This window comes from Streptomyces sp. NPDC049915 (assembly GCF_040656475.1).
GTDB lineage: Bacteria > Actinomycetota > Actinomycetes > Streptomycetales > Streptomycetaceae > Streptomyces.
The window spans coordinates 54,512-110,981 of the sequence record NZ_JBFAMH010000022.1 but is presented as its reverse complement, the minus strand read 5'-3'; the positions used below and the strand labels follow the sequence as shown (position 1 = coordinate 110,981).

The window sequence follows — 56,470 nt, the reverse complement described above, 5'->3', positions numbered from 1 at the left end:
CAGTTCCAGGTCGCCGCTGTTCACGGCGTCATGCATCCGGCTGAAGGCCGTCGTGTCGGTCATGTCCGTGTCCTTGGCTCGTCGGTCGGTGCCCGCACCCTTATGACGTCTCAGCGCCCCGGTCTGTGACATGTCGGCGGGATGTCGGCGCCGCCGGATGGCTGTCGGCCGGGTGTCGGTGGTTTGTCGGTGGAGGCTGACAACGTCATGGTCATGACGCGAATCGACAACAACCCCGGCGGCGCGGGCAGCGCCGTCACCGTGCGGGGGCTGGTCAAGCACTACGGCGAGACCAAGGCACTGGACGGCGTCGACCTGGACGTGCGCGAGGGCACCGTGATGGGTGTGCTCGGGCCGAACGGCGCCGGGAAGACCACGCTCGTGCGCATTCTGTCCACCCTGCTGGCCCCGGACGCCGGGCAGGCCCTCGTGGCCGGCTACGACGTCGTACGGCAGCCTCGCCAGCTGCGGCGGGTGATCGGGCTCACCGGGCAGTACGCCTCGGTGGACGAGAAGCTGCCGGGCTGGGAGAACCTGTACATGATCGGGCGGCTGCTCGACCTGTCCCGCAAGGACGCGCGAGCGCGGGCCGACGAGCTGCTGGAGCGGTTCTCGCTCACCGAGGCGGCCAAGCGGCCCGCGGGGACGTACTCCGGCGGCATGCGGCGGCGGCTCGACCTCGCCGCCTCCATGATCGGGCACCCGGCGGTGCTGTACCTGGACGAGCCCACCACCGGGCTCGACCCGCGCACCCGCAACGAGGTGTGGGACGAGGTCAAGCGGATGGTCGGCGACGGCGTCACCGTGCTGCTGACCACGCAGTACATGGAGGAGGCCGAGCAGCTCGCCTCCGAGCTGACCGTCGTGGACCGCGGCAAGGTCATCGCCGGCGGCGGCATCGAGGAGCTGAAGGCGAAGGTCGGCGGGCGCACGCTGCGGGTCCGCCCGCTGGATCCGCAGGAGCTGCAGCCGCTGGCCCGGATGCTCGACGAGCTGGGCATCACCGGGCTCGCCACCACCACCGTGGACACCCAGGCCGGTGCCCTGCTCGTGCCGATCCTCAGCGACGAGCAGCTGACCGCCGTGGTCGGCGCGGTCACCGCGCGCGGCATCACCCTGTCCTCCATCACCACCGAACTACCCAGCCTGGACGAGGTGTTCCTGTCCCTCACCGGCCACCGCGCCAGTGCCCCGCAGGACGCCACGCCCGCCGACGAACGCCAGGAGGTCGCCGCATGAGCGCCCACCCGTCTCCCACCGCCACCCCGAACGAGGCGCTGCGCGCCACCCCCGCAACCACCGCGACCGCCGCCACCACCACGCCCACCGCGACCGACGCCCGTATCCCGCTGCGCGGGCATCTGCGGCACACCGGCGCCCTCATCCGCCGCAACCTGCTGTGGATCCGGCAGGACCCCGAGTCGATGTTCGACGCGCTGCTGATGCCCGTCGTCTTCACGCTGCTCTTCGTGTACGTCTTCGGCGGCTCCATCGGGCAGGCGCTCGGCGGCGGCCAGGACCAGTACGTCCAGTACGTCATCCCGGGCATGATCGCGATGATGAGCATGACCCTGTCGCAGGGCGTCGGCACCGGCTTCAGCCAGGACTTCAACAGCGGTGTCATGGACCGGTTCCGCACGCTGCCCATCGGGCGCGGTTCCGTGCTGTTCGCGAAGATCACCGTGGAGCTGGGGCGGATGTTCTTCGCCACCACCGTGTTGATGATCGTCGCCGTGCTGGTCGGGTTCGACATCACCAACTGGCCGGGGCTGTTCGCCGCGGTCGGGCTGTCCGCGCTGTTCGCCTCCTCCATCATGTGGGTCTTCCTCACGCTCGGCGTGATGCTGAAGAACGCGCAGTCCGTGCAGGCGATGGGCTTCCTGGTGCTGTTCCCGCTCCAGTTCGGCTCGTCGATCTTCGCGCCGACGCAGTCGATGCCGGGCTGGCTGCAGGCCTTCACCGACTACAACCCGCTGTCCACGCTCGCCGACTCCGCGCGCGGCCTGATGGTCGGCGGCCCGGTCGCCCACGACCTGTGGGTGACGGTGGCCTGGTCGGTGGCGATCACCGCGGTGATGGCCCCGGTCGCCATCCACAAGTTCCGCACCAAGAACTGACGCCGGATGCACGGGCGTCGGTGCGCGTCAGACGAGGGCGGCGGCCTCCTCGGGGGAGAGGCCGGCGCCCTCGGCGTATGCGGCGGCGTACTGCTCGTCGTCGCCGAGCGCGGCACGCACGGCCTCCTCGGCCCGGTCGCGGGCGGCGCGTTCGGCGTAGCCGGAGACATGGCCGGGCGGCAGCAGGGCCTCGGCCGCGCCCAGGCAGCGGGCGCCGTCCCGGGCGCGGGCGCCGCCGTCGGCGCCGGTCAGGGCGGCCGCGGCGAGGACCAGGCACAGGGCGCGCATGTGCGGCACGATCGTGCGCGACAGCGGCTCGTTCGCCTGGGCCAGCGCCCGCCGGGTCTTGGCCAGCCCCTCGTCGTGGTGGCCGTCGACCACGTCGAGCCAGGCCTCCTGGGTGAGGATGAAACCGTCGAAGACGAAGAAGGAGGCCGGGCCGAAGTCCTCCCGCAGCCGTCTGATCAGCTCGCGGGCCTCGGCGGTACGGCCGGTGATACTGAGCCAGCCGGCGAGGAAGAGGCGGGCGGCCGGCATGGCCTCGGTGACCGCGCCCTCCGGCCGGTCGGCCACCTCGCGCAGCAGCGCCTCGCCGCGCTCGGGATCGCCCGCCTCCAGCAGCGCCGTGCCCAGCCGGGCGGTGAGCACGGTCTGCTGGGCGCGGGCGCCGAGCCGTTCGGCGACGGCGGCGGCGGCCTCGTAGTCCGCGGCGGCGGCCGCGTACTCGCCCGTGCGCTCGTGGGCCTCGCCGCGCGCCGACAGCGACTCCGCGACGCCCCAGTCGTCGCCGAGGCGGCGGAAGATCTCCAGTGCCTCGTCGGCGTCGGCGGCGGCGTCGCCGGCCCAGTCGGTGCGGTTGGCCAGGAGGTTGGCGCGCATCTGGAGGCAGAGGGCGAGCTCCCACTCGTAGTCGGGCCGGGTGCGGCAGGTGTCCACGGCCGCGTCGCCGATCACCCGGATCCGCTCGATGTCGCCGCTCAGCACCACGGCGAAGAACCAGACGTAGCCCGGCGGACGGCAGGCCTGCGGCAGGCCCGGGGCGTAGGTGCGGCTGACGATGCGCAGCTTCTCCTGGGCCTGCGGGGTCTGCCAGGCGTCCATCTCGGTGTCCATGCAGGCGAGCTGGATCAGGTGGACGCCGCGGCGGGCCTCGTCGAGCATCTCGCCGGACATCGGGGGCGGCGCGTCGGTGCAGCGTTCCCACAGCGGGGCGGCGGGGCGCACCGGCTCGGTGAACGGGTCGGGGCCGAGGGCCATGACCTCGGCGGCCCAGTTGCGGGTCTCGATGCGCAGGTCGCGCATCTGCCAGTACCAGCACAGCGACAGCACCAGGCAGAGCGCCTCCTGCTCGTCGCGGGCGGCGACGGCGTGCCGCAGGGCGGTGCGCAGGTTCTCGTACTCCCGCTCGATGCGCTCGATCGCGGCGCGCTGCCCGTGGCCGCGCAGCTGCGGGTCGGTGGTGCGGGCGAGTTCGCGGTAGTACGTCAGATGGGCGCGCTCGGCGTCGGCGCGGGCGCCGCAGTCGTCGAGGCGTTCGGCGGCGTACTCGGCGACCGTCTCCAGCAGCCGGTAGCGCATGGAGCCGTCCTCGCCGGTCGGGGTGGCGACGACGAGGGACTTGTCGACCAGGGAGGCGAGGGCGTCGAAGGCGGCGGGGCCGCACACGGCCTCCGCGGCCGGCAGGTCGCAGCCGCCGGCGAAGACGGACAGCCGCCGCAGGACGTCCCGTTCGTCCTCGTCGAGCAGGTCCCAGGACCAGTCGACGACCGCGCGCAGGGTCTGCTGGCGGGGCAGGACCGTGCGGCTGCCGGAGGTCAGCAGGCGGAAGCGGTCGTCGAGGCGGTCGGCGATCTGGCGCGCGGTCAGCATGCGCAGCCGGGCCGCGGCCAGTTCGATGGCGAGCGGCAGGCCGTCGAGGCGGCGGCAGATCTCCGCGCAGGCCGCCGCGGTCTCCTCGTCGGCGTCGACCCGGAAGCCGGGGCGGGCGGCCGCGCCGCGGTCGGCGAGCAGGCGGAGCGCGACCGGCTCGGGCAGCGGCTCCACGGGGCGCAGTACCTCACCGGGCACGCCGAGGGGTTCGCGGCTGGTGGCCAGCACCGTCAGCTCCGGGCAGCGGGCCAGCAGCTCCTCGGTGAGTCGGGCGGCGGCGTCCACGACGTGTTCGCAGTTGTCGAGGATGAGCAGCATGCGGCGCCGGGCGCAGTGCTCGGCGAGGCGGACGACGGGGTCGTCGTGGCGTTCGGCCACGGCCCGCATCTCCTCGGCGCCGGCGCCGCGCAGCACGGTCTCACGGGCGCCGACGGCGGTCAGGACGGCCTCGGGGACGGCGCCGGGGTCGTCCACGGGCGCGAGTTCGGCGAGCCACGCGCCGTCGCGGGCGACGTCCCGGACGCTCTCGGCGGCCTCCTGCGACAGACGGGTCTTGCCGGCCCCGCCGGGCCCGAGGAGGGTGACCAGCCGGGCGGTGCCGAGGTCCTGGCGGATCGCCTCGATGTCCGTCTCCCGGCCGACGAAGGAGGTGAGCCGGGCGCGGAGGTTGCCGGGCGGCTGCGGAGCGGAGGCGGCGGGGCCGGCGCTGGGCGGGGAGGGGGCCGACGGGAGTGTGACCTGGGCGGCGGGGGCCGGTGGGACCTCGGACGGGCCGGGCACGGCGTCCTGCGTGTCGTCGGGGTTCAGCAGCCGGGCGTGCAGGGCGCGCAGTTCGGGGCCGGGGTCGGAGCCGAGGCGGTCGGCGAGCAGGTGGCGTATCTCGTCGTAGGCGGCGAGGGCCTGCGCGGTGCGGCCGGTGTCGCGCAGGGCGCACAGCCGCAGCGCCTGCAGCGGTTCGTCCAGGGGGTGGGCGTCGCACAGCGCGGTCAGCTCGGGCAGCGCCTGGTCCGCCTCGCCGAGCGCGAGCGCGGCGGTCAGCCGGGCGCGCCGCGCGTCCAGGCGGCGGGTCTCCCAGCGGGCCGCCTCGGCGGTGCGGTCGGGCAGGTCGGCGAGGGCCGGGCCCTGCCACAGGGCGAGGGCGTCGTCCAGCAGGGCGGCCGCCTTGGCGGGGTCGCCGTCGGTCAGGGCGCGCAGTCCGTCGGCGGCCAGCCTCTCGAAGCGGTGCAGGTCGACGTCGTCGGGGCCGGCGGCGAGCCGGTAGCCGCCGTCGGCGGAGGCCACGGCGGCCGCGCCGAGCGCCCGGCGCAGCCGCCCGACCAGCGCCTGCAGCGCCCCGGGCGCGTCGGCGGGAGGATCGTCGCAGGCCCACACCTCCTCCACGAGCAGCGTCGCGGGCACGGTACGGCCGGCCCGCAGGGCGAGCACGGTCAGCAGGGCGCGCAGCCGCGCCCCGCCGAGTGCGACGGCCGAGCCGTCGGGGCGGAGTACCTGGGTGGTGCCGAGGATGCGGTAGCGCACAAGGTCCATTGTGTCGGGGGACGCCGGGACACCGCTCCCGGGTTTCCGATGCGCGCCGGCCGGCAGGAACCCGGGGCTCCCCGCCGGACGTTCTCTCCGCGTCACCGGTACGGTCGACCCGCGTGCCGCCGCCGACCTCAGTCAGGAGCCCCATGACGACCGCCGCCACCCGTCACAGTGACCGCCGGATCAGTCCCGTCTTCCTCGGGATCGTGGCCGTGGCGGCGGTGGCGGGGTGGGCCGCCTGGAGCGGGTTCGCCGAGCAGCCGAGGGTGGCGGTGTTCCTGTTCGTGACGGCGGCCTGGGTCGTCTCCCTGTGCCTGCACGAGTACGCGCACGCGCGCACCGCGCTGCACAGCGGGGACGTCACGGTCGGCGCGAAGGGCTACCTCACGCTCAACCCGATGAGATACACCCACGCCCTGCTGAGCATCGTGCTGCCCGTGGCATTCCTGATCATGGGCGGGATCGGGCTGCCGGGCGGCGCGGTCTTCATCGAGCGGGGCCGCATCCGGGGCCGCTGGCGGCACAGCCTGGTCTCGGCGGCCGGCCCGCTGACGAACGTCGTGTTCGCCGTGGTGTGCACGGCCCCGTTCTGGCTGGGCTCGCCGGACGGCATGCCCGGCGACTTCCGCTACGCGCTGGCGTTCCTGGCGCTGCTGCAGGTGACGGCGGCGATCCTGAACTTCCTGCCGGTGCCCGGGCTGGACGGCTACGGCGTGCTCGAGCCGTGGCTGTCACCGAAGGTGAAGCGGCAGGTGGACCCGTACGCGCCGTTCGGGCTGCTGTTCGTGTTCGCGCTGCTGTGGGTGCCGTCGGTGAACGCCGTGTTCTTCGACGCGGTCCACGCGATCCTGCGCGGCCTGGGCGTGAGCGACTTCGACGCCTTCTGGGGCCGGGAGCTCTACCGGTTCTGGTGAGCCGGCCGGGCCGCCGCGCGGCCGCGCCGCAGGTAGTACCAGGCCATGTTGGACGAGACACCCGCCAGCAGCACCCAGACGACACCCAGCCAGCTGCCCTGGACGAAGGAGACGACGGCCGCGACCACGGTGAGGACGCAGACGGCGAGGGCGTAGAGGGCGAGGCGGGGCATGGGGGTCGGCTCCTGTCGGGACGGTCGGCGGTCGGGCGGTCGGGGGCTGTGCGGCGCCGGGGCTGCTCGCAGGGTGCCGGTAGGCGGCGGGGGGCACTGCGGGCATCTTCCGACGCCCCCAGTGTCCCCCATCGCTCACACGTCGGTGATACGCAGCCCCGCGTGCGCCTTGTACCGGCGGTTGACGGAGATCAGGTTCGCGACCAGCGACTCCACCTGGTGGGCGTTGCGCAGCCGGCCGGCGAAGACGCCGCGCATGCCGGGGATGCGGCCGGCGAGGGCCTGGACGATCTCCACGTCGGCACGGACCTCGCCGAGCACCATCACGTCGGTGTCGATCCGCTCGATCTGCGGGTCCTGCAGCAGGACCGCCGACAGATGGTGGAAGGCGGCGGTGACCCGCGAGTCGGGCAGCAGGGCGGCGGCCTGCTCGGCGGCGCTGCCCTCCTGCGGCTTCAGCGCGTAGGCGCCCTTCTTGTCGAAGCCGAGCGGATTGACGCAGTCCACCACGAGCTTGCCGGACAGTTCCTCGCGCAGGGACTCGAGCGTCTTGGCGTGGCCCTCCCACGGCACGGCGACGATCACGATGTCGCTGCGCCGGGCGGTCTCGGCGTTGTCGGCGCCCTCGATGCCGTGCCCGAGTTCCCCGGCAGCGGCCTGCGCCCGCTCGGCGGCCCGCGAGCCGATGATCACCTTCTGCCCGGCCCGGGCGAGGCGGTAGGCCAGCCCCTTGCCCTGCGGCCCGGTCCCGCCGAGCACGCCCACGACGAGCCCGGAGACGTCCGGGAGGTCCCAGGGGTCCTTGGCGGGGGCCTTCTGTGCGCTGTCGCTAGTGGTCATGGGGCGACAATACGTGGCTCCGCGCACGGTGCTGCGGGCGGCGGCAGGGAGCCGCGTCCGTCCCCGGGTCGGGCGAATCCGGGCCGAAGTCCGGGGCGCGCGGCGCCCGGTTGCGCAAGGATGCGGGCCCATGGACGCCGTACGGGTCGCGCTGCTGCGGGAAGTGCTCGCCGGGACCGAGTGGCTCGGGGCCACGCGGAGATTCGCGGGGGCACTGCGGGGGTCGGTCGTGTCGCACGGGGGCGGGCTGCTGCTCGTCGGCACACCGGAGTACGAGCCGTGGCATCTCGCGGCTCATCTGCTGGACGAGGCCGCGTGGTCGGGGACGCCGGAGCTGGCGCCCACGCTGGTCCGGCACGGCGCGCGGCCGTCGGATCCGGCGCATCTGGCGGTCGGGCCGGGCCGGATCGAGGCGGCGCGGCGGGGCGAGACGCTGCTCGTGGTGGCGCCCGGGGAGCCGGAAGCGCTGCTCCAGCGGGTGCACGACGCCCGGCGGGCCGGGGTGACCGTGCTGGCGCTCGGCGGCGCGCAGGGCGAGCTGGCGGGGATGGCGCACGAGGCGCTGGCGGTGCCCGAGGGGGCGGAGCTGGACCTGGACACGGTGCAGCACCTGGTGAGCGCCGCGGCCGGGGAGAGCGCGGTGCCGGGCGCCCCGAGGGGCCGGCGCAGGTTCCGCGACCGTCTGTCCCGGCTGGCGGAGTCCCTGACGGCCCCGCCCCCGGCACCCTGGTGACACTCCGGCCGCCCGTCCCGGCTCCCGTCCGGTGGGGAAAAGCGATTGCCCCGGGGCGGCCGGCCCTCCAGCATGTCCCCTCGTGAACGCCCCCTCCCGCCTTCGTGCGCTGCTGCCCGACCTCGCGCCCTGGAAGGCGTCCGCCGACTTCCGGCGGCTGTGGATGTCGGGGCTGATCTCGGGCTTCGGGAGCTTCCTGACGTTCGTCGCGCTGCCGGTGCAGCTGAAGGAGCTGACCGGGTCCGCGGCGGCGGTGGGCGCCCTGGGGGCCGTGGAGCTGGTGCCGCTGGTGGTGTGCGGGCTGTACGGCGGCGCGCTGGCCGACGCGTTCGACAAGCGGAAGCTGATCCTGTGGACGGAGGCCGGGCAGGGCCTGCTGTCGGCGCTGCTGCTGGTCGATGCGCTGTTGCCCCGTCCCGCCGTGTGGCCGCTGTATCTCGTCGCCGCGCTGTCCTCCGCGCTGGTCTCGGTGCAGCGGCCGGCGCTGGACTCGCTGTGGCCGCGGATCGTCGCGCACGACGACCTGCCCGCGGCGGCCTCGCTGAACTCCCTGCGCTGGACGGTGGGCGGGGTGGCGGGCCCCGCCGTCGCAGGTCTGGTCGTCGCCTACGCCGGTCTCGGCTGGGCGTACGCCGCGGACCTGGCGACGTTCGTCGTGTCCGTGGTGTACGTCGTCGGTATCGCCGCCTCCCCCGCCGCCCACGAGGCCGCCAAGCCGTCGTTGCGTTCCATCGCGGAGGGCGCCCGGTACGCGTGGGGCCGCAAGGAGCTGCTCGGCACCTACGCGATCGACCTGGCGGCGATGTTCCTGGCGATGCCGCTCGCGGTGCTGCCGTTCCTCGCGGACGACCTGGGCGCGCAGTGGTCGCTGGGGCTGATGTACGCGGCGGTGCCGTTGGGTTCGCTGCTGGTGAGCCTGACCGGCGGCTGGGCCTCGCGGGTGCGCCGGCACGGGCGGATGGTCGTGCTGGCGGCCGCCGGGTGGGGTCTGGCGGTCGCGGCCGCCGGTATGGCGGGGAACGTATGGCTGGTGCTGCTGTTCCTGACCGTGGCGGGCGGTTGCGACATGGTCAGCGGGATCTTCCGCTCCGCGATGTGGAACCAGACGATCCCGGACGAGCTGCGCGGCCGGCTCGCCGGGATCGAGCTGCTGTCGTACTCGGTCGGGCCGACGGTCGGCCAGGTCAGATCGGGCGGCTTCGCCGCCTGGTGGGGCGTGCGGGCGTCCGTCTGGTCCGGTGGGCTGCTGTGCGCGGGCGCGGTGGCGCTGCTGGCGCTGTGCCTGCCGCGGCTGATGGCGTACGACGCGCGGACGAACGAGCACGCGGTGCGGCTGCGCGAACACCGCGCAGCCGCGGCCGAGGCGGTGTCGGGCTGATCAGTCGTCCTCGGCGGCCCCGGCGGCGGGGGCGTCGTGCCACTGGGGGTCGTTCTCCCACTGGAGGTTGCGCTCGCGGGCCGTCTCCATCGCCTGTTCCGCCTCCCGACGGGACGCGTAGGGTCCGAAACGGTCCTTGCCCGGGCAGTCCGGGCCCTCCTCGACCTTCTTGTGCTCCAGGCAGTAGTACCACTCGCCCGGCTTGCCCGCCGTGCGCTTCTTGAACAGGGCCATGGCCTCGCTCCTCTCGCCACCGACATGTTCCCCCATGGCTGCTGGTTAGACTCGCTGGCATGTCTGGCCAGTCGCTGCTCGTCCCAGGGGAGCTGTCTCCCATCCGTTCCGTGCCCGGTAACATCCGCCGGCCCGAGTACGTCGGCAAGCCCGCGCCGACGCCGTACACCGGGCCGGAGGTGCAGACGCCGGAGACGATCGAGGCGATGCGGATCGCGGGCCGGATCGCGGCGCGGGCCATGGAGGAGGCCGCGAAGCTGATCGCGCCCGGCGTCACCACGGACGAACTGGACCGGGTGGCGCACGAGTACATGTGCGACCACGGGGCCTATCCCTCCACGCTGGGCTACCGCGGGTTCCCGAAGTCCCTGTGCACCTCGGTCAACGAGGTGATCTGCCACGGCATCCCGGACTCCACGGTGCTGCACGACGGCGACATCGTGAACCTGGACGTGACGGCGTACATCGGCGGGGTGCACGGCGACAACAACGCCACCTATCTGGTCGGGGACGTCGACGAGGAGTCCCGGCTGCTCGTGGAGCGGACGCGGGAGGCGCTGAACCGGGCGATCAAGGCCGTCCGGCCGGGCCGGCAGATCAATGTCATCGGCCGGGTCATCGAGTCGTACGCCAAGCGCTTCGGGTACGGCGTGGTGCGGGACTTCACCGGGCACGGCATCAACTCGTCGTTCCACTCGGGTCTGATCGTCCCGCACTACGACAGCCCGCACGCGACGACCGTGATGCAGCCGGGGATGACGTTCACGATCGAGCCGATGCTGACCCTCGGTACGCACGAGTACGACATGTGGGACGACGGCTGGACGGTCGTGACGAAGGACCGTAAGCGGACCGCCCAGTTCGAGCACACGCTGGTGGTGACGGACACCGGCGCGGAGATCCTCACGCTGCCGTGACGTCGTCCCTCGGCCCCGCGGCGTTGGCCGCGCTGAACACGGCGGTGCTGCGGGCACTGGGCGAGGAGTTCCCGCTGTCGGCGTGCGCGGCGGCGCGCCCCGGAAACGCCCGAGGGACGGGCGCCCCGGGAGGCGCCCGTCCCTCACGAGTCGCCGCGGACTCAGAAGTCGCCGCGGCGCCCGGCGCCCTGTTCAGCGCTCCAGGACGACCCTGCCGCCGATCTCCACCCAGCCGTCGGGCTGGGGGGCCGTGAGGATCTGGGAACCGGCGCCCTGGGTGATGTTGAGGGCGCGGCCGAGGTGGTCCGTGAGCAGCAGAGCCGCCGCTCCGGTCGCCTCGTCCTCGGTGATGCCGTCGTCGCGGCCGGGGAAGGCGCGGGCGCGCACCCGGCCTGCGGGCTCGTCCTCCCACGCCCAGGCGTAGATCCATTCCCCCGGCGGCGGCACGGGCAGGGCGTCGACCTCGGCGGCCGTCGCGTACCGGCGCAGGGTGCGCGGCGGCGCCCACTCGGCGCGGGCCTCGATCCAGCAGAACTCCCCGTCCTGCCGGGCGCCGACCACCCCGGCGGGCGTGACGAGTTCGGGCACGTCGAGCAGCCAGGCGCTGCCCACGCAGGGGTGGCCGGCGAACGGCAGCCGCAGGGTGGGCGTGTAGATGTCGATCAGGCCGCGCTCGGGGTCGTCGACGAACACGGTCTCGCTGAGGCCGAGCCGGCCCGCGAAGGCCTGCCGTTCGGCCGGATCGGGCATCCGGGAGCCGTCGCGGACGACGCCCAGCTCGTTGCCGTAGCCGCCGTTCGGCGCACAGAAGACGCGCAGCACGTCGTAGTCGGTCACCGGGGCATTGAAGCATCGGGGGCCGTGTGCGCCGTCGGCGCATCGGTGCGCCCGGTGTGCCACGACCGGCGGGGCGCCCTCGGCCGTGGGTGCGCTGGGGCCACTGTCACAGGTCCTGACCGACGGACGGGAAACCCTTGAACGTCCCTTTACTATTCTTTGGCGTTCCATTTGAGTCACCGTGATCAAGTCGCACCCTTACAGCGTCCATGAGAGCTGAATCACGGCATGCGGGTACGCCGTGCAGGTAAGCCTCGGTTAAGTTAGGCGAGCCTCACCAACCTCGTGAGGCCCGACACGACGTTTTTCAGCCACCGCCGGGAGCCCCGCATGCGAGCCGCCAGACTGACCGTCACCGCCGCCGTCGCCACCGCGGCGGCTCTGGCCGCCGTCACCGGCTGCACCCAGAAGAGCAAGGCCGAGGGCGGCGACGGTGCGATCCAGGTGACCGCGACGGACGACAAGTGCGAGGTCTCCAAGAAGGAGGTCCCCGCCGGACACGTCGAGCTCTCCATCGAGAACAAGGGCACCAAGGTCACCGAGGTCTACGTCCTCTTCCCGGACGACCGCGTCGTCAGCGAGCGCGAGAACATCGGCCCCGGCACCAAGCAGAAGGTCACCGCCGAGGTGAAGGCCGGCGAGTACCGGATCGCCTGCAAGCCCGGCATGAAGGGCAAGGGCATCCGCCAGACCCTCAAGGTGACCGGCGGCGCCACCGCCGCCCGGCGCGACCCGCGCCTGGACCAGGCCGTCGCCGCCTACCGCACCTATGTGCAGGAGCAGGCCGACGAGACGCTGCCCAAGGCCGAGGCGTTCGTGAAGGCCGTCCAGGCCGGGGACGTGCAGGCGGCGAAGAAGGCGTACGCGCCCTCCCGCCTGGGCTGGGAGCGCACCGAGCCGGTCGCCGAGTCCTTCGGCGACATCGACCCCAAGGTCGACGTCCGCGAGGACGGCCTCGAGGCGGGCCAGAAGTGGACCGGCTGGCACCGCCTGGAGAAGGCGCTGTGGCAGGACGGGAAGATCGGCGCCGAGGAGAAGACCCTCGCCGGCCTGCTGGTCACCGACCTGAAGGACTGGCAGAAGCGGGTCGGCACCGCCGAGATCACCCCGACCTCCATGGCCAACGGCGCCAAGGAGCTCCTCGACGAGGTCGCCACCGGCAAGGTCACCGGCGAGGAGGAGCGCTACTCGCACACCGACCTGGTCGACTTCAAGGGCAACGTCGAGGGCGCGCAGAAGTCCTACGAACTGCTCAAGCCGGTCGCGCAGGCGAACGACAAGGCGCTCACCGCCGAACTGGACAAGCAGTTCGCCGCGCTGAACACGCTGCTGGACAAGTACCGCGCCGACAAGCAGTCGTACGACTTCACCTCCTACGACAAGGTCGGCGCCGGCGACCGCAAGCAGCTCTCGGACGCGGTCAACGCGCTGGCCGAGCCGCTGTCCAAGCTCGCCGCCGCCGTCGCGAAGTGACCGAAGGACGAATCGATGACGGACACACAGGCCTCTGAGACGACCGGCGCCAAGGCGCCCAGCAGGCGCGCGCTGATCGGCTGGGGCGGGGCCGGGCTGGCGCTCGGCGCCGCGGTCGCCGGCGGCGCGGTCGCGGTCACCCGCACCGGCGACGACATGGACCCGGCCGCCGCCGACGCGGGCGGCGCCGTCGAATTCCACGGCGCCCACCAGGCCGGCATCGCCACACCCGTGCAGGACCGGCTGCACTTCGCAGCGTTCGACGTCACCACGTCCGACCGCGCCGCGTTCGTGCAGATGCTGAAGGACTGGACCGAGGCGGCGCGGCGGATGACGGCCGGCAAGGCGGTCGGCGAGGGCGCCTACGGCGGGCTCGCCGAGGCTCCGCCGGACGACACCGGCGAGGCGCTCGGCCTCAAGCCGTCCCGGCTCACCCTCACCATCGGCTTCGGCCCGTCGCTGTTCGACAAGTTCGGCCTGAAGGACAAGCGGCCCGAGGCCCTGGTCGACCTGCCCAAGTTCCCCGGCGACAACCTGGACAGGACCCGCAGCGGCGGCGACCTGTGCATCCAGGCCTGCGCCGACGACCCGCAGGTCGCCGTGCACGCCATCCGCAACCTCGCCCGCATCGGCTTCGGCAAGGTGGCCATCCGCTGGTCCCAGCTCGGCTTCGGCAAGACGTCGTCGACGACACCGGGCGCGCAGACCCCGCGCAACCTCTTCGGCTTCAAGGACGGCACCCGCAACATCGCGGCGACGGAGAGCGATCGCCTGAAGAAGTTCGTGTGGGTCGGCGAGGGCGACGGCACCGACTGGATGACCGGCGGGTCGTACCTGGTCGCCCGGCGCATCCGGATGAACATCGAGACCTGGGACCGCACCTCGCTGCAGGAGCAGGAGGACGTCTTCGGCCGCGACAAGCGAGAGGGCGCCGCCGTGGGCAAAGCCAAGGAGCACGACGAGCCGTTCCTGAAGGCGATGAAGCCGACCGCGCACGTGCGGCTCGCGCACCCCGACTCCAACAACGGGGCGACGATCCTGCGCCGCGGCTACTCCTTCACCGACGGCACCGACGGCCTCGGCCGGCTGGAGGCCGGTCTGTTCTTCCTGGCCTACCAGCGCGACGTGCGCAAGGGATTCATCCCGCTCCAGCGCAACCTCTCGCGCATGGACGCGCTCAACGAGTACACCCAGCACGTGGGTTCGGCGATCTTCGCGATCCCGCCGGGAGTCAAGGACGCCGGCGACTGGTGGGGCCGCACGCTGTTCTCCAAGGAGGCGTAGTTCGATGTTCAGCAACTACCTGATCGGGCTGCGCGAGGGCCTCGAGGCCAGCCTCGTGGTCTGCATCCTCATCGCCTACCTGGTCAAGACCGGGCGGCGGGACGCGATCCGGCCCATCTGGATCGGCATCGGCATCGCGGTGGCCATCGCCCTCGGCTTCGGCTGCGTCCTCGAATTCGGCTCGCAGGAGCTGACGTTCCAGGCGCAGGAAGCACTCGGCGGCTCGCTGTCCGTCGTCGCGGTGGTCCTGGTGACGTGGATGGTGTTCTGGATGCGGCGCACCGCGCGGCATCTGAAGTCCGAACTGCACGGCAAGCTGGACGCGGCCCTGAAGATGGGCACCGGCGCGCTGGTCGCGACCGCGTTCCTCGCCGTCGGCCGCGAGGGCCTGGAGACCGCGCTGTTCGTGTGGGCGTCCGTGCACGCCGCCTCCGACGGCACCCCGCGCCCGCTGATCGGCGTCGCGCTGGGCCTGGCCACGGCCGTGTTCCTGGGCTGGCTGTTCTACCGGGGCGCGCTGAAGATCAACCTGGCGAAGTTCTTCACCTGGACCGGCGCCATGCTGGTCGTCGTCGCGGCCGGTGTGCTGGCGTACGGCTTCCACGATCTGCAGGAGGCCGACTGGCTGCCGGGGCTGAACAACCTGGCCTTCGACATCAGCTCCACCATCCCGCCGGACAGCTGGTACGGCACGCTGCTCAAGGGCGTGTTCAACTTCCAGCCCGACCCGACGGTCCTCCAGGTCACGGTGTGGCTGCTGTACCTGATCCCGACGCTCGCCGTCTTCTTCGCCCCGGTAGGGTTCGCCTCCGGGAAGGGGAAGGTGAAGCAGCCCAATGACACGGGAGACAAGGGTTCCCAGCCGTCGACGGCTTCGCAGGCGTGAGCGCGCCGCGCTGGCGACGGCCTCACTGACCGCGCTGGCGCTGACCGCGAGCGGGTGCGTGGTGGTGCACGGGGAGCGCGAGGTGCTCCCCGCCACCACACGGGCCGAGGCCGCGCAGGCGCTGACGCAGTTCACGACCGCGTACAACAAGGCAGACAAGGCCTACGACGCCTCCCTGGACGCCGACTTCACCACGGGGGCCTTCGGCGACATCGACGCCGCGCGGCTCAAGGCGCGGCACGCCAACAGTCCGCAGGGCAACTCCGCGCACACGCCGCTGGTGCTGTCGGACGTGACGTACACGATCCCGAAGAAGGCGGGCTGGCCCCGGTGGTTCGTGGCTCAGGCGCGGGGGAACCGGGCGGAGAAGCTGCGGTGGCTGCTGGTGTTTTTGCGGCACGATCCGGACGAGCCGTGGCAGGTGGCGTTCCTGACGCTGGCCAAGCCGGGCAGTGTGCCGCGGTTCAAAACGGACGCGGACGGGTTCGCGGAGGCGGTGGACGCCGACGCCGCGGATCTGGCGGCCACGCCGGCGTCGTTGAGCCGGCGCTACACGACGTACCTCAAGAGCGGTGGCGACGGCTTCGCGGACGGGCCGCACACGAGTGTGTGGCGGGCGGCGCGGAAGAAGCAGGCGCGGCGGCCGGGGCTGGCGAACCAGTACATCGACACGCCGCTGACCCGCGGGGACTACGCACCGCTCGCGCTGCGCACGGCGGACGGGGGTGCGCTGGTGTTCTTCACCACGCGGCACTACCAGAAGCAGACGGCTGCGCCGGGGGCGACGGTGCCGAACCCTGGCGCGGATGTGCTGGCGTTGACGTCCGGGGAGATCAAGCAGTCACTGATGATGGAGTTCGTGTCGAACGAGGTCGCGCTCGATCCGGCGAAGTCCTCCGGACGGTCCGAGGTGAGTGTGCTGGGGCGGACTCAGGGGATGACGTCGGCACAGGGTAGTTAGAGCGGGTCGCCTGCGGGCGGCTCGGGCGGGGTTCTGCGCGGGTCTCGTTGTGGTTGCTCGCGCCGTGCCCCGCGCCCCTGAACGCCTGCGGCGTTCCCCCTCGCCCCCCGGATGCCGGAGGCCTCAGTGGCGCAGGGGCCAGGGGGCCGGGTCCTGGCCCGTGTAACGGGCGCAGGCGTCCGTGAGGGTTTCCAGGAGTGTCAGGGGGTCGGGGAGCGGGTGTTCGGGGCCGCGGAGCCAGTGGACCGACTCGCCGTCGTCTCCGGGGAGGCGGGCGGGGGGTACGAGGACGTAGGAGCCCCGGCAGTGCCAGCGCAGGCCGGGGTGTTCGTCCATGGTCTCGGGGTGGCAGTCCAGCTCGCACGGCCACCACTCGTCCTCGTCCTCGGGCGTGCCCCGGGTGAGGGTGAAGAACAGCATGCGGCCGTCGTCGCTCTGCGCGACCGGGCCGACGTCCACGCCCTGCGACTGGAGGCGCTCCAGGGCCTCGCGGCCGGCCTGGAGGGGGACGTCGAGGACGTCGTGGACCATGCCGGTAGCCGTGATGAAGTTGGCCTGCGGCTCGTGGCGGGCCCAGCGTTCGATCTGGGAGCGGTCGGTGGTGGACTGCGTCTGCCAGGCGAACGAGATCGGGTGCCGGGCCGGGGTGGGGCAGCCCACGCGGTCGCAGGAGCAGCGGTAGCCGGGCGCCGGGTGCGCGGCGGGCGCGAGCGGTAGTCCGGCTCCGGCCGCGGCGAGCAGCAGGGCCTCACGGCCGTCGGCGTCGGCGGCCTGTTCCGGTCCGCGTCCCCGCAGCCATTGGGTGAGTTTGCCCCTCAGGCTCATCGGACCGCCGAACTCCGCGCTCATCTATCCCCTCGCCTCGCTGTGGTGCCGCCAGCATGCCCTATGGTCGCACCATCCGGTGCATCGGGGGGCCGGTGCGGACATCCCGGGTACCGGGGACGAGACGTACCGCACACGCTCAGCGCGGGGCGAGGCCGTACAAGGCGTAGTCGACCAGGGCGTCGGTGTAGGCGTGCGAGATCGGGCCGGTGCGCTGCAGCCAGCGCTGGGCGAGGGGTGAGACGAAGAGTTCCAGGGCGATGCGCGGGTCGATGTCGGGGCGGACGTGGCCGGTGGACTGTGCGGTGCGCAGGCGGTCGACGTAGAGCTGGAGCTGGGGTTCGAGGAGCTCCGTGATGAACTGCCTGCCGACCTGTTCGTTGACCACGCCCTCGGCGGTCAGGGCGCGGGCGGGTGCCTCGAAGCCGGGGTCGAGCAGTTCGTCGACGGTGGCGCGCAGCACGGCCTTGAGGTCGGCTGCGAGGTCGCCGGTGTCGGGGATGGCGTAGGGCTCCTGGCCGGCGGTTTCGGCCGTCCGGTGGGTGAGGTCCAAGAACGCCTCCAGCAGGACGTCGGCCTTCGACGACCACCAGCGGTAGATGGTCTGCTTGCCGACGCCGGCGCGGGCGGCGATCCCCTCGATGGTGGTCTTGGGGTAGCCGGCCTCGGCGACGAGCGCGAGTGCGGCGTCGTAGATCGCGCGCCGGGACTTCTCGCTGCGGCGGCTGGTGTCGGGGGTGGGCTTCCTGGTGGCCATGGGCGCAACTTATCAGGTTGACAAGACGGCGCGTCTCGCTGAAGCTGGAAGCGTCCATTGCGAGACGGTACGTATCGTCTCTTGTGTTGGCCGGGAGGAGATCGTCATGGCGCGAGGTGGAGCAGGGAGCATGCTGGGCGTCGGCGGCACGCGGAAGAACCTCGGGCGCGCGGCGCTGCGCGGCGGTGGCCGTGGGGGCCGGACCGCGGGCGCCGCGGACCCGCAGGCTCAGAAACGGGAGCTGCTGCGCAGGCTCCAGGAGAAACGCGGGTAGTGCCGCTGCGCGGCTACTCCACCGGCGGTGGCCAGGGGTCGCCCCAGTCGGCGTCCCTGGCCGCCTTGTAGAGGTCGCCGTGCCGCTTGGTGACCGTCGTGCGGCGCAGCTGCTCGTCGCTCTCGCACAGGTCCAGCAGGACCTGGCCCTTGCGGATCTGCGGTCGGCGTACGACCCGGGAGGGCGCCGGGGTGACGGGGATGCGGGTGGCGGCGACGTACGCGAACTTCTCGTCCTCGTACGGCAGGGAGCCGCCCTTGACCTGGCGGTGCAGGGAGGAGCGGCTGACCCGCGCCGAGAAGTGGCACCAGTCGGTGCCGGGCACGATGGGGCAGGCGGCGCTGTGCGGGCAGGGCGCGGCGATGTGGAAGCCGGCGGCGACGAGGCGGTCGCGGGCCTCGATGACGCGGGCGTAGCCGTCGGGGGTGCCGGGCTCGACGATGACGACGGCCTGGGCGGCCGAGGCCGCCGCGTCGACGAGGGCGGCCCGGTCGGCTGCCGTCAGCTCGTTGAGGACGTAGGAGACGGTGACCAGGTCGGTGGGGTCCAGGGTGAGGGCGGCGCCGATGCGGGCGCGCTGCCAGCGGGCCTCGCGCAGCGCGGGGTGCCCGGCGGCCAGCTCCCTGCCGAGGGCGAGTGCGGGCTCGGCCCAGTCCAGCACGGTGACGCGGCGCTCGCCGGACCAGGTCGCGGCGGCGGCCCAGGTCGCGGCCCCGGTCCCGCCGCCGACATCGGTGTGGCTGCCCGGCGTCCAGTCCGCGGCGGCCTCGGCGAACGCCTCCAGCGCCGCGTGCACCGCCTCGAACGTGGCGGGCATCCGGTACGCGGCGTACGCCGCCACGTCCGCGCGGTCGCGCAGGATCGGCGCGTCGGTCGGGGTGGCCCCGCGGTAGTGGGCGATCAGCCGCTCCACGGCCTGCGCGGCCTGCTTGGGCGGCAGCCCGTCGAGCAGGTGCGCCAGGCTGCTGCGCAGGGCTTCGGCCGGGGAGGAGGAGGCGGGGGCGTTCACCCCGGAATTCTCTCAGGTCCCGGCGGGTCCCTTTCCCGCCCGCACCGACCGTGCCAGGCGCGTGGCCGCCGCCGCTCTCGGGCGGCTGTCCGGGGGGCGGCGGCGGGGGTGGACCGTGGTGGCCAGCAGGATCAGGAAGGTGTCCGTGGCCGGGTCCAGGACCAGGGACGTTCCGGTGAAGCCGGTGTGGCCCGCCGCGCCGCGGCCGGCCAGGGCGCCCATGAACCACGGCTGGTCGACGGCGAAGCCGAGCCCGGGCGGGGTCAGCAGCAGCTCCACGAAGTCGGGGCCGAGGATGCGGGCGGGGCCGTAGGAGCCGCCGGCGAGCAGGGTGCGGCAGAAGACGGCCAGGTCGTGGCCGGTGGAGAAGAGACCGGCGTGGCCGGCCACCCCGCCCAGCGCCCAGGCGTTCTCGTCGTGCACGACCCCGCGCAGCAGGCCCCGGTCCGCCTTGGCCCACGGGCGGCGCTGGTCCTCGGTGGCCGCGGCGCCGGGGCACGGGCCGAAGGCGGTCGCCGTCATGCCCAGCGGGCGGGTGATGCCGTCCCGGACGAGGACGTCGAGGGTGCGGCCGGTCAGCCGTTCCAGCAGGTGCTGCAGGAGCAGCATGTTCAGGTCCGAGTACACGTGGCAGCCGGGCTGTGTCGTCGGTGCCTCGGCACGCAGCAGACCCAGGCGTTCCGCGTCGTCCGCGCAGTCGTACAGCGGCAGCTCCGGGCGCAGGCCGGAGGTGTGCGTGAGCAGCTGCCGTACCGTGATGCCGTGGTCGGCGGCCGCCCGGAAGTCGGGCAGGTAGGCGCCGACCTTCGCGTCGATGCCGAGGGTGCCGCGCTCGATCTGCTGCACGGCCGCGACCGCGGTGAAGAGTTTGGTGAGGGAGGCCAGGTCGAAGGGGGTGTCCACGGTCATCGGCACCCGGTCCGGCTCGGGCAGCTCGACGCCGTTGTCCGTCCCGGGGTCGTAGGCGGCGTACCGCAGGGCCCAGCCCGCCGCCTCCTCCACGGCGACGACCGGCCCGCGCCCGGCGACCACGACCGCGCCCGCCGCCCAGGGCCGCCGGCCGGCCGTGAGGGCGCGCACGTCGGTGACCAGGCGGCGCAGCTCCTCGGGGTCGAGGCAGGCCTTCTCCGGGGTGTCCCTGCGCAGTCTCGGCGCGCTCAGTTCCCTGCTCCCTCTGCATCCGCACGTGTGTTCCAGGGACGGCACATTCCCACGAAGCAGGCCATCGCCACCACCGCGCCCGCCAGTTGGACGACGGCCATGGGGACGGCCGTGTGCTCACCGGCGATCCCGACGAGCGGGGAGGCGACGGCGCCGACGAGGAAGGAGGACGTGCCGAGCAGCGCGGAGGCCGAGCCGGCGGAGTGCCGGGTGCGCAGCAGGGCCAGGGACTGCGTGTTGGGCATCGTCACGCCCATCGCGGACATCAGCACGAACAGGGCGGCCGCGACCGGCGCGAGCCCCACCTCGCCGAACGCGCCCGTCGCCATCAGCAGCAGCGCGGCAGCGGCGAGGACGACGACCGTGAGCCCGGCGGCCAGGACCTTCTCCAGGGCGACCCGGCCCACCAGCACCTTGCCGTTGAGCTGACCGACGGCGACCAGGCCGACGGAGTTCAGCCCGAACAGCAGGCTGAAGGTCTGCGGGGAGGCGCCGTAGATCTCCTGGATGACGAACGGCGAGGCCGAGATGTACGCGAACAGCGCGGCGAAGGCGAAGCCGCCGGCCAGCATGTAGCCGGTGAAGGGCAGGTCGGCCAGCAGGGCGCGCATCGAGCGCAGCGCCTCGGTGACGCCGCCGCCGTGGCGGTCCCCCGGCTCGAGGGTTTCCGGCAGCCGCGTGCAGACCAGGGCGCCGAGCAGGACGCCGACCACGGTGAGGACGACGAACACACCCCGCCAGTCCGTCACGCGCAGGATCTGCCCGCCGATGAGCGGCGCGACGATCGGGGCGACGCCGGAGATCAGCATGAGGGTGGAGAAGAAGCGGGCCATGGCGACACCGTCGTACAGATCGCGCACGACCGCCCGGGCGATGACGATGCCGGCCGCGCCCGCGAGGCCCTGCGCCAGCCGGAAGGCGACCAGCGTCTCCACGTTCGGCGCGAGCGCGCACAGGGCGGTGGCGACGACGTAGACGGCGAGGCCGATGAGCAGGGGCCGGCGGCGGCCCCACTTGTCGCTCATCGGGCCGACGACGAGCTGGCCCAGCGCCATGCCGGCCAGGCAGGCGGTGAGGGTGAGCTGCACGGTGGCGGCGGGCGCGTGCAGGGACCGGGTCACCGCCGGCAGCGACGGCAGGTACATGTCCATCGCGAGCGGTGGGGTGGCGGTCAGGCCGCCCAGGACGAGGGTGACGAGCCATCCGGTACGGCGGTGCGCCGCGCGGGCGGCGGCCTCGGCGGCGGTGCCGGTGCCGGCCGCACCGCCGACCGCACGGCCGGCCGTGGCGGCGGTCTCGGTGGCGGCCGGAGGCGCGGCCTCGGGTATGTGGGCCCCTCCCTCGGGCATGCGGCCCTCCCTTTCGAACTCCCTCGGCGACGGAACGGCACCTATGCTCTCAGCTCGGAACGACTGCTTGAAGACGCAACAGAGGGTGGGGCGGGTATGACGGCGGACGGCGTCCGGTGGGGCATCCTCGCGACCGGCGGGATCGCGGCCGCGTTCACGGCGGACCTGGTGGATCTGCCGGACGCGCGGGTGGTGGCGGTGGCCTCGCGGTCCGAGGAGTCGGCGACGGCGTTCGCGGAACGCTTCGGGATCGAGCGGGCCTACGGCGACTGGCGCGCGCTCGCCGAGGACGCCGAGGTGGATGTGGTGTACGTGGCCACCCCGCACGCCGCGCACCGGGCGGCGGCCGGGCTGCTCCTGCGGGCCGGGCGGAACGTGCTGTGCGAGAAGCCGTTCACACTGAACCTGCGCGAGGCCGGGGAGTTGGTCGCGCTGGCCCGCGAGCACGGGCGCTTCCTGATGGAAGCCATGTGGATGTACTGCAACCCGCTGGTGCGGCGGCTGAAGGCCCTCGTCGACGACGGGGCCGTCGGGGACGTGCGCACGGTGCAGGCCGACTTCGGGCTCGCCGGGCCCTTCCCGCCCGCCCACCGGCTGCGCGACCCCCGGCAGGGCGGCGGCGCGCTGCTCGACCTCGGCGTCTACCCGGTCTCCTTCGCCCAGCTGCTGCTCGGCGAGCCGTCCGACGTCACGGCCCGCGCGGTCCTCTCCCCCGAGGGCGTCGATCTGCAGACGGGAGCCCTGCTGTCCTTCGACTCCGGCGCGCTGGCGTCGGTGCACTGCTCCATCGTGGGCGGTACGGCCGTCACCGCGTCGGTGACCGGATCGGCCGGCCGGATCGACATCCCGAACGGCTTCTTCCACCCCGACCGCTTCGTGCTGCACCGAGACGGCAAGGAGCCCGAGGAGTTCGCCGCCGACCCGGCGGACGGTCCGCGCACCAGCTTCCGGCACGAGGCGAAGGAGGTCATGCGGGCGCTTCGGGCCGGTGAGACCGAGTCGCCGCTGGTGCCGCTGGACGGCACGCTCGCGGTGATGCGGACGCTCGACGCGATCCGGGAGCGTGTCGGTGTGCGTTATCCGAGCGAGACGGGCGAGCCGGGGGGCCTCACGGGCGAGGCCGCACTCACCTCGGTGTGAGCGCCGGTGCGCCTGCCCGGGTGACGGCTCTCCCGCACACGGTGTTCGTATGGCGGAAGGCTGGTTCCGGAGTGTGGACCGTTGTCTACGCTTCGGGACCATGAACGCTGAACGAAACACCGAACAGCGCGGCGTCGCGGTGGTGACCGGCGCCGGGTCCGGGATCGGGCGCGCGGTCGCCGTCGAGCTGATGCGCGGGGGGTGGGCGGTGGCCCTGGCCGGGCGCCGGGAGTCTCCTTTGCAGGAGACCGGGGCACTGGTGCCCGGCGGTGACCGGCTCGCCGTGCGGACGGACGTGACGGAGCCGGAGTCCGTGGCCGCCCTGTTCGCCGCGACCGTGGAGCGGTTCGGGCGGGTGGACCTGCTGTTCAACAACGCCGGCACGTTCGGCCCCGGTGGGGTGCCGGTGGAGGAACTGCCGTACGACGCCTGGCGGCACGTGGTGGACACCAACCTCAACGGGGCGTTCCTGTGTGCGCAGGCGGCGTACCGGCAGATGAAGGAGCAGACGCCGCAGGGCGGCCGGATCATCAACAACGGGTCGATCTCCGCGCACGCGCCGCGGCCGCACTCGGCGCCGTACACCGCGACGAAGCACGCGCTGACGGGGCTGACGAAGGCGCTGTCACTGGACGGGCGGCCGTACCGGATCGCGGTGGGGCAGATCGACATCGGCAACGCGGCGACCGACATGACGGCCCGTATGCAGACGGGTGTGCTGCAGGCGAACGGGGCGGTGGTCGCGGAGCCGGTGATGGACGTGGCCGATGTGGCGCGCACGGTGCGGCACATGGCGGAGTTGCCGCTGGAGGCGAATGTGCAGTTCGCGACGGTGTTGGCCACGACGATGCCGTATGTGGGGCGGGGTTGAGAGGCGCCGGGGCGTCAGGTGTGTGACGGGCACAAGTGGAATTCGAAGGTCCGTGGCATTGCGGCCGACGGGGGCCCTGTGTTCAACTTTCCTCCATCGGACCTTCACAGTTGGAGCACAACAACTCCACCGTAGGGCCGCAAGCCATGGTGAGGGGGGGAGACGGCAGCCGTCCCACGGCACCGGGGGGGTGCGTCCTGCGGGGCGCGCGACGGTGCGGGTGGGGCGGCTGCCGTTTTTGTCTGCGGGGGCCTGTTGCCTGCGGCGGCCCGTTGCTCTTCTCAGCGTGGGAGTGTCCAGGCCGGTACCCAGGTTCCGGGGGCCGAGTGGGCGGCGGCTGTCGTGGTCAGGTGGGTATGAAGGGTGGGCATCGCCGGGTGGGGGTTGTCGCGGTGCCAGAGGAGTGAGTGCGGGTAGACCGGGGTCGGTTCCGTGACCGGGATGCGTCGCAGGCCGTGGCCGGCGGGCCAGATGAGGCGGGTGTGCTCGCCCATGAAGGTGGCCAGCGCCGGGGTGTCGGCGATGGTGTCCAGGAGCGCGTCGGAGCCGAAGTTGGGGCCGGTCGCCTCGATGGTGAGGCCGAACTCGGCGACGAGATCGTCGTAGTAGGCGGCCCACTCCGTGCCGGGGACGATGCCGGGCATCCAGATCCGGTGCCCGGCGAGCTGGGCGAGGGTCACCGAGCGGGCGCCCGCCAGCGCGTGGTGGGGGCCGGTGAGCAGCTGGAGCGGTTCGTCGATCACCCGCACGGACTCGATGTCCTCCGGGAGGGGCCGGCCGGGCGCGGCGACGGCGCGGAAGGACGCGTCGACCGTGCCGGAGCGGATGGCGGCGACGGCCGTCTCGATGTCGAGCAGCATCACCACGTCGAGGTCGATGTCGGGGTGCGCGCGGTGGAACCCGCGCATCAGGCCCGAGGCCGCGCCGCGCGAGTTGATCACATCGACGCGCAGGGGCCTGCGGCCGGTACGCACGGAGGTGACCGCGCGCTCGGCGACGCGCAGCAGCTCACGCGCGTGGGGCAGGAACGCCTGCCCGTCGATGGTCGGCGCCGCGCCGCGCGGGGTGCGGGTGAACAGCCGTACGCCGAGGTCGCGCTCCAGCGCCGCGATGCGTTTGGAGACGGCCTGCTGGGTGATCGACAGGTCGGCGGCGGCCTTCTGGAACTGGCCCGCTTCCGCGACGGCGACGAAGGTACGGACGGCTTCGAGATCCACGCCGGGTCACCTTAGTGAACAACGGACGGTTGTGGCTGGACGGCAGGGCGGTTGTTTGACCTCGTGCGGTGCCGCTCGTTTAGCTCTCAGCGGGCAACGTTCGCTTGTCGGGGCGGGAGCATGGTGGGCAGAAGACGGTTGGGCCGGCAGTTCGGTTGGCTGTGGGCGGCCTACGCGGTGAGCGCCTACGGGTCCGGGCTGGGGTTCGGGGCGTTCCCGCTGATCGCCGTCATGGTGCTGCACGCCGGTCCGGCCGAGGTGTCCGCGCTGTCCGCGGTGGGGCCCGCCGTGGGCGCGCTGATCGCGGTGCCGCTCGCGCCGTGGGTGGACTTCCGGCGCAAGCGGCCGGTCATGATCGCGATGGACCTGATCCGGTTCGCGGTCATGGCGACGATCCCGGTCGCCTACGCCTTCGGTGTGCTCGGTTTCGTGCAGCTGCTCGTGATCTCGGCCGTGGTCGCCGCGGCCAGGATCGCCTTCAACGCGGCGAGCGGCGCCTGCCTCAAGGCCCTGATCCCGCCGGACGACCTGCTCGTGGCCAACGCGCGGCTGGAGTCCACCAACTGGAGCTCCATCGCGGTCGGGCCGCCGCTCGGCGGGGCGGCGATCGGGCTGTTCGGGCCGGCCACCACCGTGGTGGCCGATGCGCTCAGCTACCTGCTCTCCGCGCTCGGCATCACCGCAGTGCGCGGCCGGGAGGAAGCGCCGGGAACAGCCGGCGGGAGTCCGCTCCGGGCAGGCGCGCTGCTCGACGGCTGGCGGCACATCATGGGGCATCCCGGGTTGCGGGCGCTGTACCTGAACAACATGCTCGTCGCCGGACTGATCATGGCCACCGAGCCGCTGCTGGCCGTGCTCCTGCTGCGCCGGCTCGGCTTCCCGCCCTGGCAGTACGGCCTCGCCTTCGCCGCCCCCTGTCTCGGCGGGCTGATCGGCTCCCGGCTGGCCCGCCGGGTCGTGGCCCGCCACGGCCGGCAGTGGGTCTTCCGGACCGTCGGCACCCTGCGCGCCGTGTGGCTGATCGGCCTGGCCTTCGTCCGCCCCGGCGTCGTCGGCCTCCTCACCGTGATCGCCGTCGAGCTGGCGATCATCGTCAACATGAGCCTGTACACCCCGGTGCTCGCCACCTACCGGCTCGAGCAGACGCCCCGGCATCTCGTCGCCCGCACCCTGTCGGCCTGGTCGATCGGCCAGCAGGCGGCCATCGCCGTGTGCACCGCGCTCGGCGGGCTGCTCGCCGACGTCACGAGCCCACGCACCGCTCTCACGGTCGCGGGAGCGCTCATCCTGACCACCCCGCTCCTGCTCCCCCGGCACGACCTGACGTCGCACCAGGGGGAACCGCTGCCCGAGCCCACCCCCCGCTGACCCGCGTACCCGAACGGACGCGGGCGCAGGTGGGGCGGGGCGCTGCGTGGCACCGTGGGAGGGGGGCCGTTTCTCGTGGGCTCAGGGAGTGACCGTGACGACGTTCGATCGACGTGATCTGGGGCTGTTGCTGCTTCGTCTGGGGACCGGCGGGGTGCTGGCCGCGCACGGGGCGCAGAAGCTGTTCGGCTGGTTCGGCGGGCACGGGCTGGAGGGCACCGGGCAGTTCATGGAGTCCGTCGGCTACCGGCCCGGCAAGGCCAGCGCGATGGCGGCCGGGCTGGCCGAGAGCGGCGGCGGGGTGCTGCTGGCGCTGGGGCTCGCCACGCCGGCCGCCGGGGCGGCCGCGGCCGGGGCGATGGCCGGGGCGGCCGCGGTGCACGCGCCCAACGGCTTCTTCAACCAGGGCGGGGGGTACGAGTACGCCGCCTCGCTGGGCCTGACCGCCGCCGGGCTCGCCGTCACCGGACCCGGCCGGCTCTCCGTCGACGCGGTGCTCGGGCACAGCGTGAACCGGGGCTGGATGGTGCCGGCCGCCTTCGCGACCGCCGCCGCGGGCACCGCCGCCGTCATCGGCGCCCGCGTGAAGCAGCTGCGCCGGCAGCGGGAGGGCGAGCAGGAGGCGCTGTTCGAGGGCGAGTAGGCCGACTGGCGTCGGAGTGGCGTATACCACCTCGGCGCCGGTGTGACGCAAGTGTTCGATGGGCAGTCACTGGCCGTGCGAAAACGATCTGTGGTGACGGTGTGGGGGGACGCGTGAGCGTGTGTGTGATCGGTGCGGGTCTGTCCGGACTGGCGGCCGCGCACGCGCTCAACGCCCGGGGCGCCGACTTCGTGTGCGTGGAGAAGGCGGCGGACGTCGGGGGGATCTGGCGGCAGCCGGGGGCGGGTGAGCGGGGCCCTGGGTATCGCACGCTGCACCTGAACACGGCCAAGTCGCTGACCGGGTACGCCGATTTCCCGATGCCCGGCGACTACCCGCTCTACCCCCGGCACAGCCAGGTCGCCGACTATCTGCGTGCCTTCGCCGACTGGGCGGACCTGAGGAAGCGGATCGAGTTGGGCACCGAGGTGCTGTCCGTGCGCCCGGAGCCCGGCGGCGGCTGGCGGGTGACCACACGGGCTGCCGGGGAGAGCCCGCGCAGCCGGGTCTTCGCCCATGTGGTCGTCGCTTCCGGGCACAACACCGATCCCGCGCTGCCCGAGCCGCCGCCCCAGGGTGCCCGGTCCTTCACGGGAACGATTCTGCACTCCGTGGACTACCACGACGGCCGTTCCTTCGCCGGACAGCGGGTCGTCGTCGTGGGGCTCGGCGCCTCGGCCGTGGACATCGCCGCCGATCTGTCCCGGCACGCCGAGCGCACCGTGCTGTCGGTGCGGCGAGGACTGCACATCGTCCCCAAGCAGTTGTTCGGGATCTCCGTCGACCTGATCGCCGAGGCGCCCTGGTTCACCGCGATGCCCTTCGCGGAGGCGCGCCGGTTCGTGGAGAACGCGCTGCTGGTGGCGCGGGGGAAACTCGGCGACTACGGGCTGCCCGAGCCCGATCACCCGATCTTCTCGTCCGCCGTGACCGTCTCCGACGAGATCCTCAGCCGGATCCGGCACGGCGCCGTCGTACCGAAGCCCGGAATCGACTCGCTGGACGGGGACCGGGTGGTCTTCGCCGACGGCACCGCCGAGCGGGCCGACGCGATCGTGTACTGCACCGGGTTCCGGATGTCGTTCCCCGCCCTGCCCGACGGCTGCCCGGTGAACGCCCGGGGGGCCGTGGAGTTGTACAAGCGGGTGGTCGCGCCCGGGCATCCCGGGCTGTACTTCGTGGGGCTGGTCCGGCCGCAGGGGGCCATCACGCGGCTGGTGGAAGCCCAGGCCCGCTGGGTGGCGAAGATCGCCGCCGGGGACGTCGCGCTGCCGTCCGAGGACGTCATGCGCAAGGAGATCGGCACCTACCTGGCCGCCATCGCCGACCGGTACGGCGACACCGAGGGCTCCTCGATCCAGGTCGACTTCGGGCCGTATCTCGCGGAGCTGAGCGAGCCTCAACCCGCGTGAGCCGTGCGGCGAGGCCCCCGGCGGCACCGGGAGCCTCGCCGGTCCGGCTCAGCGCACGGGCTGTGCGTCGACCCGCTCGGGTGCGAACGCGGGAGGCCGGACCGCGTAGGCCTCCGAGGAGACGTACGCCGTCACTCGGGGCGGTTTGCCCTGCTGGTGGGCGAGGGCCAGGTAGGCGATCAGGCCCACGCCGTCCTCCGGGCGGCGGCCGGTGACGGCGGGCAGCGCGCGCACCAGCGGCCCCGCGTCGATGCCCTGGGCGGCGAGGACGGTGAGCGCGCGGTCGAGTGCCTCGGCGTCGTCGCGGACGTAGTCCCGGACGGGGATGTGCAAGGTGAACCCGCTGGGCAGCCCGCTGTCCGTCTCCGTGAAGGAGTGGCAGGTCAGCCCGGGGCGCCGGTCGAGCCGTGACGCCGCGCCGGTCCCGGCGGCCGTGCGGAGGAAAGCGGCGATCTGCGGGGCGGGCGGGCCCGGGTCCGTCCGGGACAGGCCCGCCGCCTCGGCGGCGGACAGGTCCAGGTGCTTGAGGTACACCTTGACCCGGGGCGCGTCCCAGTCGCCCAGGTCCAGGGCGAGGAAGGGGTAGCCGTCGGCCGGGGGCAGCGTCTCGAAGGCCCGCCCGTGGCCGAGGCGGTCCAGGGCCTCCCGCACCGTACGCGCGGCACGTTGCGGCCCGGACGCGGCCGGGTTCAGATAGACCTTGACCTGGGGCACGCCCCCGGGCCGCAGTTCCAGCGCGATCCACAGGGCCAGCGGGCCGTGCGGGGACGGGGGCAGGAACAGGTCCTCGAGGTCGTCGAGGCGCTCGGTGGAGAAGTTCCAGCGCCGGGCCATCTCCCGGACGGCGGCCAGGGCCGCGCGGCCGCCGCGTGCCAGGCTGCCTGCGCCACAGCCCGGTTCCAGCAGGACGCGCAGTGTGGGGTTCGCACCGGCGGTGAACGACAGGGAGTACTCCACCGGCGTGTGGTCGTCGGACAGGAACGTCCGCGACGGCGGCGGCAGGTCCAGCGGCCGTTCGGCGGCCGGGCCCAAGGCGGTGAGGAGCACGCCCGCGTAGGCCTCCGCGTCGGCCGGGTCCAGTCCCGCCACCGCGCACAGCCGCCGCAACTGGCCGGCCGTGTGCCCGCCGAGCGTCCCGGCCCGCGCGGCGCTCACCGCTGCCCCCGCCGCGAGCCGGGCCGGGCATGAAGATACCCGCCTGCGGAGGCGGGTATCGGGGGGTGCCACGCGGTGAGGGTGGATCTGGGTCCGGCGCCGGTGGATATGTGATCCACGGAACCTCCTTCGCCTCGTCAGTAACTCGGAATACCGCGTTCCTCACTACCCGTGAGGCCGAGTCGTCATGCGACGCCGCGAAGGTGCTGCGTGTTGCGTGAATCACCTGAGCCAGTTGAGGAACTGGCTCCACAGACCGGTGCGTTCGGGCTTGCGGGCGGCCGGCGCCGAGGGGACCGGAGCCGTGGGGGCGGCGGTTACCGGCGGCACGGCGCCGGACGCGGTGCGCACCGGCGTGAAGCGGGCCGGCAGGGCGCCCAGGGCCCGGTGGAAGGGGCCGGAGCGCCAGGTGAGGCTGTCCTCGGGGATGGCGAGCTCGATGTCGGGCAGCCGGTTGAGCAGGTTTTCCACGGCCGTGACGGTGATCTGCCGGGCCGGCTCCTTGGACGGGCACGCGTGCGGGCCGGCGCTCCAGGCGAGGTGGGCCCGGTTGCTGCCGGACTGCCGGGTGGCGGAGAGTGCCGGGCCGGAGTTGGCGGCGGCGAAGCTGACCAGAACCAGCTCGCCCGCCTCCAGCCGGTGACCGGCGAAGTCCACGTCGTGGGCCGGGTAGTGCGGTGCGTAGTTGGCCATGGGCGGGTTGTCCCACAGCGTGTCGTCGAGGGCCTCGTCGATCAGACCGCCCTCCTTGGCGTACCGGTCGTCGGTGAGCAGCCGGTGCAGGGTGTTGCCGATCAGGTTGCGCAGCGGCTCGGCGCCGGCGCCGAGCAGGAGGGCGAGGTGATGCACCATCTCCTCGTCGGTCAGAGCGGCCTGATGCTGCATCAGCCAGGAGGTGACGTCGTCGCCCGGCTTGCTCCGCTTCAGTGCGACCAGTTCGCCGACGGCCCCGAACATCACCTCGACGGCCTTCTCGGCGTTGACGCCGTCGAACATGCCGGAGATGCCGAACAGCACCCGGTCGCCGATGTCGGCGGGGCAGCCGAAGAGCTCGTTGAAGACGAACAGCGGCAGCTGCTTGGCGTAGTCGCCGAGCAGGTCGACCGAGCCGCGGGCGGCGAACTGGTCGATCAGGTACGTCGAGATCTGCTCGGTGCTCCGGCTCAGCCGCCGCACGTCGACGCGGGCCAGGGAGTCGGTGACCGCCTGCCGCAGCCGCAGGTGTTCGGCGCCGTCGGCGAACATGCAGTTGGGCCGGTACGCCAGCAGGGGCACCACCGGGCTGTCCGCGGGGACCTTGCCCTCGTGGAAGGCCCGCCAGCGGCGCGCGTCCTTGCGGAACGTGCCGGAGTCCTGCAGCAGTTGCAGGGCAGCGGTGTAGTCGGTGACGAGGGTGGCCTCGACGCCCGGGGCGAGCTCGACGGGCGCGGCCGGCCCGTAGTGGCGCAGATAGGAGTAGTACGCCTGCGGGTCGGCCGCGAACTCCGGTCCGTACAGCGGTACCCGGGCGCCGGAGCCGTGGGCCGGGCACCCGGGCGGGGGCACCGGGGCGGGGGTGTGAGCGTCCATGTCAGTTCCTAGGGGTGTGCCGGGCGCGCGTCGGGGGCCGGGGGGTGTCTCGCGCGTGCGCGGGGCCGGGGGATGTCTCGCTAGTGCGCGTGCGCCAGCAGATGGCGGACGAGGGTGGTCAAGGCGGCGGCCGACGACTTCTCGTCGCGCGCGTCGCAGGTGACGACGGGGGTGTCCGCCAGCAGGTCCAGCGCCTCGCGCAGGGCCGCCTCGTCGCGCAGGGGTGAGCCGTCGAAGTGGTTGACGGCGATGGCATAGTCGAGGCCGTACGTCTCGATCAGGTCGATCACCGGGAAGGAGTCCGCGAGTCGTTCGGGGTCGACGAGCACCAGCGCGCCGAGGGCACCGCGGGCCATGTCCTCCCACATCTGCACGAAGCGCTGCTGGCCGGGGGTGCCGAACAGGTACAGCACGACGCGGTCGCTGATGGTCAGGCGGCCGAAGTCCATGGCGACCGTGGTGGTCGTCTTGCCCGTCACGCCCTTGAGGTCGTCGATCCCCTCCCCCGCCCGGGTCATGGTCTCCTCGGTGGACAGCGGCTCGATCTCGGAGATGGAGCCGATGAAGGTGGTCTTGCCCACCGCGAAGTGACCGACGACGAGGATCTTCACGGCGGTCTGGTCGGCGCCGCCGCGCACGTACGCCTGCGCACCGAGCCGGGTGGGCTCAGCCGAACTTGGCGCGGAGACCATTCAGTACCTCCTCGAGGATCTCCCGGTCGGCGAGGGGGGCGCGGGCCACGGGCGGGCGGGTGACGAGGTAGCCGCCCTCCGCCAGGGAGGCGAGGAGGATCCGCACCACGCCGAGCGGCAGCCGGGTGTGCCCCGCGATCTCGGCGACCGAGAGGTAACCGGCGGAACAGATGTCCAGCAGCCGCTGTTCCTCGGGCGACAGCCGGGTGGGCCGCTGTCCCTCCTCGGGGGCCGCTGTGACGAGGGTGATCAGGGACAGCTGCTCGTCGTCGGGCAGTCCGCGTCCCTTGGTGATGACGTAGGGACGCACTAACGGCGCGGTCTCGGGCTCCCAGTCCTCGTACCCGCTCATGAGCGCAGGCCGAGGTCTTCGCGCGGCGGCGCGGCGAGCACCTTGCCGAGCTGGCCGACGAGTTGCTGCATGCGGAAGGTGATGTCCTGCATGTCGACGTCCGGGGAGGCGGAGACGCCCAGGTAGGCGCCGTCGCCGGCGGAGATCAGGAAGACCCAGCCGCCGTCGAACTCCACCAGGGTCTGCCGCCAGGCGTGCCGGGGGTCCTCACAGAAGAAACCGAGCGAGCGGCTGAGGGACTGCACTCCGCTCATCGCGGCGGCGACCCGGTCGGCGTCGTCCTTGTCGAAGTCCTTCGTCCGGGCCATCAACAGACCGTCGGCCGAGATCAGGACCGCGTGCAGAGCCCCGGGAATCTCCAGGGCGCTGTCGAGCATCCATGACAGATCGTCGTTCACGAGACCTCATGTCCTTCGCTGCTTGCACCACGTGTGCTGCTCGTAGGGCCCGCCTCGTCACGCGCGGCCCGGCCGGACTGCGTGCCCCGCTGGAACGCACCCATGATCGCCGCCGTCTCGGCGCCGGAGCGGCCGGAGGGGCGGGCGTCGGATGCGCTGCCGGGCACGATCGCCATCGGCCGCTTGCGGCGCCTGCGGGGCAGGCCGTCGGTGGTGGCGGACGCGGTCAGCGCGGGCTCGGGCCCGGTGGAGTGGGGCATCGCGTGCGTGGGCATGGAGTGGGCCGGCGCCTTCTGCTCGGGCATGGCGGTGAGCAGTTCGTGGGGCAGCAGGACGACCGCGCGCACCCCTCCGTAGGGGGAGGAGGAGTCGACGGACACCTCGAAGCCGAAGCGTTCGCACAGCACGCCGATCACGGCGAAGCCGAACTGCGGCGGGTTGCCGAGCCCGGACACGCCCTTGACGCGGCGGCTGGACAGCAGTCCCTCGGCGCGGGTCCGCTCCTCGTCGTTCATGCCGACACCCGCGTCGTCGACGACGATGCAGATGCCCTTGGGCACGGTGCGGATGTTGATCTCGACGACGGTGTCCGGGCTGGAGTAGCTGGTGGCGTTGTCGAGCAGTTCGGCCAGGGCCAGCGCCACCGGCTCGACGGCCCGGCTGGTGATGCCGAAGTCGACCTGGGAGAGGATCTCCACGCGCCGGAAGTGGCGGATACGGCCCTGGGCGCTGCGCACCACGTCGTAGACGGAGGCCACGTCGCGGTGGCGGCCGAGCCAGCCGTCGCAGAGCACGGCGATGGACTGGGCGCGGCGGCCGAACTGGGAGTTGGTGTGGTCGATCTCCAGCAGGTCCTGGAGGATGGCCGAGTCGCCGTACTTCTCCTGGAGCCTGGAGACGACGAGTTGCTGCTCGGCGGCGAGGCCCTGCAGGGTCCGCATCGCGGACTTCAGCACGGTCTTGGTCGCCTCCTCGGCCTCCTCCTGGGCGGCCTGAACCGACTGGGTGTAGTGGTTCTCCAGCTCGGAGTAGTGGCTGGTGAGCCCGTCGATCTCCTGCCGGAGCGCTCGGGCCGCCCTGCGCTGGCGGACGACGAGGCCGACGGCGGCGACGAGAAGGACGAGGAGCGCCCAGAGCACCGGGTTCGCTGTGTATTCCGTCATAAGACTCTCTTCAGGCGACTGACGGCCGGCTGATGATCCCGTCCAGGAGAGTGGACGCGCCCGCTCCGCAAGTGCGGTGATCGTATCACCGCACGAACAGGTGACCGACCGTCAACAGGCGTCGCCCGTCGAAAGGTTGGGCCGACACGGCGTCTACGCGAGAAGAACTCCCGGTGGCTCAGACGCCGAGCCGCCTGGTCAGGGCGCGGCGTCCGAGCAGCAGGGCGGTCCCCGTCACCAGGGCCGCGGCGGCCAGGGCCAGGAAGTAGCCGGGGCCGGGGACGCGGTCGCCGGAGAGCTTCAGGGCGTTGCCGCCGATGCCGCCGCCGAGGGCGCCGGAGAGCCAGAACAGAGCCACCATCTGGCTGACGAAGGTCGCCGGGGCGATGGCCGTGGAGGCGCTCATGCCGACCGGCCCGAAGGACACCTCGCCCGCGGCCAGCAGCGCGAAGGCCAGCAGCAGCCACAGCGGCGACACCCGGGTGCCGCCGGCGGCCAGCGCGGCGGCGGACGCCATCACCAGGCAGGCGCCGGCCACGGCGGCCATGCCGGCGGCGTACTTGACCGCGGTCGGCACGCGGTCGCCCGCCTTCGTCCACAGCCAGGCGAACAGCGGGGCGAGGGTCAGGACGAACAGCGGGATCGCCGCCTGGAACCAGCTGGCCGGAACGGTACGGCCGAACACCTCGCGGTCGGTGGCGTACTTGGCGAACAGCGAGAAGGCGGAGCCGCCCTGCAGGAACAGCGCCCAGAAGACGGCCGAGGCGAGGAACAGCCAGACGTAGGTGCGCACCCGGACGCGTTCGGCGGCGGTCAGCAGCGGGGTGCGCAGCAGCCGCCAGAAGCAGATCACCGGGGAGGCCACGCACAACAGGCCGATCAGCACCATGAGATGGGGCATGCGGAAGGTGCCGAGGGCGGCGTCGGTGCCGTAGCCGAGGACGACCAGGGCGGTGGCGGCGAGCGTGATGCGCAGCACCCGGGTGCGCTCGGCGGGGGTGGCGGAACGCTCCGGGGCGCGGCCGGTGTCGCCGAAGTGGCGGGCGCCGCGGACGTACTGGAGCAGTCCGGCGCCCATGCCGAGGGCGGCGGCGCCGAAACCGAGGTGCCAGTTCACGCCCTCGCCGAGCGCGCCCACGACGATCGGTGCGAGCAGGGCGCTGACCTGGACGCTCATATAGAAGACGGCGAAGCCGGCGTCCCGGCCGGCGCGGTCCTCGCGGTCATAGAAGGCGCTGAGCAGGCCGGCCATGTTGGGTTTGAGCAGGCCGGTGCCGCAGGCGATGAGCAGCAGGCCGGGGTAGAGGGAGCCGGTGACGGGCGCCGCCATCGCCGTGTGCCCGAGGGCGATCAGGACGCCGCCGTGCAGGACGGCGCGGCGGGTGCCGAGGATGCGGTCGCCGATCCAGCCGCCGGGCACGGAGGCCAGGAAGACGGCGGCCATGTAGGCGCCGTACAGGACAGCGGCGTCACCGGTGGACAGTCCGAGACCGCCCGAGCCGCTGTCCTCCGTCGCGTACAGCACGAGGATCGCCGTCATGCCGTAGAAGCTGAACCGCTCCCATACGTCGGTGAGGAAGAGGGTGGTGAACCAGCGGGGGTGGTGCAGCGGGCCGGTGCGCCGCACGGGGCCCGGGGGCGGGACGCTGCCGGGCTGCCGCGAACGCCGGGCGGCGGCCAGCGGTTTGATCGGGGCGACCATGTTTCCTCCCAGCGAACGACGAACGGCGCGGGCCGAGCATGGGGACGGCCCGTCGACACCCGGTCGAGAAACACTCGGACGCGATCGGATCGGGGGGGCGGGGGTCGACGGCGACCTGGGGGTCAGGACACGTGGTCGAACTGGGCCGCCGGGGCGCGTCTGTGGGGTGGGGGCACTTCTTCGGGCCCCACCCACGGGACCTCACCCCGCGCCGCCGGAGCCAGGCGGCCTGCCCGGGGCGGCGGAACGTGGGCGTCGGGTCAGGGTCGTCCGAGGTGAGCTTCGGGTTCGGGTCCGCTGGATGGGACCCCCGCCCCGGAGGGGTGTCGCGGCGCCCGGTCGGGGGATGTGCCGGGCGCCGCGGGTGAGGGGGGTGTCACGGGGCGCTCCCCTCGTGCCGGAAGGAAACCCGGGCGTGCTCGGAGATCGCTCGCGTCCGGCTCGCCCGCCCGGCGCTCGAGCGGGGCTCAAGCCGCGCTCAACCACAACTCCCTTGTCTTGTAGGCGGGTTCACTACCCTGCCCATATGTGGCTTATCGGAATACTCGGCGCTTTCGCCGTGATCGTCCTTCCGGCCCTGCTCGGGCGACGGCTGCTCGGCATCGACGCCGGCCTGCTGCGCCTGGTGATCGCCGCGCTGGTCGGCGTCTCCGTGTCCGGAACGCTGGTCGGCCCCCAGCTCCAGACGCCGGGGCGCGGCTGGATACTGCTGCCGCTGATGCTCGGCGTGGGGCTGCTGGCCTCCATGCTCTGCCTACTCGTCCTCGATCTGGCCGTCCCCGCCCGCCGCGTCCGGCTGCTGGGCCGGCTGCGCGCGGTGCGCTCCCGCCTGTCCCGGGCCCGGCGCTACTCCGAGATCGTGGCCATCCTCGGCCGGCACGGCCTCGGCCCCTACCTCACCGGCCGCGCCCGCGGGGGCGGCACGGCCCGGCACGCCAAGCTCGCCCTCGAGCTGCGCGAGGCCCTGCAGGCGGGCGGCACGACGTTCGTGAAGCTGGGCCAGCTGATGTCCACCCGGCGCGATCTGCTGCCCGAGCCGTACGTCACCGAACTGAGCCTGCTGCAGGACCGGGTGCCGCCCGCGCGCTGGCCGGAGGTCGAGGCCACGCTGCTGGCTGGCTTCGGCGCCCCGGTGACCGAGGTGTTCGCCGACTTCGACCGCGAGCCGCTCGCCGCGGCCTCGGTGGCGCAGGTGCACGCCGCGGTGCTGCGCGACGGCACACGGGTCGTCGTCAAGGTGCAGCGCCCCGGCATCCGCGACGCCGTCGAACGGGACCTGGACATCGTGGAGCGGCTGGCCCGCACCCTGGAGAACCGCACCGAGTGGGGCCGCACCCTCGGGCTGGGCGAGCTGGCCGTCGGCTTCGCGGCGGCGTTGCGCGAGGAGCTGGACTTCCGGGTCGAGGCCCGCAACCTGGCCTCGGTGCGCCGGGCCGTCGAGGCGCGACGCGACGACAGCGTCACGCTGCCCGTCACGTACGAGCAGCTGACCTCCGAGCGGGTCCTCGTGATGGGCCGCATCGACGGCCAACCGCTCGGCCAGGCCCGCCCCGACAGCCCCGAGCACGGCGCGAAACTGGCCCGGACCCTGCTGACCGCGCTCCTCGACCAGATCATGTACGACGGTGTCTTCCACGCCGATCCGCACCCCGGGAACATCCTGCTGCTGCCCGACGGCAGCCCGGCGCTGCTGGACTTCGGTTCTGTGGGGCGCCTGGACGGCGGGCTGCGCGCGGCGATGATCGGGCTGTTCCTCGCCGTGGACCGCGGGGAGCCCGCCGCGCTGCGGGACGCGCTGCTGGAGGTGACGGACCGGCCGGAGGACGTGGACGAGCAGCGGCTGCTGCGGGCGCTCGGCCGGTTCAGCGGACGTCATCTCGGGCGCGGTTCGACGCCCGACGTGCAGATGTTCACGGATCTGTTCCGGCTGGTGGCCGACTTCCGGCTGGCCGTGCCGCCGGAGATCGCTGCGGTCTTCCGTGCGCTGGCCACGCTGGAGGGGACGCTCGGCCGGGTCTCGGCGGGCTTCGACATCCTGGCCGCGTCCCGGACGTACGCCGAGTCCCGGTTCACGCAGCAGTTGCAGCCGGAGACGGTGCGGGACGCGGCGCGGGAGGAACTGGTCGCCCTGCTGCCGGTGCTGCGCCGGCTGCCGCGGCGGCTCGACCGGATCAGCGGGGCGCTGGAGGAGGGCCGGCTCGGCATCAACGTCCGGCTGCTCGCCGACCCGCGCGACCGCCGGGTGATCGGTGAGCTGGTGGGCCGGGTGCTGCTGGCGGTCCTCGGCATCTTCTTCGGCGTCCTCGGCGTGCAGTTGCTGGGCATGCGGGGCGGTCCGGAACTGGCGGCCGGGATGAGCCTGTACAGCGTGATCGGCTACCACCTGCTGGTGCTGTCGGCGGCGGTGGTGCTTCGCACGGTGTACGTCCTCGCCAAGCCGTTGCCGTGACCGGGCCCCGGCACACCGGCACGTGAACAGCCGGGCCCGTCCCTTTGGGGGGCGGGCCCGGTTTTCTTCTCCGCCGGTCGTATCAGGCGGGGACGGTCGCGTCGCGGGAGCCGGTGAGGAGCTCCCCGGGCGTGCCCCGGCGGACGATCCGGCCCGCGTCCATCACCAGGATCTCGTCCATGTCCGCGAGGCCCTCCGTGCGATGGGTGACCAGGATCAGGGACATGCCCCGCGTGGAGGCGAGCACGTCGCGCACGACCGACTCCGCGGTCGCCGGGTCCAGGCCCTCCGTCGGTTCGTCGAGCAGGAGCAGCGGCGGTGCCGCCAGCAGCGCGCGGGCGAGGAGCAGCCGGCGGTGCTGGCCGCCCGAGAGCCGTCCGCCGCCGTCGCCGACGAGGGTGTCGAGTCCGTCGGGCAGCGAGCGCACCCAGTCCAGCAGGCCGGCCCGGCGCAGCGCGTCGCACACGTCGGCGTCCGTGGCGTCGGGGCGGGCGGGCAGCAGGTTGTTGCGCACCGAGGTGTGGAAGACGTGCGCGTCCTGCAGGGCGCCGCTGACCGTGCGCCGCAGGGCGGCCTCGTCGATGTCGGCCAGGTCCGCGCCGCCCAGCACGATCCGGCCCTCGCACGGGCGCGCGAACCGTGCGATCGCCGCGAGCAGGGTCGACTTGCCCGCACCGCTCGCGCCGACGACGGCGACCCGGCGCCCCGGCGGCAGGTCCAGGTTCACGCCGTGCACGGCGCAGGGCCCGTCGGGGCGGTGCCGTACGTGCAGATCGTGCAGGGTGAGGTGCGCGGAGGCTGGCGTCGCGGTGTCGCTGTCCCGTGCGTGCGTGGCCGGCGTGCGCAGCAGGGCGCCGACCCGGCGGGCGCCGACCGGCAGCGAGGTGAGGAGCTGGGCGGCCGCGGGCAGCGGGGCGAGCACTTCGAAGACGGCGAGCGTCATGAGCGGCAGGGCCACCGCCCACACGCCCGTGTCCCGGTGCGCGCAGACCACGGCGACCGCCACGGTGGTGGTGCCCTGCACCACGGTCAGCGCGGCCGCGGCGAGGGCGGACAGCAGGGCCGCGCCCCGGTCGTACGAGCGCAGCCGGCGTGCGGTGTCGACGGCCCGTGCCGTCTCCCGGTCCGCCGCGCCGAAGACGCGCAGATCGGCGGCGCCGTCGAGCAGGTCGACCGCCCGTACGGCGAGTTCCGCGCGCAGGGCGGCGCCGCGCCGTGCCGCCCTGGCCGACGCGGCCGCCGTCAGCGCGGGCAGCAGCAGGCCGCCGGCCGCCAGGCCGAGCGCCAGGGCGGGCACGGCCGCCGGGACGGAAAGGGCGGCGCAGCTGATCGCCGCGGCGGACACCGCGAGCGCGGACAGCACCGGGAGGGCGACCCGCAGCAGGGCGTCCTGGACCAGGTCGACGTCGGCCACCAGGCGGGAGGCCGCGTCCGCGTCGCGGATCGCGATGTCCTCGTGGGCGGGCCTGCGGGCGAGGGCGCCGAAGACCGTGCCGCGCAGCCGTGCCACCGCGCGCAGCGCCGCGTCGTGGCCGGCGAGCCGCTCCCCGTACCGGAACAGCCCGCGGGTGACCGCCAGGGCCCGTACCGCGACGATGGCCACGGACAGCGCGCCCATCTCCGGCTGCTGCGCGGCCCGCGCGATGAGCCAGGCGGCGAGGGTCATCAGGGCCACCCCGGCCAGATCGGCGGCGAGCGCCAGGCACGCGGCGGGCAGCAGCCGCCGTACCGGGCCGGACGTCCGCAGCACGGACAGCAGCGCCCTCACCGTGCCACCCCGCTCGACACGGTGCCCCAGACGTCCGGCTGCCGTCCGGTGTCGTGGACCTGCTCGATCTCGCGTACCCGGCCCTGCCGTACCTCCAGGCGGCGGTCGGCGGCGTGCAGGAGGCGGGTGCGGTGGGCGACGAGCAGGACGGTGCGCCCGGCCATCAGGCGTTCGCTCGCCGCCAGGACGGCCTCCTCGCTGTCGCCGTCCAGGCCCGCCGTCGGCTCGTCCAGCAGGATCAGCGGCGCGTCGCGCAGGAAGGCGCGGGCGAGGGCGAGGCGTTGGCGCTGGCCGGCCGACAGGCCCGTGCCGCGCACGCCGAGCCGGGTGGCGTAGCCGTGGGGCAGCGCGCCGATGAATCCGGCCGCCGCGGCCGCCGCGGCGGCGTGTTCGACCTGCTGGTCGGTGGCGTGCGGGGCGCCGAGCCGGATGTTGTCGGCGACGCTGCGGTCGAAGAGGTACGGCCGCTGCGGCACCCAGCCGATGTGCCGGCGCCAGGCGTCCTGGTCGAGCGTGGCGAGGTCGCGGTCGCCGACGAGGACGCGTCCCTCGTCGGGCCGGACCAGGCCGAGCAGCAGGGCGAGCAGGGTGGACTTCCCGGCGCCGCTGGGGCCGGTCAGCGCGATCCGCTCCCCCGGTTCGACGGTGAACGTGACGCCGCTGAGGACCGGTTCGGGGCGGCCGGGCAGGCGGACGGTGACGTTCTCGAGACGGATGCGCCGCGGGCGGCCGAGGCCGTTGTCCGCGCCGGGGCCGGACACGGGGGCACCGGTGGGCGCGTCCAGCAGCGTCAGCGCCTCGCGGGCCGTCGCCACTCCCTCCGTACCGGCGTGGAAGCGGCTGCCCAGCGCGCGCAGCGGCAGATAGGCCTCCGGGGCGAGCAGCAGCACGGTCAGGGCGGTGGGCAGGCCGAGGGAGCCGCCCAGCAGGCGCAGGCCGACGGGTACGGCGACCAGCGCGAGCGAGAGCGTGGCCACGGTGTCCAGCACGAGTGTGGACAGGAAGGTGATGCGCAGGGTGCGCAGGGTGGCCCGGCGGTGCACGTCCGCGACGTCGGCGACGAGCCGTTCCTGCGCGCCGGCCCGGCCGAAGGTGCGCAGGGTGGGCAGGCCGCGCAGGGCGTCGAGGAAGTGCCCGCCGAGGGCGGCGAGAGCCTCCCAGCGGCGGGCGGTGGCGTCCCGGGTGTGCAGTCCGACCAGGGCGCCGAAGAGCGGCACGAGCGGCACGGTGACCAGCAGGACGAGAGCGCTGAGCGGGTCGTGGGCGAGCATCGTGGCGAGGACGGCGGGCGGTACGACCGCGGCCACCAGCAGTTGCGGCAGATAGCCGACGAGGTAGGGGTCGAGGGCGTCCAGGCCGCGGGTGAGCAGGGTGGCGATCTCGCCGGCCCTGCGGTCCTGTGCGTCGTAGGCGGTGCGCCGGGTCGCCGCCTCCAACAGGCCGGCGCGCAGGGCGAGTTTGGTGGCGGCGGCGGCGTGCTGCGCGGCCATGGCCTGCACCCAGCCGGCGATGCCGCGTGCCGCGACGGCCGCCGCTGCCCAGGCCACCGTGGCGCCCGTGGGCGTGCGGCCGGTGAACGCCTCGCCGAGCAGCCGGGCGAGCGCCAGGGCCTGTCCGACGGTGCCGGCCGCGCCGAGCAGGACAGCGGCGGCCACCAGCAGGCCGGCGCCGCGGGCGCGCGGGGTCAGGCCCAGCAGCCGCCGCCGTGTCAGCCGGTCGGCGGCCCGCTCCGACGCACCGCCCGGCCGCGCGGGTCCGTCCGCGTTTCTGCCGCGCCGCACGGCCCGGCGCTCCCCGGTGCGGCCCGTCATGTCGCGTCCGCGAGGCATCAGAAGTACACCGGCGAACGGTCGTCGGACTTGGTGCGGAAGCTCCACCACTGCATCGCCTGGAAGGCGAGCAGCACCGGCAGGACCAGCAGGACGACCGGGCCGACGACACTGAGCGTGCCGGGGTCGGCGGCGGCCTGGGCCACCGAGAGGTTCTCGTGCGCGCCCGCGGTGCTGACCACGGCCTGCGGGAAGTGGGCGGCGCCGATGAGCAGGACGGGCGCGAGCGCGGCGAACGCGCTCACCACCGGGGCCGCCCGGCGGGCGCCGGCCGCGAGCCGCGGGGCCAGCAGCAGGGCGGCGACGGCGGCGGCCAGCAGCAGCGCGGTGGGCACCGGGTTGAGCAGGCCGTCGCGGGCCCGGCCGTCGGCGACGGCGGCGGCCGCGGTGAGGACGGCGAGGCCGGCCGCGGCGGGCGCGAGGCGGCGCGCGGTCGCCGCGGCCCGCACGGCGACGCCGCCTTCGGTGCGCACCGCGAGGAACACGGTGGCGTGCAGGGCGAACACCGCGAGCGCGGTCAGCGCCGACAGCACCGGTACGGGACGCAGCAGGACACCCGGATCGACGTCGAGCCGGCCGCCCTTGACGGGTACCGCGCCCAGCAGCGCGCCGCCGAGCGTGCCCCACATCAGGGCGAGGACCACGCAGACGATCTGGACGACCGTGTCCCAGCGGCGGCGCCAGCGGGCGCCGGGCACCCGGCGGCGGAACTGCACCGCCGCCTCCCGGGTCAGCAGCGCCCCCACGGCGAACACGATGACCGGGTACATCCCGCTGATGACGCTGGACTCCAGGCCGGGGAAGCCGCCGAGGGTGATGCCGGCGGCCGCGACCAGCCAGACCTCGTTGCCGAGGAAGAACGGCCCGGTGGCGGCGGCGACGGTGTGCCGTTCGGCGTCGTCACGGGCGAGCCACCGGCCGATGATGCCGGTGCCGAGGGTGATGCCGTCCAGGGCGAGGTAGCCGGCCAGGAACAGCCCCAGCAGCGCGTACCAGATGTTGTGCCACACGATGAACTCCCAGTGTGTTCGGCGCTGTCGTCGGGGCCGTCAGAAGGTGGGGGCGGAGGAGGGGGCGGGGGTGGTCTGGCGGGGCAGGCCCGCGACCGTGGTGGGACCCTCGCCGTCCTCGCCGGGCGCCCGGCCGAGCTGGGCGGCGTCGGGGCCGCGCCGGGCGAAGCGGAACAGCAGCGCCCAGTCCACCAGGAGCAGGGCGGCGACGAGGGTGCCGAAGACGAGCAGGGAGGTCAGCACGGTGCCGTGGGTGAGGCCCGGGGTGATGGCGTCCTTGGTCTTGAGCACGCCGTAGACGGCCCAGGGCTGGCGGCCCACTTCGCGGAAGACCCAGCCGGAGACGTTGGAGAGGTAGGGCAGGAACAGCGCGGCGGTGAGCAGCCACAGCAGCACCTTGCGGCGGATCAGGTTCCGCTTGATCATGAACAGCACGCACAGGACGGTGATCAGCATCATGAACAGCGCCGGGATGATCATCACGAACTCGGCGGTCTGGCTGATCCCGGGCGGGAAGTAGTTGTCCGGGCCGAACTTGTGCGTGAACGTCTCCACCATGGCCTGCGCCCGGTCCGAGCGGTGGCCGTACTTGGTGGGGGTCTGCTTGACCGAGTAGCCGATCTGCCAGCCGCCCAGCGACGCCGTCAGCAGGACGAACACCGGGGTGAGCGGCAGGGCCAGCTTCAGCGACGACCAGAAGAACTCCTCGTGGCCGGTGCGCCGGCGCAGGTGCCAGGCGCTGACCGCGATGACGAAGAAGGACCCGGTGACCAGCGAACCGGCCAGGATGTGCGAGGCCGCCGCCAGGGCGTTGGTGTTGGTGAGCAGTTCGGAGAAGCTGGTGAGGTGGGCCTTGCCGTCCTTGATCCCGTAGCCCACCGGGTGATTGAGGAAGCCGTTGGCGGTCAGCACGAAGAACACCGACGAGTAGGCGGTCAGCGCGACCAGCCACAGCACGACGGTGTGCAGCACGCGGCCCATCCGGTTCCAGCCGAAGATCCACAGGCCGAGCAGGGTGGACTCGGCGAAGAAGGCGACGAGGGTCTCGATGGCCAGCGGCGCGCCGAAGACGTTGCCGGTGTAGTGCGTCAGCCCGCTCCACACCAGGCCGAACTGGAACTCCATCACGATGCCCGTGCCGATGCCGAGGGCGTAGTTGATGACGTAGAGCTGGCCCCAGAACCGGGTCTGCCGGCGGTGGGCCTCCTTGCCGGTGACGGCCCAGCGCGTCTGCATCACCACCAGGTAGGTGACGAGCCCCAGAGTCAGGGCGACGAACAGGTAGTGCGCGATGGCGGTGATCGCGAACTGGAGCCGTGCGAGTACGAGCACGTCGTCCACGTTGGTTCCCCTCGGTCGGCCGGCAGCCGGTGTCATGTGATGGTGGTGCGTCGTTCACGGGTGGATGGACGGCCTTCCCACTCCAGCCGAGCGCGGTGGAGTGCCGCTCGAGCGGTGGTGGAGGCACGGTGGAGTTCCCCGGCGCCTGCGGCCGGCGGCGGGCGGGTGCCGCCCGGGCCGCGGCCGTCCCTCCCGCCGGAACGGCCGCGGCCCTGCCGGGTGGTGCGTCAGGGGCTGCTCGAGTAGGCGAGTTCGCCGTGCTCGATGGCCATCTCGTCGGTGTAGACGAGGTCGAGATAGCGCTCGCCCCGGTCGGCCAGCAGGGTCAGGATGCGGCTGGGGCGCGGGAGTTCGGGCAGCAGCTCCTCGACGGCGGCCACCACCGAGCCGGAGGAGCCCCCGGCGAAGATGGCCTCCTGGCGCAGCAGCCGGTGGCAGCCGCGGATGGCGGCGGCGTCGTCGACGTGCACGACCCGGTCGATCTCGGACGGGGTGAGCAGTTCGGGCACCCGGCTGGAGCCGACGCCGGGCAGCATGCGCGGGCCGGGCGGTGTGCCGAAGATGACCGACCCGACGGCGTCGACCGCGACCACCTTCAGCGCGGGCCACTCGCGGCGCAGGCCGCGGGCGAGTCCGTGCAGGGTGCCGGTGGTGGAGACGGCGGCGACCAGGACGTCCACGGGGCGTTCCGGGCAGTCCGCGATGACCTCGCGGGCGGTGGTGACGGCGTGGGTCTCCCAGTTGAGCTCGTTGGCGTACTGGTTGATCCAGACCGCGTCCGGGTCCTCGGCGAGCAGGTCCTGCACGCGGGCGAGCCGGGTGTGCAGGTAGCCGCCCGCGGAGTCGGGGTCGCGGACCATCTCGATGCCGGCGCCGAACTGGCGCAGGATGCGCAGGTTGGTGCGGGAGGCGTTGGGGTCGACGACGGCGGTGAAGCGCAGCCCGTAGCGGACGGCGACCATGGCGAGCGCCACCCCGAAGTTGCCGGAGGTGGACTCGACGATATGGGTGCCGGGACGGATCATGCCGTCCTTCATGCCGCGCTCGACGATGTAGCGGGCGGAGCGGTCCTTGACGCTGCCGCCGGGGTTGAGCATCTCGAGTTTGCCGAGCACCTCGATGCCGGGCTGGGGGAAGAGGCGGCCGAGCCGCACCAGCGGGGTGCCGCCGACGCAGTCGGTGATGGAGTCGTAGATCACGCCGGCTCCTGTCGCGCGGAAGGGGTGTCGTGGGGACGGGCGCCGAACAGGGCCCGGCAGCCGTCGAGTCCGTGCACGGTGACCGGCACCTCGGCGGCGGGGCTCAGCTCCCACTGGGCGCGGGTCATGCGCCAGCGGGTCAGCACGGCCGGTTCGCCCTTGCGCAGCTGGGTCTCGATGCCGTCGCCGTGGTAGCCGAGCTTCTTGTTGACGGCCAGCGCGGCGGCGCCGTCCTCGAACACGGCGGAGGTGGCATGCCGGGCGCCCAGTCCCGCGAAGGCGAGGTGGAGGGCCGCGGCCCGCATCTCGGTGCCGATGCCCCGCCCTTGGTGGCCGCGGGCCAGCCAGCTCTCGGTGGCGACCTCGGCGAGCCGGGGGAAGGACCGGGCCTGCAGCCCCTGGACGCCGACGGGGCGGCCGTCGACGAAGACGGCGAGTCCGAGGTTCCAGTAGTCGGGGCGGCTCAGGGCGAGCCCCTTCCACAGGTACTGCAGGACGCGGCCCGCCACCACCTGCGGCTGGGCGTCGCTCCAGCCGCCCGGGAAGGGGGCGGCACCGGGGGCGTGGATGCCCTGGTCGGCGACGAGTTCGGCGAGGGCGCGCAGGTCGCTCTCGTCGGGCACGCGCAGCTCCAGCCGGGGGGTGGTCAGCCTGAGCCGGAACTGCGGCAGCCAGATCCCGAGCAGGGCGCGGTTGCCGCCGGGCGCCGCACGCGTGCCGTCCGGTGTGGATTCAGCGATGGTTTCAGCCATGGTGGAATGCTCCGCAGACGGTCTCAACGGGCGGTGGAAGACGTCTCGACGTGCGGACGGGCCAGGACACCGGCGGCGGGCGCCGGGGCGCTTCGGCCGCGGCGGGAGGCCGCCCGTACGGCACCGGTCACCAGACCGGTCAGGATGATCACCGGCCACAGCACGTCGGGCACCGCGCCGACCACGCCGCCGAGACCGAGCAGCGCGAACGCCGCCGCCCGCAGCCGGCGCAGCCGTGCGGGTCCGGGCGCCGGGACGGCGAGCAGCACACCGGCGAGCAGCAGCGCGCCGCTGGCCACCGGGTCGAGGACGTTCAGTGTGCCGACGGCGTCCCCGAAGCCGCCGCGGATCGCGGCCAGCCCCGGCTCGACCCAGAACCAGGCGAGGCCTGCGACGGCCAGCGCCCCGCCCCAGCGTTCGGGGGTGGCGTGCCACCGCCGCCGCATGCCGCGTTCGGCGAGGTCGACGGCGTTGAACGGGCTGTACAGCACGGGCCGCCGACCGAGCAGCAGCACGGGCAGCGCGACCAGTTCCAGTCCGCCGTAGCCGCTGAGGCCGGCGAGGAGCACGGAGGTCTCGGTGTAGAGGGCGACGCCGATGGCCGGTCCGTCGGGCAGCACACCGATCGGGTAGAGCAGCATCGGCAGCAGGAGCAGGGCGGCGCCGGGCCAGCCGGACAGTCCGCCGCGGGCGCCGCGGGTGAGCAGGGGCCGCATCAGGGCCAGTGCGGCGGTGTAGGCGACGGCGAGGCCGAGCGCGGTGGCGGCCGCGGCGAGGAGTTCGCCGCCGCTGTGTCCGTGGGCCTTGGTGGTGACGATCTGGGTCAGTGCGGCGGCGCCGGCCGCGACGCGTACCGCGCGGCCGAGGGGACCCGCGTCCCGGCCGAGGACGCCGGCCCGGCCCGTGCCGGGCGCGCCGGGGGCGGTCACAGCTCCACCTTCACGCCGTAGCGGCGCAGCCAGTCGTTCAGGCCGAGCAGCATCTCGACGTTGGCGCGGGCGACCCAGGCGCGCATGCCGGAGTCCAGCACGGACGGGTCGTCGATGAGGGCGCGCACGCCGGCGGTGTCCGCGAGGGGCGCGGCCGGGGCGGTGGGGTCGGCGAGCAGGGCCTCCATGCGGGCGCACAGGGCGCGGCCGTACGCCGGGTCCTGGGTGACCGGGTAGGGGCTCTTGGCACGGTTGACGACGTCGTCCGGGAGCAGGTCGGCGACGGCGGCGCGCAGCAGGGACTTCTCGCGTCCGTCGAAGCTCTTCAGCTCCCAGGGCACGTTGTAGGCGTAGTTGACCAGGCGCCAGTCGCAGTAGGGCATGCGGGTGCCGAGGCCGACCGCGGAGGCCAGGGACTCGTCGTGGCTGAGCAGGGTCTCCAGCCAGCGGGTGAGGTGGAAGTAGGTGATCTCCCGCATGCGCAGCGTCTGGCCGCTCTCGCCGTCGAGGCGGGGCACCTCGGCCATGCTGCCGGCGTAGGCGTCGGCGCAGTAGCCGTTGAGGTCGAGCTTGCCGAGCAGGTCGGGGGCGAGCAGGTCGCCGCCCAGGCCGTGCTTGCCGCCGCCGAAGCGGGCCATGGCGACCCAGGGCAGGGTGGGGGCCTCGACGAGCTCCTTGTTGTGCACCCAGGCGAAGCCGCCGAAGACCGCGTCGGCGATCTCGCCGAGCAGGACGGAGCCGACGTGCTCGCGCACCGCCCCGCACAGCAGGTGCAGGGAGGTGTTCATGTTGCCCAGCGGGCTGGGTACGTCCTTGGCGCGCAGGACGGCGCCGCGCACCGCCGGGTCGATGATGTCGGCGGTGTTCAGCACCAGGTCGGTGTGCTCGGTGCCCAGGTGCCGGACGACGGACTGCACGAAGGGGGCGTCGGGGCTGCCCCAGATCTCGTCCTGCTTGAACTCCTCGGCGCTGCCGAAGGAGACGGTGAAGGTGCGCACGGGGCCGCCGCCGCGTTCGGCGAGCGCCTGGTGGGCCAGCGCGGTGACGGCGCTGGAGTCGATGCCGCCGGACAGCAGGATGCCGGGGACGGCGCCGGTGCCCAGGGTGCGGCACACGGAGTCGCCGAGCAGCTCGCGGATGCGGGCGATGGTGGTGGCCCGGTCGTCGGTGTGCTCCTCGGCCGTCAGCTGCCAGTAGCGGTAGGAGCTGCGGCGGCCCTCGGTGAAGCGCAGCACGTGGCCGGGCGGCACCTGGTGGAAACCCTTGAGGATGCCGTGCCCGGCGGTGCCGGCGTAGGAGAACAGTTCGCGCAGGCCGTCGGCGTCCACGACCGGCTCGACGGCGGGGTGGGCGAGGATCGCCTTGCGTTCGGAGCCGAACAGCACGCCCGCACCGAACGGGTGGTAGTACAGCGGCTGGTTGCCGAGCCGGTCGCGGGCCAGCACCAGTTCGCGGCGCTGCTCCGACCAGATGGCGACGGCGAACGCGCCGTCCAGGTGCTTGGCGAAGCGCTCGCCCCAGCGCAGCCAGGCGCGGCCGACGAGTTCGGCCTGGGTGGCGGTCGCGCTGACGCCGAGGGCGCGGCACAGGTCGCCGGTGTCGTACAGCACTCCGGTGACCGCCGCCGCGAGCACCGTGCGCCCGGCGTCCTGGAGCACCCACGGCTGGTCGGGGGCGCCGGTGCCGGCCGCGTCGGACCAGCGGGTGCCGAGGGCGGCGTGCTCGGTGACCCACAGCCGCTCCCCGTCGGGGCCGCGCTGGGCGAGGGCCGCCGTCATGGCCCGCAGCGTGGGCTGCTCGCGCCGCAGATCCCTTACGTGATCGATCCATCCTGCGATACCGGACATGGCGATGGGGCTCCTCTCAACGGTGGAGGCCCAGGCTGGAGTCGGCACCTCAAGTTTCCCTGGACGGCCTCTCCAGCAGCCGTGCGGAGGATGCGGCACGGACGGGATCCGCCTTCCGGCGGGTCCGGCCATCCGTACCGGAAGGGAGTGGGGCTGTGGGCATCGAGCCCGAGGTACGTCACAACTCGCCCGCCACGTCCACGGACGTGCTGATCGTCGGAGGCGGGATCACCGGACTGAGCTGCGCGTTGTTCCTGCGCCGGCACGGCGTCGGGTGCGTGCTGGTGGAGCGGCACGCCTCCACCTCGGTCCATCCGCGGGCCTGGGGCTGGTACCCGCGCACCCTGGAACTGCTGCGCGGCGCCGGCGTGGAGGAGGAGGTGCTGCGGGTGGCCGCGGGGTACGCGGACCACCGCAGGCAGGCGACGGTCGAGTCGCTGGCCGGGCGCGAGCTGCGGGCGGTCATGCTGCCCGAGCCGGACGACCTGAGCGCGCTGACGCCGTCCCGGCAGATCGCGCTGGGCCAGGACCGCATGGAGCCGATCGTCCGTGCGGCCGCGGCCGAGGCGGGCGCCGAGCTGGCATTCCACACCGAACTGACCTCCTTCGAGCGGCCGCAGGGCCCCGGCGGTCCGGTGGTCGCGACGGTGAAGAACCGGGAGAGCGGCGAGGAGCGGCAGGTGCGGGCCCGCTACCTGGTCGCCGCGGACGGCGGGCGCAGCCCGGTGCGCGAGACGCTGGGCATCGCCCGGGGCGGCCGGGGCACGCTGCAGCACCAGGTGAGCATCCTGTTCCGCGCCGACCTCGAAGGCCCGCTGGCCGGCCGCCGGTTCTCCATCTGCCAGATCGAGAACGACGAGCTGAAGGGCGCCGTGCTGGGGCACGACGACACGCTGCGGCGCGGCACACTCATCGTCCAGTACCACCCCGAGCAGGGCGAGCAGGTCGAGGACTTCACCACCGAACGGTGTGTGCGGCTGGTGCGCTCGGCGATCGGGGACGGGCAGGCCGACGTGGACGTCATCGGCGTACTGCCGTGGGAGCTGGCCGCGCTGACCGCCGAGCGCTTCCGGGACGGCTCGGTGTTCCTGATCGGGGACGCGGCGCACGTCATCCCGCCGATCGGCGGCTACGGCGCCAACACCGGCGTCCACGACGCGCACAACCTGGCGTGGAAGCTGGCGGCGGTGTTGCGCGGCGAGGCCGGCGAGGGCCTGCTGGACTCCTACGACGCGGAGCGCCGGCCCGTCGCGGAGGCGACCGTGGAACAGGCCCGGCTGCGGCTGCTGGTGCGGTCGGGCCGGGCCGGTGAGGAGCAGCGCCGGGCCACCCTGGAGGTGCTGACGGTGATGCTCGGCCACGCCTATCCGACGGCGGCCGAGCCGGGCGCGGAGCTGCCGCGGTTCCGGGACCACGAGCGGTTGTGCGGTGAGCCGGGCACGCGGGGCCCGCACGTGCCGGTGCTGCTGCGGGAGGACGGCGCGCGGCGGGCCGGTTCGCTGCTGGACGTGTACGGCCCGGAGCCGGTGCTGCTGTTCGACGACACCGTCCCCTCCTGGCGGGGTGCCGCCGAGGAGGCCGCGCGGCGCACCGGGGCGCGGCTGCGTCCGGCCGGCTTCGGCGCGGAGCTCACGGACCGCTCGGAGACGGGCTGGCACGAGCGGTACGGGGTGAGTGCCGGTGGTGCGGTGCTGGTGCGGCCCGACGGTTTCGTCGCCTGGCGCTCGGCGACGGCGCCGGCGGACGCGGCCGGCGCGGTGACGGACGCGCTGCGCCGCATGCTGGCGACCGACTGACGCCCACGGAAAGGGCCGCCGCCCCGGGGAGGGAGCGGCGGCCCTTTCGGCTCGGCAGGAGGAGGGATCAGGTGACCGTGAAGTTGGCCATCATCGCCATGTCCTCGTGTTCGAGGTTGTGGCAGTGGAAGACGTACTTGCCGGTGTAGTCGCTGAAGCGGACCAGGACGCTGAGCTTCTGGTTGGGGGCCAGCCGCGCGGTGTCCTTCCAGCCGACGTCCTCGGGTTCGAGGGTGGTGGAGCCGCCCCGCTTGTACACCTGGAACGGTGACAGGTGCAGGTGGATGGGGTGGTGGGTGGTGGAGGAGAACTCCCAGATCTCGATGTCGCCCCGCTTGATGTCCGCCCAGCTGCGGTCGGTGCTGAAGGGGTAGCCGTTGATCTTGTAGACGTAGTGGCCGCTCTCGCTGTTCCTGGCCAGGGTGAAGGAGCGGGTGCGCACGGCCTTGGCCGGGTCGAGCCGCTCGAGGGTGGAGAGCCTGGCGGGGACGGAGGTGTCGTCGCCGGCCTTGGCGCCGACGACGAACTGCATGAGTTCCGCGGTCGAGCCGTCGCCTAGGCTGTTGGTCATGGTGATCTTCGTGCCGGGGGCGTACCGGCCGAAGTCGACTATCACGTCGAAGCGTTCGCCCGGCACGATGTAGATCGAGTTCATGCCCTGCGGCTGGGCGAGCAGTCCGCCGTCGCTGCCGATCAGCGTGAACGGGTCGCCCGAGCCGGGCTCGGGATCCAGCCGGACGCGGTAGCGGCGGGAGTTGGAGGCGTTGAGCAGCCGCAGCCGGTAGCGGGCGCCCTGCACCTCGAAGCGGGGCCAGGGCACGCCGTTGACCAGGATGACGTCGCCGGTCATGCCGTTGTGCGCGTCGCCGGTGACGCCGGGGGTGGTCTTCAGGGTCGGGTCGATGGACGGATAGGCCAGGGAGCCGTCCGAGTTGAAGGCCCGGTCCATGATCATCACGGGGACGTCGCGGTCGCCCTTGGGCAGCGGCAGCGCGTCCTCCTCCTCGTCGTGCACCAGGTAGAAGCCGGCCAGCCCGCGCCAGACCTGCGGCCCGGTGAAGTCCATCCGGTGGTCGTGGTACCAGAGCGTGGAGGCCCGCTGCAGGTTCGGGTACGTGTAGTTCCGGGTGCCCTGCGCGGTGGCGCCCGCCATCGCCATGCCGGCGTGGTGCATCGTGTGCGCGGACGCCGTCCAGCCCGAGGTGGGCAGCAGGTAGTCGGTGGGGTAACCGTCGCTCTCGGCGGGCGTCTTGCCGCCGTGCAGATGGGTGACCATCGGAACGGGCAGGTCGTTGCGGGTCCGCACGACGGCGGTGCGGCCCTTGCGGACGCTGAACGTGGGTCCGGGGAAGGTGCCGTTGTAGCCGAAGATCTCGGTCTGCACGCCGGGCAGGATCTCCGCCTTGGTGGTGAAGGCCCGCACGTCGAAGTAGTCCGTCGTGCCCTCCGAGGAGGTCGGCTGGATGACGGGCGGCCGTTTGAAGGGCAGGCTGAACCGGGCCGGCAGCGGCACGTCGCCGGACTGGACGGCCCCGTCGCTGTGTCCGGCGTTGTCGCAGCCTGCGGCGAAGGGCAGGATCAGCCCGGTGGAGCCGGCGCCGACGGCACCGATGAAGCGGCGTCGCGAAAGAGTCATGTGCCTTCCTAGTCGATCACGATGAGCGAGCGGCCGAGCGTGGTCAGCAACCGGTTGCCGTCCTCGGTGACGACGAACGGGTCCTCTACATGGACGCCGCCCAGACCGAACTCGTAGTACGGGGTCTCGGAATTGACGACGGTTCCGTCCTCGATGACGTCGGCGTTGCCGGGTGTGATCAGGACGGGTTCGTAGATCTCCGCGCCGATGCCGTGGCCGACGTGATGGCGGCGGTAGTGCGGCACCCCGGCGGCCCGGACCGCCTCCACGGTGCGGTCGAACAGCTCGCCGCCGGTCATGCCGGGCTTGGCCGCCTCCAGGGCGGCCTGCTCGCCGGCCAGCATCGCCGCGTACACGGCGGACAGACGGGCGGAGGGCTCGCCGAAACTGGCGGTGCGCGCGATGTCGGACCAGTAACCCTGGTAGGTGCAGCCGACGTCGAACCAGACGGACTCGCCACGGCGCAGCGGCCGGTCGGAGGGCCGGGTCTGCCCCAGGACGCCGTCCCGGCCGAACTTGATCAGGGTGAACCGCGACCGGCCGCCGCCCCGCGCCACGGTCGTCTCGAACTCCCGCACCATGTCCTGCTCGGTGACGCCCTGCGCGGCGATGCCGAGGGCCGCCCGGATGCCGTCCTCGGCGAGCGCGGCGGCCTTCGCGATCCGGTGCAGCTCCGCCTCGGACTTGACCTTGCGCACCTGCTGCAGCACGGCCGCCGCGGGGCGCACCGCGCTGCCCGGCAGGGCCTCGGCCAGCCGCTCGAGGAAGCCGGGCGGGGCGGCGTTCTCGTCCACGCCGATACGGGCGCCTGCCGCGCCGGCCTCGGTGAGGATGCGCACCAGCGCGGCCAGGGCGTCCGGTGCGGGCGCGGCGTCCACCCCGATCTGCTTGAACCGCTCCTCGCGCGCGCTCAGCTCCAGCCCCTCGGGCAGCACCCGGTGGAAGGCGCCGTAGGCGACGACCCCGCTGAGCGCGGTGGTCGCGTCCAGGAACTGGTCGACGTCACCGCGCGAACTCGCGAAGTACGGGGCGTCCGGCCGCTCCCGGGTGACCACGGCCAGGGCGCGGCTGGCGTACGGGTGGTTCTGGCCGCCGACGCTGGAGATCCCGGTGAGATACAGGACGTTCTCCGCGGAGGTGGCGACCAGGACGTCCAGGCCCGCCTCGTCCATGAGCCGGGCCAGCCGCCGCGCGCGCGTGCCGGCGCCGGTCACAGGGCCAGCCTCACCCGGTAGTGGTCCAGCCACAGGTTCAGCTGGAGCATCAGCTCGACGTCGGCGCGGGCCATGCGGTCCTTGGTGAGCCGCTCCAGACTCGCCACGACCTGCCCGGCCGCCTCCACGTCCAGGATCTGCCGCACCGGCGCCTGCGGGTCGGCCAGCACCGCCTTCATCGCCCGCTGCAGCCCGGCCGGGTAGTCGGGGTGGTTCGAGACCGGGGAGGCGCTGCGGTGCCGGTCCAGCACCGACTGCGGCAGCAGATCGGCGACGGCCGCGCGCAGGATGCCCTTCTCGATGCCGCGCCGGTTGTGCATCTCGTTGGGGATGTTGTACGCGTACTGCACCAGCTCGGGATGGTTGATCGGGGTACGCAGCTGAAGGCCGGCCGCCGAGTAGGAACCGGCGTCGATGCCGAAGCGGGTGTTCATCAGGTAGGCGACGCGGCGCATGTGCCGCTGCCACTCGTCCTCGTGCGGCAGGTACTCGACCTCGGCGACCGCGGTGGCGTACACGTCGCGGTAGTACTCCTGGAAGCCGAGCGCGGCGAGGGCGTCGGCGTGGAACAGGCCGGTGCCGAAGCCGTTCTTCGCGCCGAACTTCTGGGCCAGCGCCACCCAGGGGAACGTGCCGGAGAGCACCAGGTCCTTGTGCGTGAACCAGGTGGCGCCCTGGAAGTACTTGTCGCCGCCGTACCCGGCGAACACCACCCGGCGGCCCTCCTGCGCGGCCGCCTGCACGGTCAGATACTGGGCGGTGTCCATGTCGTACTGGCGGGTCGGGAAGTCCTTCGACTTCAGCATGCCCACCCGCACGATCGGGTCGAGGATGTCCCCCGTCTCCAGCTCCAGCACGGTGTGATCGGCGCCGATGTGCGTGGCGACCTCCTGCGCGAACGGGGTGTCGTGCGTGGAGCGCATCACGTCGGCACGGAACTCGCTGCTCTTGAACTCGATGGTGAACGCGCGCAGGCTGCCCCGCTGCGAACGGGCCAGCGAGTCGGCGGCCAGGCCCGCGACCGCGGAGGAGTCCGCGCCGCCGGAGAGCATCACCAGCAGCTGCGAGGGGTCGTCGGTGAGGTTCTCCTCGACACTGCGCGCCAGGATCTCGCGGACCGTCGCGACGGTGGTGTCGTAGTCGTCGGTGTGCGGCTGGGTGGAGATGGACCAGTACTTGTGGCGGCGCAGCCGGCCGTCCCGGCCCCAGCGGGCGACCTCGGCGGCGCCGACCCGGTCGAAGCCGGAGAAGATGCCGCCGTGCGGCAGCGCCTGGGAGACCGCCTCGCGCAGACCCGCGGCGTCGACCACCGGGTCCACCTCCGGGTGCGCGAGGAGGACCTTGCGCTCGGAGCCGAACACCATGCCGGTGGAGGTACGGGTCCAGTACAGGGGCTGCCCGCCCAGGTGGTCGCGGGCGAGGACCATCTCCTCGGTGCGGCCGTCCCAGATCGCCACCGCCCAGGCGCCGTTGAGCCGCGGCAGGAAGTCGGCCCCCCACTCCCGGTAGGCGTACGCCACCAGGGCGGTGGGCCCCGCCGACGCGGGCAGCCGGACCCCGGCCGCGGCCAGGTCGGCGCGTACCGCCTCGGTGCCGGTGGGCCAGCCGGTGACACAGGCGACGATGTCGTGCTCGCCCGCCGGCAGCACGTACGGCTGCTCCTCGGCCACCCCGTCGATGTGCAGCAGCCGGACGCCGAGCGCCGCGTGCTCGCCGGTCCACACCGCCTCCCCGTCCGGCCCGCGCTGCGCCAGGGTGGACGCCATCGCCGTGACGACCGGCCGATGCCTGCGCAGGTCCCTATCGAAGTCGATCCAGCCAACAAGCCCGGACACGCCGTCACCTCTCGTCCTGCGTCTGACCGCTGATGAATAGGTCTGACTGTGCTGATGGGTACGTCCGGCAGCATCCGGCGGCACGGTCGCGCGGCGGACGCACCCCGCTCGAGGCGCAGTGGACAGCGCAGGCCGGGCGCCGACGCGAACGATCCTCGAGCCGGACTCCGCGCGGGCGGTGCACCGTGGCGGCCCCCGTCCGTGGATTTCGAGGAGGCGTACGTGACCACCCGACCGACCGTGCCGCGCAGCTCCTGGCTGGCGCTGAGCGCGGTCCTGCTCGCCGGATTCCTGCACACCTTCGACGTGACCGTGGTGAGCGTCGCCGCGCCGTCGATCCAGGACGGCCTCGGCGCGTCCGACGCGGCCGTGCAGTGGCTGCTGGCCGGCTACAGCCTGGCCTTCGCGCTGCTGCTGGTCACCGCGGGCCGGCTCGGTGACGCCTACGGGCGGCGGCCGCTGGTGCTGGCCGGCATCGTCGCGTTCACCGCGGCCTCCGCGCTGTGCGCCGCCGCGCCCGGCACCGGGGTGCTCATCACCGCGCGGGTGCTGCAGGGGCTGTCGGCCGCGCTGCTGGCCCCGCAGATCGCCCCGGTGATCATCCTGCTCTTCCCGCAGCCCCGGCGCGGCGCCGCCTTCGGGGTGCAGGCGGCCGTGATCGCGGCGGCCACGTGCAGCGGGCCGGTGCTCGGCGGACTGCTCGCGCACGCCGACCTGTTCGGGCTGGGCTGGCGCGCGGTCTTCCTCGTCAACCTGCCCGTCGGTGCGATCGCCCTGGTGCTCGCCGCACTGTGGCTGCCGGCCGAGACGCCGGCCCGCGCCCCGCGTCTCGACCCGGCCGGTGTGGGGGTGGCCACGGCCGGCCTGCTGCTGCTCCTGGTTCCGCTGGTGGAGGGCCGCGAGACGGGCCGCCCGTGGCTGGTGATGCCGCTGGCCCTGGTGGGCCTCGCGGTGCTCGCCGGGCTGGCCCCGCTGCAGCGCCGGGCCGAGCGCGCCGGACGCACACCGCTGCTGACGCCGGACCTGTTCCGGGGGCGGGCCTTCCCGGCGGGCGCGAGTGTGAACTTCCTGGTGATGGGCTCCGTCGCGTCCTTCTTCCTGGTGTACGTCGTCCATCTGCAGGACGGGCTCGGCTTCAGCGCGAAGGAGACGGGCTTCACGCTGCTGCCGTTCGCGCTGTCCGCGGCGGTCGCCTCGGGTGCGTCGGTGCCGCTGACGGGGCGTCTGGGACGGCGCCTGCTGGAGGCGGGCTCGGTGCTGATGACGCTCGGCACGGCGGTGCTGCTGTGGCTGACGGTCGCTCAGGGCTCCGCGCTGCGACCGCTGCACATCGTGCCCGGGCTCGTGCTGTGCGGTGCCGGCATGGGGCTGCTGAGCCCGCCGCTGTACAACATCACCCTCTCGGCGATGTCGCGCGGCGGCATCGGTTCGGCGAGCGGGGTGTTCTCCACGTTCGGCCAGGTCGGCAACGCCTTCGGGGTGGCCCTGGTCGGCTCCGTCTTCTACGGTCTCTCCCGCGGCGCCGCCGGTTCCACGACGGCGATCGGCTGGGCCCTGGCCTGCCAGCTGACGATGTCCCTGCTGGCCCTCGCCCTGCTGCGCTTCGGCCTCCCCCGCCCGCCCCACCACCCGCCGGCCCCCCACACCACCGACCCGAAACCGACAGTC

General features: G+C 73.4%; 49 protein-coding genes (2 of these 49 cut by a window edge). 19 read left to right on the top strand and 30 right to left on the bottom strand.

Features of this window, described 5'->3' with window-relative positions:
* Window positions 1–63: the 5' end (the start) of an ester cyclase gene (locus AB0J12_RS29855; protein ID WP_363267635.1), read on the bottom strand. The gene continues 354 nt to the left of window position 1, outside the view; the window shows 63 of its 417 coding nt (coding positions 1–63); the start codon lies at window positions 61–63; its stop codon lies off the left edge, out of view.
* Window positions 64–213: 150 nt separating this feature from the next.
* On the opposite strand from AB0J12_RS29855, the gene AB0J12_RS29850 reads away from it, so the two are divergent.
* Both AB0J12_RS29850 and AB0J12_RS29845 read left to right on the top strand, forming a co-directional pair.
* Window positions 214–1,239, top strand: coding sequence for an ATP-binding cassette domain-containing protein (locus tag AB0J12_RS29850; RefSeq protein WP_363267634.1), 1,026 nt, complete (start codon window positions 214–216; stop codon window positions 1,237–1,239).
* Window positions 1,236–2,117, top strand: coding sequence for an ABC transporter permease (locus AB0J12_RS29845; protein ID WP_363267633.1), 882 nt, complete (start codon window positions 1,236–1,238; stop codon window positions 2,115–2,117). Before AB0J12_RS29850 ends, AB0J12_RS29845 begins: the two co-directional genes overlap by 4 nt.
* A gap of 27 nt (window positions 2,118–2,144) precedes the next feature.
* Here AB0J12_RS29845 and AB0J12_RS29840 read toward each other — a convergent pair whose 3' ends face one another.
* Window positions 2,145–5,513, bottom strand: a complete 3,369-nt coding sequence (locus AB0J12_RS29840; protein WP_363267631.1) for a BTAD domain-containing putative transcriptional regulator — start codon at window positions 5,511–5,513, stop codon at window positions 2,145–2,147.
* Between the two features lie 143 nt (window positions 5,514–5,656).
* Between AB0J12_RS29840 and AB0J12_RS29835 the strand changes: the two genes are divergently transcribed.
* Window positions 5,657–6,424 carry a site-2 protease family protein gene (locus AB0J12_RS29835; protein WP_363267629.1) on the top strand — a complete coding sequence of 256 codons (768 nt, stop codon included), beginning with the start codon at window positions 5,657–5,659 and terminating at the stop codon, window positions 6,422–6,424.
* On the opposite strand, the gene AB0J12_RS29830 is transcribed toward AB0J12_RS29835, so the two are convergent.
* Window positions 6,409–6,597, bottom strand: a complete 189-nt coding sequence (locus AB0J12_RS29830) for a hypothetical protein (protein WP_363267628.1) — start codon at window positions 6,595–6,597, stop codon at window positions 6,409–6,411. The genes AB0J12_RS29835 and AB0J12_RS29830 overlap by 16 nt on opposite strands.
* Window positions 6,598–6,732: 135 nt before the next feature.
* Window positions 6,733–7,437 carry an NADPH-dependent F420 reductase gene (npdG, locus tag AB0J12_RS29825; protein WP_363267627.1) on the bottom strand — a complete coding sequence of 235 codons (705 nt, stop codon included), beginning with the start codon at window positions 7,435–7,437 and terminating at the stop codon, window positions 6,733–6,735.
* Between the two features lie 130 nt (window positions 7,438–7,567).
* Between npdG and AB0J12_RS29820 the strand changes: the two genes are divergently transcribed.
* Together AB0J12_RS29820 and AB0J12_RS29815 are read left to right on the top strand one after the other, a co-directional pair.
* Window positions 7,568–8,170 carry a hypothetical protein gene (locus tag AB0J12_RS29820; RefSeq protein WP_363267626.1) on the top strand — a complete coding sequence of 201 codons (603 nt, stop codon included), beginning with the start codon at window positions 7,568–7,570 and terminating at the stop codon, window positions 8,168–8,170.
* A gap of 82 nt (window positions 8,171–8,252) precedes the next feature.
* A complete protein-coding gene (locus AB0J12_RS29815) occupies window positions 8,253–9,548 on the top strand; it encodes an MFS transporter (RefSeq protein WP_363267625.1) in 1,296 nt (431 codons plus the stop codon).
* On the opposite strand, the gene AB0J12_RS29810 is transcribed toward AB0J12_RS29815, so the two are convergent.
* The gene (locus AB0J12_RS29810; protein WP_363267624.1) at window positions 9,549–9,782 is read right to left on the bottom strand and encodes a hypothetical protein; all 234 of its coding nucleotides are present in this window, start codon (window positions 9,780–9,782) and stop codon (window positions 9,549–9,551) included.
* Between the two features lie 59 nt (window positions 9,783–9,841).
* Between AB0J12_RS29810 and map the strand changes: the two genes are divergently transcribed.
* Complete coding sequence (map, locus tag AB0J12_RS29805) at window positions 9,842–10,699, top strand: type I methionyl aminopeptidase (protein WP_363267623.1); 858 nt, start codon at window positions 9,842–9,844, stop codon at window positions 10,697–10,699.
* A gap of 192 nt (window positions 10,700–10,891) precedes the next feature.
* Here map and AB0J12_RS29800 read toward each other — a convergent pair whose 3' ends face one another.
* A complete protein-coding gene (locus AB0J12_RS29800) occupies window positions 10,892–11,536 on the bottom strand; it encodes a PhzF family phenazine biosynthesis protein (protein WP_363267622.1) in 645 nt (214 codons plus the stop codon).
* A 330-nt stretch (window positions 11,537–11,866) separates the two neighbouring features.
* On the opposite strand from AB0J12_RS29800, the gene efeO reads away from it, so the two are divergent.
* The 4 genes from efeO to AB0J12_RS29780 are packed head-to-tail and all read left to right on the top strand — an operon-like array spanning window position 11,867 to window position 16,140.
* On the top strand, window positions 11,867–13,009 hold the full coding sequence (gene efeO, locus AB0J12_RS29795) for an iron uptake system protein EfeO (protein WP_363267621.1): 1,143 nt from the start codon (window positions 11,867–11,869) through the stop codon (window positions 13,007–13,009).
* Between the two features lie 15 nt (window positions 13,010–13,024).
* Entirely contained in the window at window positions 13,025–14,293 is a 1,269-nt protein-coding gene (gene efeB / locus AB0J12_RS29790) for an iron uptake transporter deferrochelatase/peroxidase subunit (RefSeq protein WP_363267619.1), read from the top strand.
* A 4-nt stretch (window positions 14,294–14,297) separates the two neighbouring features.
* Window positions 14,298–15,179, top strand: coding sequence for an iron uptake transporter permease EfeU (efeU, locus tag AB0J12_RS29785; RefSeq protein WP_363267618.1), 882 nt, complete (start codon window positions 14,298–14,300; stop codon window positions 15,177–15,179).
* Complete coding sequence (locus AB0J12_RS29780) at window positions 15,130–16,140, top strand: hypothetical protein (RefSeq protein ID WP_363267617.1); 1,011 nt, start codon at window positions 15,130–15,132, stop codon at window positions 16,138–16,140. Before efeU ends, AB0J12_RS29780 begins: the two co-directional genes overlap by 50 nt.
* A gap of 123 nt (window positions 16,141–16,263) precedes the next feature.
* Here the strand turns inward: AB0J12_RS29780 and AB0J12_RS29775 are convergent, their stop codons facing one another.
* Window positions 16,264–16,989, bottom strand: coding sequence for a bifunctional DNA primase/polymerase (locus tag AB0J12_RS29775; RefSeq protein WP_363267616.1), 726 nt, complete (start codon window positions 16,987–16,989; stop codon window positions 16,264–16,266).
* A gap of 115 nt (window positions 16,990–17,104) precedes the next feature.
* Window positions 17,105–17,722: a TetR/AcrR family transcriptional regulator gene (locus AB0J12_RS29770; protein ID WP_363267615.1), complete on the bottom strand. Its 618-nt coding sequence runs from the start codon at window positions 17,720–17,722 to the stop codon at window positions 17,105–17,107.
* A gap of 106 nt (window positions 17,723–17,828) precedes the next feature.
* On the opposite strand from AB0J12_RS29770, the gene AB0J12_RS29765 reads away from it, so the two are divergent.
* Entirely contained in the window at window positions 17,829–17,996 is a 168-nt protein-coding gene (locus AB0J12_RS29765; protein ID WP_363267614.1) for a DUF6243 family protein, read from the top strand.
* Between the two features lie 13 nt (window positions 17,997–18,009).
* On the opposite strand, the gene AB0J12_RS29760 is transcribed toward AB0J12_RS29765, so the two are convergent.
* From AB0J12_RS29760 to AB0J12_RS29750, 3 genes are read right to left on the bottom strand one after another with little or no spacing between them, the layout of a single operon-like run.
* Window positions 18,010–19,005, bottom strand: a complete 996-nt coding sequence (locus AB0J12_RS29760) for a small ribosomal subunit Rsm22 family protein (protein ID WP_363267613.1) — start codon at window positions 19,003–19,005, stop codon at window positions 18,010–18,012.
* 12 nt (window positions 19,006–19,017) lie between these two features.
* Window positions 19,018–20,211, bottom strand: coding sequence for a serine hydrolase domain-containing protein (locus AB0J12_RS29755; RefSeq protein WP_363267612.1), 1,194 nt, complete (start codon window positions 20,209–20,211; stop codon window positions 19,018–19,020).
* On the bottom strand, window positions 20,163–21,515 hold the full coding sequence (locus AB0J12_RS29750; RefSeq protein WP_363267611.1) for a multidrug effflux MFS transporter: 1,353 nt from the start codon (window positions 21,513–21,515) through the stop codon (window positions 20,163–20,165). The genes AB0J12_RS29755 and AB0J12_RS29750 overlap by 49 nt, the downstream gene beginning before the upstream one ends.
* A 96-nt stretch (window positions 21,516–21,611) precedes the next feature.
* Here AB0J12_RS29750 and AB0J12_RS29745 point away from each other — a divergent pair, with 96 nt between their 5' ends.
* Complete coding sequence (locus AB0J12_RS29745; RefSeq protein WP_363267610.1) at window positions 21,612–22,655, top strand: Gfo/Idh/MocA family oxidoreductase; 1,044 nt, start codon at window positions 21,612–21,614, stop codon at window positions 22,653–22,655.
* Window positions 22,656–22,755: 100 nt separating this feature from the next.
* Window positions 22,756–23,526 carry an SDR family oxidoreductase gene (locus AB0J12_RS29740; RefSeq protein WP_363267609.1) on the top strand — a complete coding sequence of 257 codons (771 nt, stop codon included), beginning with the start codon at window positions 22,756–22,758 and terminating at the stop codon, window positions 23,524–23,526.
* A 281-nt stretch (window positions 23,527–23,807) separates the two neighbouring features.
* Here the strand turns inward: AB0J12_RS29740 and AB0J12_RS29735 are convergent, their stop codons facing one another.
* Entirely contained in the window at window positions 23,808–24,743 is a 936-nt protein-coding gene (locus tag AB0J12_RS29735; protein WP_363267608.1) for a LysR family transcriptional regulator, read from the bottom strand.
* A gap of 120 nt (window positions 24,744–24,863) precedes the next feature.
* Between AB0J12_RS29735 and AB0J12_RS29730 the strand changes: the two genes are divergently transcribed.
* The 3 genes from AB0J12_RS29730 (at window position 24,864) to AB0J12_RS29720 (ending at window position 28,166) form a co-directional block, all read left to right on the top strand.
* The gene (locus tag AB0J12_RS29730; RefSeq protein WP_363267606.1) at window positions 24,864–26,111 is read left to right on the top strand and encodes an MFS transporter; all 1,248 of its coding nucleotides are present in this window, start codon (window positions 24,864–24,866) and stop codon (window positions 26,109–26,111) included.
* A gap of 94 nt (window positions 26,112–26,205) precedes the next feature.
* The gene (locus tag AB0J12_RS29725; RefSeq protein ID WP_363267605.1) at window positions 26,206–26,754 is read left to right on the top strand and encodes a DoxX family protein; all 549 of its coding nucleotides are present in this window, start codon (window positions 26,206–26,208) and stop codon (window positions 26,752–26,754) included.
* Window positions 26,755–26,867: 113 nt separating this feature from the next.
* Complete coding sequence (locus AB0J12_RS29720; RefSeq protein WP_363267604.1) at window positions 26,868–28,166, top strand: NAD(P)-binding domain-containing protein; 1,299 nt, start codon at window positions 26,868–26,870, stop codon at window positions 28,164–28,166.
* Window positions 28,167–28,214: 48 nt separating this feature from the next.
* Here AB0J12_RS29720 and AB0J12_RS29715 read toward each other — a convergent pair whose 3' ends face one another.
* The 7 genes from AB0J12_RS29715 to AB0J12_RS29685 form a co-directional block, all read right to left on the bottom strand.
* Window positions 28,215–29,321 (bottom strand): tryptophan dimethylallyltransferase family protein, encoded by a 1,107-nt coding sequence (locus tag AB0J12_RS29715; RefSeq protein ID WP_363267603.1) that lies wholly within the window; start codon window positions 29,319–29,321, stop codon window positions 28,215–28,217.
* 222 nt (window positions 29,322–29,543) lie between these two features.
* On the bottom strand, window positions 29,544–30,890 hold the full coding sequence (locus AB0J12_RS29710; protein WP_363267602.1) for a cytochrome P450: 1,347 nt from the start codon (window positions 30,888–30,890) through the stop codon (window positions 29,544–29,546).
* 80 nt (window positions 30,891–30,970) lie between these two features.
* Window positions 30,971–31,582 carry an ATP/GTP-binding protein gene (locus tag AB0J12_RS29705; protein WP_363267601.1) on the bottom strand — a complete coding sequence of 204 codons (612 nt, stop codon included), beginning with the start codon at window positions 31,580–31,582 and terminating at the stop codon, window positions 30,971–30,973.
* A complete protein-coding gene (locus AB0J12_RS29700) occupies window positions 31,557–31,934 on the bottom strand; it encodes a DUF742 domain-containing protein (RefSeq protein WP_363267600.1) in 378 nt (125 codons plus the stop codon). The genes AB0J12_RS29705 and AB0J12_RS29700 overlap by 26 nt, the downstream gene beginning before the upstream one ends.
* Window positions 31,931–32,332: a roadblock/LC7 domain-containing protein gene (locus AB0J12_RS29695; protein ID WP_363267599.1), complete on the bottom strand. Its 402-nt coding sequence runs from the start codon at window positions 32,330–32,332 to the stop codon at window positions 31,931–31,933. The genes AB0J12_RS29700 and AB0J12_RS29695 overlap by 4 nt, the downstream gene beginning before the upstream one ends.
* On the bottom strand, window positions 32,329–33,495 hold the full coding sequence (locus AB0J12_RS29690; protein WP_363267598.1) for an ATP-binding protein: 1,167 nt from the start codon (window positions 33,493–33,495) through the stop codon (window positions 32,329–32,331). The genes AB0J12_RS29695 and AB0J12_RS29690 overlap by 4 nt, the downstream gene beginning before the upstream one ends.
* 178 nt (window positions 33,496–33,673) lie before the next feature.
* Window positions 33,674–35,197, bottom strand: a complete 1,524-nt coding sequence (locus AB0J12_RS29685) for a peptide MFS transporter (RefSeq protein WP_363267597.1) — start codon at window positions 35,195–35,197, stop codon at window positions 33,674–33,676.
* 526 nt (window positions 35,198–35,723) lie between these two features.
* On the opposite strand from AB0J12_RS29685, the gene AB0J12_RS29680 reads away from it, so the two are divergent.
* Window positions 35,724–37,646 carry an AarF/UbiB family protein gene (locus tag AB0J12_RS29680; RefSeq protein ID WP_363267596.1) on the top strand — a complete coding sequence of 641 codons (1,923 nt, stop codon included), beginning with the start codon at window positions 35,724–35,726 and terminating at the stop codon, window positions 37,644–37,646.
* Between the two features lie 82 nt (window positions 37,647–37,728).
* On the opposite strand, the gene cydC is transcribed toward AB0J12_RS29680, so the two are convergent.
* From cydC to asnB, 8 genes are all read right to left on the bottom strand, one after another.
* Complete coding sequence (gene cydC, locus AB0J12_RS29675) at window positions 37,729–39,414, bottom strand: thiol reductant ABC exporter subunit CydC (RefSeq protein ID WP_363267595.1); 1,686 nt, start codon at window positions 39,412–39,414, stop codon at window positions 37,729–37,731.
* Window positions 39,411–41,225 (bottom strand): thiol reductant ABC exporter subunit CydD, encoded by a 1,815-nt coding sequence (gene cydD / locus AB0J12_RS29670; protein WP_363267594.1) that lies wholly within the window; start codon window positions 41,223–41,225, stop codon window positions 39,411–39,413. Before cydD ends, cydC begins: the two co-directional genes overlap by 4 nt.
* A 17-nt stretch (window positions 41,226–41,242) precedes the next feature.
* Window positions 41,243–42,253 carry a cytochrome d ubiquinol oxidase subunit II gene (locus AB0J12_RS29665; RefSeq protein ID WP_363267593.1) on the bottom strand — a complete coding sequence of 337 codons (1,011 nt, stop codon included), beginning with the start codon at window positions 42,251–42,253 and terminating at the stop codon, window positions 41,243–41,245.
* Between the two features lie 39 nt (window positions 42,254–42,292).
* The gene (locus AB0J12_RS29660) at window positions 42,293–43,594 is read right to left on the bottom strand and encodes a cytochrome ubiquinol oxidase subunit I (RefSeq protein ID WP_363267592.1); all 1,302 of its coding nucleotides are present in this window, start codon (window positions 43,592–43,594) and stop codon (window positions 42,293–42,295) included.
* A gap of 227 nt (window positions 43,595–43,821) precedes the next feature.
* Window positions 43,822–44,793, bottom strand: a complete 972-nt coding sequence (gene sbnA, locus AB0J12_RS29655) for a 2,3-diaminopropionate biosynthesis protein SbnA (RefSeq protein WP_363267591.1) — start codon at window positions 44,791–44,793, stop codon at window positions 43,822–43,824.
* On the bottom strand, window positions 44,790–45,545 hold the full coding sequence (locus AB0J12_RS29650; RefSeq protein WP_363267590.1) for a GNAT family protein: 756 nt from the start codon (window positions 45,543–45,545) through the stop codon (window positions 44,790–44,792). The genes sbnA and AB0J12_RS29650 overlap by 4 nt, the downstream gene beginning before the upstream one ends.
* A 23-nt stretch (window positions 45,546–45,568) precedes the next feature.
* Window positions 45,569–46,474: a DUF6410 domain-containing protein gene (locus tag AB0J12_RS29645; protein ID WP_363267588.1), complete on the bottom strand. Its 906-nt coding sequence runs from the start codon at window positions 46,472–46,474 to the stop codon at window positions 45,569–45,571.
* On the bottom strand, window positions 46,471–48,321 hold the full coding sequence (gene asnB / locus AB0J12_RS29640) for an asparagine synthase (glutamine-hydrolyzing) (protein WP_363267587.1): 1,851 nt from the start codon (window positions 48,319–48,321) through the stop codon (window positions 46,471–46,473). The genes AB0J12_RS29645 and asnB overlap by 4 nt, the downstream gene beginning before the upstream one ends.
* Before the next feature lie 155 nt (window positions 48,322–48,476).
* Here asnB and AB0J12_RS29635 point away from each other — a divergent pair, with 155 nt between their 5' ends.
* Window positions 48,477–50,117, top strand: coding sequence for an FAD-dependent oxidoreductase (locus AB0J12_RS29635; RefSeq protein ID WP_363267585.1), 1,641 nt, complete (start codon window positions 48,477–48,479; stop codon window positions 50,115–50,117).
* A gap of 67 nt (window positions 50,118–50,184) precedes the next feature.
* On the opposite strand, the gene AB0J12_RS29630 is transcribed toward AB0J12_RS29635, so the two are convergent.
* From AB0J12_RS29630 to AB0J12_RS29620, 3 genes are read right to left on the bottom strand one after another with little or no spacing between them, the layout of a single operon-like run.
* A complete protein-coding gene (locus AB0J12_RS29630) occupies window positions 50,185–51,753 on the bottom strand; it encodes a multicopper oxidase family protein (protein WP_363267584.1) in 1,569 nt (522 codons plus the stop codon).
* 8 nt (window positions 51,754–51,761) lie between these two features.
* Window positions 51,762–52,967 carry a Xaa-Pro peptidase family protein gene (locus AB0J12_RS29625; protein WP_363267583.1) on the bottom strand — a complete coding sequence of 402 codons (1,206 nt, stop codon included), beginning with the start codon at window positions 52,965–52,967 and terminating at the stop codon, window positions 51,762–51,764.
* Window positions 52,964–54,802, bottom strand: coding sequence for an asparagine synthase-related protein (locus tag AB0J12_RS29620; protein WP_363267582.1), 1,839 nt, complete (start codon window positions 54,800–54,802; stop codon window positions 52,964–52,966). Before AB0J12_RS29620 ends, AB0J12_RS29625 begins: the two co-directional genes overlap by 4 nt.
* Before the next feature lie 222 nt (window positions 54,803–55,024).
* Here AB0J12_RS29620 and AB0J12_RS29615 point away from each other — a divergent pair, with 222 nt between their 5' ends.
* Window positions 55,025–56,470: the 5' portion of an MFS transporter gene (locus AB0J12_RS29615; protein WP_363267581.1), read on the top strand. The gene runs 21 nt beyond the window's last position; 1,446 of the gene's 1,467 nt are visible here — the first part of the coding sequence; the start codon lies at window positions 55,025–55,027; its stop codon lies beyond the right edge, outside the window.

What these genes read in the sequence shown, in the direction of transcription:
- AB0J12_RS29830 (WP_363267628.1), bottom strand. Translation starts at nt 6,597, where the DNA reads ATGCCCCGCCTCGCCCTCTACGCCCTCGCCGTCTGCGTCCTCACCGTG.
- AB0J12_RS29845 (WP_363267633.1), top strand. Translation starts at nt 1,236, where the DNA reads ATGAGCGCCCACCCGTCTCCCACCGCCACCCCGAACGAGGCGCTGCGC.
- AB0J12_RS29750 (WP_363267611.1), bottom strand. Translation starts at nt 21,515, where the DNA reads ATGCCCGAGGGAGGGGCCCACATACCCGAGGCCGCGCCTCCGGCCGCC.
- AB0J12_RS29680 (WP_363267596.1), top strand. Translation starts at nt 35,724, where the DNA reads ATGTGGCTTATCGGAATACTCGGCGCTTTCGCCGTGATCGTCCTTCCG.
- AB0J12_RS29710 (WP_363267602.1), bottom strand. Translation starts at nt 30,890, where the DNA reads ATGGACGCTCACACCCCCGCCCCGGTGCCCCCGCCCGGGTGCCCGGCC.
- efeU (WP_363267618.1), top strand. Translation starts at nt 14,298, where the DNA reads ATGTTCAGCAACTACCTGATCGGGCTGCGCGAGGGCCTCGAGGCCAGC.
- AB0J12_RS29685 (WP_363267597.1), bottom strand. Translation starts at nt 35,197, where the DNA reads ATGGTCGCCCCGATCAAACCGCTGGCCGCCGCCCGGCGTTCGCGGCAG.
- map (WP_363267623.1), top strand. Translation starts at nt 9,842, where the DNA reads ATGTCTGGCCAGTCGCTGCTCGTCCCAGGGGAGCTGTCTCCCATCCGT.
- AB0J12_RS29810 (WP_363267624.1), bottom strand. Translation starts at nt 9,782, where the DNA reads ATGGCCCTGTTCAAGAAGCGCACGGCGGGCAAGCCGGGCGAGTGGTAC.
- AB0J12_RS29850 (WP_363267634.1), top strand. Translation starts at nt 214, where the DNA reads ATGACGCGAATCGACAACAACCCCGGCGGCGCGGGCAGCGCCGTCACC.
- AB0J12_RS29740 (WP_363267609.1), top strand. Translation starts at nt 22,756, where the DNA reads ATGAACGCTGAACGAAACACCGAACAGCGCGGCGTCGCGGTGGTGACC.
- AB0J12_RS29650 (WP_363267590.1), bottom strand. Translation starts at nt 45,545, where the DNA reads ATGGCTGAAACCATCGCTGAATCCACACCGGACGGCACGCGTGCGGCG.
- AB0J12_RS29775 (WP_363267616.1), bottom strand. Translation starts at nt 16,989, where the DNA reads ATGAGCGCGGAGTTCGGCGGTCCGATGAGCCTGAGGGGCAAACTCACC.
- AB0J12_RS29835 (WP_363267629.1), top strand. Translation starts at nt 5,657, where the DNA reads ATGACGACCGCCGCCACCCGTCACAGTGACCGCCGGATCAGTCCCGTC.
- cydD (WP_363267594.1), bottom strand. Translation starts at nt 41,225, where the DNA reads ATGACGGGCCGCACCGGGGAGCGCCGGGCCGTGCGGCGCGGCAGAAAC.
- AB0J12_RS29770 (WP_363267615.1), bottom strand. Translation starts at nt 17,722, where the DNA reads ATGGCCACCAGGAAGCCCACCCCCGACACCAGCCGCCGCAGCGAGAAG.
- AB0J12_RS29765 (WP_363267614.1), top strand. Translation starts at nt 17,829, where the DNA reads ATGGCGCGAGGTGGAGCAGGGAGCATGCTGGGCGTCGGCGGCACGCGG.
- efeB (WP_363267619.1), top strand. Translation starts at nt 13,025, where the DNA reads ATGACGGACACACAGGCCTCTGAGACGACCGGCGCCAAGGCGCCCAGC.
- AB0J12_RS29745 (WP_363267610.1), top strand. Translation starts at nt 21,612, where the DNA reads ATGACGGCGGACGGCGTCCGGTGGGGCATCCTCGCGACCGGCGGGATC.
- AB0J12_RS29705 (WP_363267601.1), bottom strand. Translation starts at nt 31,582, where the DNA reads ATGGTCTCCGCGCCAAGTTCGGCTGAGCCCACCCGGCTCGGTGCGCAG.
- asnB (WP_363267587.1), bottom strand. Translation starts at nt 48,321, where the DNA reads ATGTCCGGTATCGCAGGATGGATCGATCACGTAAGGGATCTGCGGCGC.
- efeO (WP_363267621.1), top strand. Translation starts at nt 11,867, where the DNA reads ATGCGAGCCGCCAGACTGACCGTCACCGCCGCCGTCGCCACCGCGGCG.
- AB0J12_RS29840 (WP_363267631.1), bottom strand. Translation starts at nt 5,513, where the DNA reads ATGGACCTTGTGCGCTACCGCATCCTCGGCACCACCCAGGTACTCCGC.
- AB0J12_RS29700 (WP_363267600.1), bottom strand. Translation starts at nt 31,934, where the DNA reads ATGAGCGGGTACGAGGACTGGGAGCCCGAGACCGCGCCGTTAGTGCGT.
- AB0J12_RS29780 (WP_363267617.1), top strand. Translation starts at nt 15,130, where the DNA reads ATGACACGGGAGACAAGGGTTCCCAGCCGTCGACGGCTTCGCAGGCGT.
- npdG (WP_363267627.1), bottom strand. Translation starts at nt 7,437, where the DNA reads ATGACCACTAGCGACAGCGCACAGAAGGCCCCCGCCAAGGACCCCTGG.
- AB0J12_RS29730 (WP_363267606.1), top strand. Translation starts at nt 24,864, where the DNA reads ATGGTGGGCAGAAGACGGTTGGGCCGGCAGTTCGGTTGGCTGTGGGCG.
- AB0J12_RS29820 (WP_363267626.1), top strand. Translation starts at nt 7,568, where the DNA reads ATGGACGCCGTACGGGTCGCGCTGCTGCGGGAAGTGCTCGCCGGGACC.
- AB0J12_RS29690 (WP_363267598.1), bottom strand. Translation starts at nt 33,495, where the DNA reads ATGACGGAATACACAGCGAACCCGGTGCTCTGGGCGCTCCTCGTCCTT.
- AB0J12_RS29630 (WP_363267584.1), bottom strand. Translation starts at nt 51,753, where the DNA reads ATGACTCTTTCGCGACGCCGCTTCATCGGTGCCGTCGGCGCCGGCTCC.